Below are 57,671 nucleotides of genomic sequence, written 5' to 3' on the forward strand. Positions count from 1 at the left end.
CTGAGCTTTTCGTATATCTCGTCATTTTCATCAATCCATCCGTTGCCATCTTTGTCGTAGGCTGCAAGGTCAGCAAAACCGTTACCGCTCTTTGTTCCAAACAGTTCTGAGCCGTCACCTATCTTGCCGTCGCCGTTCTTGTCATAGGCCAAAAAACCGGAGCCTTTTCCAAGATTTGATATCTTTTCCTCCTGTCCGTCACAATCCAGATCAAAGAAGAAAGACTGATCACTTATGTGTGTCACGTCACTGCCAACATTGATTACCAGAGGGTCAATTAAACTTACGGCGCTTGCTACACTCATGCCGGCATATTCTGTGAGGCGCCTGGACATTGAGAAGCTGACTCCAAAGTCAATTGATCTTCCGTCTTCAGTGAGAGCTGTGCCCGTTCCGCTAAAGGTGGTCTCTTCAGCTTCCGTATGAGTCATGGATACTGTGGTGACTCTGACGAAGGAATTTTCTGTCAACATGTTTGCGGTGTTTGACAGAGTCTGTTTAAAGCCTTTCGACTGACCATCACCTCCGAACATCTGGAGAAGTCGGAGTATCCTGTCCAGAAGAGATGCCCTTAGTTCAGAAATCTGATCCTCAAGCGCGGACTCAAAAGTACTGAGATACTCAGTCTTGGAAGGCTTAAAGGAAGTGTATGTTTCACTTCCCAGAGCAGTAGATTCAGCATCACCTACTGCTTCGTCACTCAGTTCGAGGGTATCAAGTTTCTTTTCCTGATTCTGCAGACTTTCAAGAAAAGACCCTCTGGTCATGGTACCGCTCTGAACTGAGATCTTGTTCTCTTCGTAGTAATTGCGCGAGGAGACAAGGTGCACATTACTTTGCGCAATTTTCATGGTACCTCCTTTGGGGGATATGAAGGCGCCATCTTGCATCCCGGGGCTGCAAAGAGTGTGCTGTCTTTTATTCTGTACACACAGGTGCACATCTGCAAAAGCCCATTTTGGCCGCAAAAAAAGGACCTCCATATCGATGAAGTTGTAACTCATCCATGAAGATCCATGCTTTCCGTAGCGTTCATTACTTATATCGGAATATGGCTTTGTAATCCTTATAGCATGAGCAGAAGACTAAATATTCTGACAATAATATTAAAAATGATAAAAGAAATAACCCCCTGGGGGCTTAAAAAATGACCGCTCTTATGGCTGTAGGCACTGTGGGCTGCGCAGATAATGCAGCAAATAATGCAGAAAACACAGGAAGCGAACAGGTTCAGCAGGCTGCTCCCGCTGATGCTCAGCAGACTGAGAGTACATCAGATGGACCCAAGATCCTTAAGACAGCAGCTTCCTTTGCATATCCAAGTCTTGATGTTCACAAGGAATACTATGGATGGTACACATCAATTTACGGTGTGTCAGAGGCTTTTTTCAAGATGGATGATAAGATGACTGCAGCTCCATGCCTGGCCGAGGATGCAGTAGCTGACGGAAGTGTATGGACAATCACACTCAAAGATGGTGTAGCATTCTCTAACGGCACACCACTTACTTCTGAGATGGTTATAAAGAACCTTTAATAAGGCGGTGTAGCTTAGTCTGTTAAATGACTTCAAAAAAATCAATAAATACTCCACTAAAAGGGGTATTTGTTGATTTTTTTTACATATAGAATAGTCTACAAATCTATTGACCGGAGGGATTATTATGTCTGTACATGTTATTGATGAAGCTAACCGTTGTCTGCAGTGTCCAAACCCAAGGTGCAGGGAGAATGGCTGTCCTATTCACACCAATATTCCTGAGATGATAAGGCTCTTTAAAGAAAACCGAATGATGGAAGCAGCGCAGATGCTTTTTGAGAACAACCCTCTCTCAATGGTGTGCTCACTGGTATGTAACCATGAGAACCAGTGCGAGGGTAACTGTGTCAGGGGAATCAAGGGTGAACCTGTTCACATATCATCCATAGAGAATTATATTTCCGACTCATGCTTTGAGAGGCTTGAGCTTAAACCGGCTCCCGCAAACGGAATGAAGGCGGCGGTTATAGGGGCAGGACCGGCAGGTATCACGATCGCAATAATATTGGCTCTTAAGGGATATTCAATAACCATTTTTGAAACTCACGACAAGATAGGCGGAATACTGCGCTATGGCATTCCTGAGTTCAGACTTCCAAAGTCAATATTGGACAGATATTACAAAAAGATGCGTGAGCTTGGCATAAAGTTCAGACCTAATTTTTCTATTGGCGGATCCACCGGAGTACAGGATCTTTTAAATGACGGCTATAAGAGTGTATTTATCGGCACAGGTGCCTGGAAGCCCAGAAAGCTCGGGATTCCCGGTGAGACCTTCGGAAATGTCTTTTACGCCATCAATTACCTGAATAATCCTGATGTGTATGAGCTGGGCGATAAGGTTGCCATAATAGGTGCCGGAAATGCTGCAATGGATGTGGCAAGGACAGCCATAAGGCACGGCGCAAAAGAGGTTGTGGTCTATGTAAGAGGTGATGAAGTCAGCGCATCCAAGGCTGAGTTTGAGTACGCAAAGGTGGACGGAGTAAGGTTCGAATACAGAAAGGCCATTGTACGCATAGAGGACGAAGGTGCTGTTTTCTGTGATATGATCCCCGATGAGGAGGAGATTGCCAGGATGCAGGAAAGAGGCGAAGAAGTAAAGAGAACACCTTTCAGGATCCTTCCGGAAACTGAGCATCCTATTGCGGCTGACAGCATCATGATAGCCATATCTCAGGTTCCGCAGGACCGTATCGTCACTCATGAAAAAGAGCTAAAGCTAAACGATAAAGGAAATCTTGCGACCAACGATAAGGGAGAAACTTCGCTGCCCGGTGTTTTTGCTTCGGGCGATGTGGTGACAGGAGCTAAGACAGTTGTAGCTGCAGTAGCTGTATCCAAGCAGATAGCGGAGGATATGGATAAATACATGAAGGAAAATGTATAAGTTTATATACTTTAGCACTGTGACACGATAGAGCTTGATTTTGAAGGAATCTGTCCGTATAATTGACACGGAAACTGGTAATTTTATTGGTAGTTAAAAGTGGAGCAGATATGAGTTGGGAAGAGTACGTTAGGAAGGTTGTGCCATACACACCCGGCGAGCAGCCTAAGATAAAGAACATAATAAAGCTAAATACAAATGAAAATCCATATCCGCCATCACCTCTGGTGTATAAGGCCTATGAGGAGACTGAGCTTTCTGACTTCAGGAAATATCCTGATCCTACCTGCTCGGTACTGGTGGATTCCATCGCATCTTTTTATGATGTAAAAAAAGAGAATGTCTTTGTGGGAGTGGGCTCTGACGATGTACTGTCCATGGCTTTCCTCACATTCTTTAATTCGGATAAGCCGGTTCTTTTCCCGGATATAACATATTCGTTTTATGACGTGTGGGCCGATCTGTACAGGATTCCTTACAAGCAGATGCCGTTAAAGGATGATTTCACAATTGATCCTGCGGATTACTACGGTGAGAACGGCGGAGTTGTTATTGCCAATCCCAATGCGCCTACAGGAGTTAAGCTTCCTCTTGATGCCATTGAGGATATCATCAGTCACAACAGGGACGTAGTTGTCATCATCGATGAGGCATACGTTGATTTTGGGGCTGAGAGTGCGCTTCCTCTTATAGATAAGTACGACAATCTCCTTGTGGTAAGAACTTATTCCAAGTCAAGGTCACTGGCAGGACTTCGAATCGGATACGCTTTTGGATGTGAGAAGCTCATTAAGTACATTCTGGACGCCAAGTTCTCTTTTAACTCATATACAATGAACATGCCCTCTCTTATACTCGGGGCAGCAGCCATGAACGACAGGGAGTACTTTGAGGAGACAACCGCCAAGGTTGTGGCTACAAGGGAGCGCGTAAAGGTACAGCTTAAAGAGCTTGGATTTGAGTTTGGGGATTCGAGGGCGAACTTCATTTTTGCTCGTCATCCTGAAAAGGCAGGCAAAGATATATTTGATTATTTGCGTGCTCATGATATAATAGTGCGTCGCTTTGATAAGCCAAGGATTAACGAATATTTGAGAATTTCCATCGGTACGGACGAGGAGATGGACAGGCTCATAGAGGTTTTAAAAGAATATCTTGGCAAATAATTTATGAGGAGTAATTATGTTAGCATTTTTTAAAGAGTCACTGATCGGACAGTATATAACAGTTTTTATTGTATCAATGGTTCCACTTATTGAGCTCAGAGGAGCTATTCCTATTGCTCATGGCTTTAATCTGACGGGAACAGGATTCAATCTGATCCTTGGATATGTCCTTATTGCAATAGGTAACATGATCCCGGTTCCGCTCATCTATTTCTTCGCAAGAAAGGTTCTTGAGTGGGGAAAAGACAAACCGGTTATCGGTAAGTTCTTCACCTTCTGCCTTGAAAAGGGAGAAAAGGGTGGACAGAAGCTTCAGGCTAAGGCAGGACAGGGATTGTTCGTAGCACTTATGCTTTTTGTAGGAATTCCGCTTCCCGGAACAGGAGCATGGACAGGAACTCTTGCAGCCAGCATCCTGGATATGGACTTCAAGAAGACGGTAACCGCTGTTATCTGCGGAATTGCACTGGCAGCTGTGATCGTAAGTGTTGTTTCAGCACTTGGATTTGGAGCATATGTAGGAATCAAAGGCTGATTGCTTTAGTTGATGAAGGGCATTGCTTTACGCCCTGACAGGAGAATATAAATGGAAGCATATACAGATTTTGCAGCAGTATATGATACCTTCATGGATGAGACCCCATACGAAGTATGGGGTACTTTTGTTGCAGGACTTATTGAGAAATACGGCATTTCGAAGCCAGTAAGGTCAGATGCCGGTCAGGGAAAAGAGCTCTCGGAAGGATATGATACCGCTGAAGACTCCGAGCAGGCTCTTGATGAGGAGAAAAATCTTGTGGTTGAGCTGGGATGCGGAACAGGTTCTTTTACGCAGGAACTTTATAAGCTTGGCTATGACATCATGGGAATTGACTTGTCTCCTGAGATGCTTAATCTTGCAAGGCAAAAGAGCGCTGAAGCGGGGATTGACATCATGTACCTGGAGCAGGATATGAGGGAGCTCGACCTTTACTGCACAGCAGGAACTATAGTCAGTGTCTGTGACAGCATAAATTATGTGCTGGAGGACCAGGAGGTTATCGATACCTTTAAGCTGGTGAATAATTTCCTTTATCCGGGTGGCCTTTTCATATTTGATTTCAATACGCTGCACAAATACAGAGATGTGATCGGCGATACAACAATTGCTGAGAACAGAGAAGACTGCAGCTTCATCTGGGATAATTACTATCATGAGGATGACCATGTAAACGAGTATGATCTGACGATCTTTGCCAGGTGTGATGAGAAGGATGAGGTCTTCAGAAGATCGGTGGAGACGCATTTCCAGAGAGGGTATACCTTGGATGAGATGAAGGAATTTGTGGAAAAGGCAGGACTTGAGTTTATTGAAGCCATCGATGCGGATACGCATGAAGCGCCAACAGACGACAGTGAGAGAATATACATAATTGCCAGAGAGCAAGGGAAATAAACAGACAGAATGTAAAAAGACCACAGCGCAGGCTGTGGTCTTCTTTGCTTATGAAAATCAGATCTCAATTGTACCTTCAAATACGGTGGTTCCGGGGCCTTCCATGATGACGGGGGAATTTCCGTCGCCGTTCCATGAGCAGGTTACGATGCCGCCAAGGACGTGAACATTGACCTTAGTATCGGTAAGGCCGTTTAAGATGCAGGCTACGGTTGTTGCACAGCATCCTGTGCCGCAGGCAAGGGTCTCACCGGTTCCGCGCTCCCAGACTCTCATGTGAACATTGTTTTTGTCGTCTATCTTTACAAATTCAGTGTTTGTGCGGTTCGGGAAGAAGGAGTGATTTTCAAATTCAGGTCCGATCTTCTCGATGTCGAATGTTGCAAGATCCATGTCATCCGGAAGGAAAACCACAGCGTGGGGATTACCCATTGATACGCAGGTTATCTCCCAGTCATTTCCGGCAGCAGTAATAGGTGCTCTGAAGCATACGTCTGATGGAATGTTTGAAAGACCGGCATCAGGCAGGTTGTCATAGCCGTTTGAAACGGTTACAGGAACCTGCGGAGCGCTTAGAATCGGAGCTCCCATGTCTACTTTGACGCGCTCTACAAGATTATTGTCGTTAACTGTAAGGTCGATAAATTTCTTTTTACCTGCACTTACTATGGTAAGGCTCTTCTTGTCAGTGAGACGGTGGTCATACACATACTTGGCCACACATCTGATGCCGTTTCCGCACATCTCGGATCTTGAGCCGTCTGCGTTATACATTTCCATTTCAAAATCAACAGAAGGGTCATCCACAGGATTTATGAATATAAGCCCGTCTGAGCCAATCCCGAAGTGGCGGTCTGAAACCTTAATGGCCAGTTCGGATTTCTTTTCCTGAGGTACAAGCTCTTTTCCCCCGTCAATATAAACGTAGTCGTTTCCACAACCGTGCATCTTGGTAAAATTGATCTTCATATACTCCTCCGATGTCATTTATTAAGTATGGGCCTTGCGATGTGAACGTTAAAGAACTCGATGAGAGGCCCCATGAAAAATGCAGTGATAATGGTTCCGATTCCGGCGATGGTGGGTATCTGAGAAACTGAGCCGCCGGCAAGAAGGAACAGCACACATCCCAGGATTACGCACACGATATCGGTGATGATCCTGACATACTGGAACTTGCCCTTCTTCCAGGTGTTGACGATGATCAGCGCCACGGCATCATAAGTTGACACACCAAGGTCGGCAGTCATGTAAAAGGCTGAGCCGAAGCAAATGATAACAACGCCTATAACCAGGCAGGCCACGCGAACGGGAATTGACGGATCCACGATGACTGTCTGAAGAAATGCATAAGTAAACTGTGTGATATATCCAAGCAGGAACAGGTTGATAAAGGTCGCTATCCCGATATAGTGCCTGTCGAATATGAGAGCGAACAAAAGAAGAACCGCATTGGCAATCACATAAAGCGTGCCAAAATCAATGGGCACAAGCGCATCAAGACCAGCCATAAAGGACTGAAAAGGATCAACGCCCAGAGCTGCTATTTTAAATATTCCGACGCTGATGGCGCAGATGATGACTCCAAAGAGAGTCATGGCAGTTCTCTTTGGGAGCTTGTCTATGCTCATAATGCTCTTAAAGATTTTATTCATATGCGTCAGTGTCTCCTATCTTTGCATAATTATTTAAATACATAATAATGGTTTAATCTTTCGGTGTCTACGCGATAGTTGCCATATTTTGCCTAATATATTAAAATAGATTGATTGTATGTAGATTTACTGCATACATTTAATTTTTTTGTGAGAACTTTAGAAACAGGAGAAATAACTATGGCATTATTAAAACAGTGGCGCGACATGGCGTATTCTGAGACTGCCAACAAGGGCGATCTTCAGAGACTTTGGACAGATTATTTCCAGAAGGAAAAAGACATCTATGCTGAGCTTTTAAAGAACCCTGATGAGGTTGTTAAGGGCACAGTTAAAGAGCTTGCTGACAAGTTCGGAATTGATGTTATGACAATGACAGGCTTCCTTGACGGAATCAACGACAGCCTTAAGGAGCAGAATCCTATCGAGGAGATGGAAGAGGATACAGAGGTTAACCTCGGCTTTGAGAAGGAGCTCCTTTACAAGAACATGGTAAATGCCGGAGCAGACTGGCTTTACAACCTTCCTGAGTGGGAGGAAATTTTTGATGAGGCTAAGAGAAAAGAGCTCTACAAGGAAGAGAAGGCTTCTCATACCATCAGAAAAGAGAACAAAGTATATCCTAACGATCCATGCCCTTGCGGAAGCGGCAAGAAGTACAAGAAGTGCCACGGCAGAGCTTGATCTATAAAAAACGAAGCTTCCCCGTGAGCAGAACACCTGGTAGGTGTAATCCGCGGGAGCAAATAAAAAACAATCAAAGAGAAGCTTTCCCCGGTAGGGATTGCTAAAAGGAGAAAGAAATGACAAAAGAAGAGTTTAAAGAAGTTTACCGCCACTCGTTGGCACACATCCTCGCCAAGGCCGTTATCGAGCTTTACGGCAAGGAAGTTCAGTATGCGATCGGACCACAGATCGATGACGGATGCTACTATGATTTCGTGCTTCCCAAGGCTGTGACCCAGGATGATTTCAAGACCATCGAGGATAAGATGAGAGAGATCATCAAGAGAAGAGAAGACTGGACAAGGAAGGAAGTTTCAAGGGCAGAGGCACTTGAAATCTTCAAGGATCAGAAGTTCAAGACCGAACTTATCAATGACCTTCCTGAGGATGAAACTCTTACAGTTTACTATACAGGTGAGGATTTCGTAGACCTCTGCAGAGGACCTCACGTAGATAATTCACAGGAACTTATGAATGTTTCCTACCAGCTTAAGAGCGTATCCGGTGCTTACTGGAGAGGAGATGAGAAGAGAGATCAGCTCTCAAGAATTTATGTATATGCTTTCCAGACCAAGGATGAGCTCAAGCAGCACATCAAGATGATCCAGGAAGCTATGGAGAGAGATCACAAGAAGATCGGTGCTCAGCTTGATCTGTTCATGTTTGATGAGACAGCTCCCGGAATGCCTTACTGGCTTCCAAGAGGATGGAAGATGTACCAGGCGCTCCTCAAGTACTCAAGAGAGGTACAGGAGAGACACGGTTACACTGAGATTGCAGCTCCTCTTATCAACAACAAGAAGCTTTGGCTTATCAGCGGACACTGGGCTCACTATGTAAACAACATGTTCATGGTTCCCGGACTTGAGGGAATGGTTAAGGCTGATGCAAATATCCCTGAGGTATACGAGAACTACAGAGATGCAGATGAGACACCCAAGCCTGTTAAGATCCAGGCAGGTTCCATGATCTACAACCGTGAGCTTGAGGACACAATGGCAGCTAAGCCTATGAACTGTCCTAACGCCATGATGACATACAGAAGAACCAATCACTCCTACAAAGAGCTCCCTATCAGATACAGTGAGTACGATGTACTTCACCGTAAGGAGAAGTCAGGACAGATGAACGGACTTTTCCGTGTTCAGGAGTTCAGACAGGATGATGACCATACATTCGTAATGGAGTCACAGATCAAGGAGGAGATTGCAGACGTAATCGCAATCGCTGACGAGATCTACTCAACATTCGGTGTTACTTACAGAGCAGAGTTCTCAACAAGACCTGAGGACTTCATGGGTGACATCGAGGTTTGGAACAGAGCTGAGGCTGCTCTTAAGGAAATCCTTGATGAGAAGTACGGTGAGGGCGGATACGAGATCAACGAGGGAGACGGTGCTTTCTACGGACCTAAGATCGACCTCCAGATCAAGGATGCTCTTGGAAGAGAGTGGCAGTGCGGAACAGTACAGCTTGACTTCCAGCTTCCTCACAATTTCGGACTTACATACCAGGCACAGGACGGCACAATGCAGATGCCTGTTGTTATCCACAGAGCTATCTACGGTTCACTTGAGAGATTCATCGGTATCATCATCGAGAACTTCAAGGGTGTATTCCCGTTCTGGCTCAGCCCATATCAGGTAGGTATCGTTCCTATCAGAGTTGAGCACAACGAGTACGCGCAGAAGGTTGAGAAGGCTCTTATGGATGCAGGAATCCGTGTAGAAGCTGATTACTCCGACAACAACATGAAGGAGAAGATTAAGAAATACAAGAACTACAAGGATCCATACATCATCGTTGTAGGTGACAAGGAAGCTGCTGAGAACACTGTATCAATCAATGTTCGCGGTTCCAACAAGCAGATTCAGAACGTTCCTCTTGATGAGCTTGTCAAGATGTGCACCAAGATGAACAATGAGCATTCACTTGAACTTATTGATTCATATGAGGCATAATATTTAAGAATGATTCAGGCACAGCACTTTTGTGTTGTGCCTGTTGTTTGTTACGAGGCTAAAATGACAAAAAGGACTAAGATAACGGCAATGCAGCATTTGGGGCTTATCTTCTTTGCCGCTGCAATCTATTGCCTGATCAGATCCATAACTTTATCACTTACTACGGACATCTGGTACGACGAACTCTTTACCATGGAGTTCTCCGCGAGACCGGTAAAAGAGCTGATAGGACTTACTGCAAGGGATGTACATCCGCCCTTTTACTACATGATAGTCAGGTTCTTTGTACTTTTGTGCAACGGACTTGGGCTTGTGGGGGACGGCCCAATGCAGCTTGGTGCAGAGTCGATTGCCAAGCTCGTGTCTGTGCTTCCGTTTTTTATACTGCTGATATATGCGGCTACAAATATCAGAAAGCGCTTCGGTATTCTTCCGGCAGGGATGTTCTCTTTTGCTATAATAACCATGCCGCAGATGCCTGAGTATACCACTGAGATTCGCATGTACAGCTGGGCGGTGCTGTTTGTTACGGCAGCCATGCTTCACGGATTTAACCTTCTGTGCTGCATTATGGGAAGAGAGAAGCAGGGATGGGATATTCCCGATGGCATCATGTTGTGGCTGTATACCACAGCAGCTGCCTATACCCATTACTATGCTGCTTTTTGCATTGGGATCATCTATGGCATTCTTGTTATCTGGATGCTGGTCTACTATATTCGTGTTGCCGGCAAGAAAACTGACGGAAGTATAAGCCTTAAGGCAGCAGCTACGCTGATTGTGGCGCTCAACCTTACTGTTGCGTCTTATATTCCGTGGGTATCATCTCTTTTGTCACAGGTTGGTGCAGTCAAGGCAAATTACTGGATACAACCAGTGGGGCTTCGGAGTATCGGCAGTGCCATCAAGCATCTGTTCAAGGGGTATTTTATCAATGAAACACTTGCAGTGGTGATCGCTGTACTTTTCTTTGTGCTGATAACCTTCCTGTTTGTCAGGACTGTGATCAGAACCGTTTCGGGAAAAGAGCTGACAGATGCACTTACGTTGTTCTCGTTCTCGGTACTCCCGCTTGTTGTAATAGCAGGACTTGTAGCATCCGCGATTATCAGACCTGTATTCGTGAACAGGTATATGATCCCGGCTTACGGGTGTTTCTGGCTCGCGGTTTCTGTTATGGCATCGTATGAAATAGATCTGGTTTACAAGAGGGCGAAGGGACAGCTCTTAGGGAAGATAGCAGGCGTTGTTCTGGCAGTCATTATGATCATCGTGGGAGCTGTTGATTTCAAGGCTTTTATCGGCAATGAAGAATACCGCATGGTCAACATTGAGAAGACTCTTGATATGCTTTCCGGAATCAGTAATGATACGATCATTATCAGTAATTTTGAGCACGTTCAGGGTCTTTTATCCTACTACCTCAACAAAGGTGACGATGAGTATAAGGTTTATCTGTATGCTGCAGAGTCGGAGAAGCTGATTGAAGAGACGGTTCCGGGCCTTGAGACCATCGAGGATTCTATTGATATAGCCAATTATCTTGATGCAGGCAAAAAGGTCCTTTTCCTTGGAAGCTTTAACGCCAGGGAGGTGATTCTTCAGGAATGGAATGATGAGTATTCGATCACTTCCGAGAATGAGGGAAGTTACCTCATGGAGAGATACTGGTTTGATGTTTTCAGACTTAGCAGATAAATTGATTTCGGAGACGTTATGAAAAGAAAAGTTTTAGGTATAGTAATGGCTTTTGTCATGATCATTATGACAATGCTTTGTACAAATTCAGAGGTGCTTGCGGAAGACGAGCTTAAGGAGGCCGGATTCTGCAGTTTTGTGGTGCCTTCGCAGTTTACCCCAAGCTCGGTAAAGGGTCTTTTCATAAACAAGGATCACCCTATGGAGTCATCTACTATTCAGTACAGCGTATATTACAACAAGCTTGACGTGATACTGACCAACAGGGAGAAGGCAGCTCTTGCCGAAATAAATGAGCCCAAGGTTACAGATAAATCTACAGATCTTACAAAAGATATCTATCAGGAAACCATCTCTGCTGCTTATAACAGTGAATATGGTGAAGACGTTGGATATTCCGTCAGCTCTTTTGACAAAATAAATATTGACGGTTATCCGGGATACAGGATTGAAGCAAGTTTCCGTGCAACTGACCAGGAAACTGTATATCAGACTGTATATATGCTTCTGTCCAGGTACAGGACTTTCACAATCACTTTCCAGAGAGCAGAAGATGATGACTGTCAGGACGCATTTTCAGAGTGTCAGTCCACTATCCATGTACATTAAACCGTTAATTGTGTTATCATTAATGTATGTATGACAAGCTAACGCAGCTGATATCAAACGGCGACTACAATGAAGCTTTATATGAGTTTCAGGAGGAGTTTTTTCACATCGATGAGAGAACTCCTGAAGAGGCTGCCAAATTATGCATTCTGGAGGCTTCGCTCTGGGAGGTTTTGAGCGACAGCCAGGCAGAGTTTGATGCTATTGCCAGAGGTCTTTCATACAATCCGGGAGATTACGAGCTCTTTTACATGCTGGGGCTCTATTTCCTGAATCTGAATATAAATCAGGCATTTCTGTGTATGGAGATGGCGGCGTTTTACTGCAACGACGACACCGACAGGGAAGTGATCCTGGATACGCTTGCGGAGCTTAAGAATACACCTGCAGTCAGAGTCAGGAATACCAGCATCATGATCCTTTCATACAATGATCTGGAGATCATGAAGGACTGCATTAAGTCCGTGGAGAATTTCTGTCCGGCCGGAACCTTTGAAGTTGTGGTGGTGGACAACGCATCAACTGAGGAAGGCGTTAGGGAGTATCTTCGCGAAAAAAGAGACAGCGCAGATTACCCGTTTATTCTCATCGAAAATAAAGAGAATGTCGGCTTCCCCAAGGGATGTAACATCGGCGCAGCTGCATGCAACAAGAACAATGACATTTTCTTTTTGAACAATGACGCGGTGCTCATGCAGAATTCGCTGTTTTTCCTGAGAATGGGGCTTTATGACAGCAGAAATGTAGGGGCATGCGGGCCATTTACCAACAGCGGGTCACTTCAGGAAATAGATACGAGTGAGCTCTGGGATGATAAGCCCTCTTATAAAGAGGCTGTGGAAATATTCAGGGAGTATGCGAAGAAAAACGCTGTTCCTAAGCACAACTCATATATAAAGAGATTCAGACTGACCGGATTTGCTCTGCTTTTATCAAGGGATGCAATTCCTTTGGTGGCAGCGGATGGTCGGGTGTTTGATGAAGCTTTTTCACCTGCTTACTTTGAAGATGATGATCTGGGAATCCGTCTTGCGAGGGCAGGATTTGTTCAGTATCTCTGCGAAAGCAGCTATATTTATCACAACGGCGGAAACGGATCCTTTGGTGCTTCAAAGGGCATGGAGGAAGGACGTCAGAGATTTATCGATAAATGGGGATTTGATATCTGGGGATATTCACTTCCCTGGTTTGAGGCTGCAGATGCTGTTATAGAACTTGCAAAAGAGAGAAGAGGACATCTTAAGGTGCTTGACTTTACGTGCGGCTTTGGTGCTACGGCGTCATATATAAAGAGCCGCTGCCCGGGGGTATTTATAGCCGGAGTTTGCAGGACCTCTTTTGAAGCGGGGATTGCAAAGCAGATGGTTGACGATGTTGTATACGGCGAACTGAACACCGTTAGACTCCCGTGGAAGAGCCATTCCTTTGATGTGGTACTTGCCGAGACAATCTTTGTTAACAGGGCAAGGATAGGTGAGATGCTCAGAGAAGGTGGGATACATATAGGCAATGATCAGGAGGAAACAAAATGATCTGTCCAAAATGCGGAAAACCCTTACCCGGTGATATGAATATGAGTATTCGTTTCTGTCCGCTGTGCGGGGAGAGACTTTTTGATGCCGGCAAAAAATACCTGATAGAAATCCAATGTGTCGGGCAGCGGGAAGGCGATAATGCTGTTATGATGGTATTTATTGATGACCGTCAGATGTATGAGGCCAAGGCCGGTGACAGTATATATATTGCAGTTGAAGCCGGATTTCATTCAATTAAATTCAGGCAAAAGATAAGGAGCAGGATCATAACGCTTCTTGTGAATTGTAACTATGTGCTAAAACCTTATTTTAACAGCCTTTCAGGTCTGATTGAAACGAACGTCAATAAAGTCGAGGGATCAAGCGGCGGAATGACTCCCAAAAGTCTGGGAGACAAGAAGATCACCAATCCTGTAATGGTTACGGAAGAAGGAGAAAAAGCCTTTGATATACTGCTTGGAGATGATGATCCTGAGTATGAATTCAGGGCAACAAGCGGTCTGAAAGAAGGAATTCTGAGAGTATATTCCGAGAGATGCGAATTCAGTACCGAGGGACAGTTTAAAAAAGAGGTTGTCCAGTATAAGAATGTAGTGTCAGTTAAGCGTAAAATGGGCTCTTTGGACATAGAATGTGCAGGAAATGTACATAAAGTTTATAGTATTCCGAAAGATATCTACAATGAAGTTATGGCATTTTTGACTAATAGAATCAGCGAAGTTCAGGGAACACCGTAGTTTAGATAGAAAGCGGAAACCAAAAAACATACATAATAGTGTGTAATATTGCAAACAAACAGTGCTTTGGTGCTGTTTGTTTTTTCGTTAACATTTTGAAAATTCTGCTTTTCAGATTTGATGTGGGATTGGTTAGTTGACGTTAAAAAGTCTTTTATTGTAGCAATGAATTGTGAAAAAAGTGTGAACACTTTTGCAAATTCTTGTGATGTAATGCAATTTCGTTAAAATGCCAAAAATCCGTGGGCAAACTCTATAAAAATTTATTGGAAAATTCCCCCAAAAAGTGAATGACGAAAAAACGTCTATGTGTTATTCTATTGAATGCAAAAGAAAGAGATTTCACAAGAAAAAATATGATAGGAGGTAGCGACGCATGACAAAGGCTGAAATTCTTAAAAGAGAAATTCTTTCACAGTATAAAAGTGTTAGACAGTTTGCAATAGATATGTCTATTCCATACAGCACACTTGTAACAGCATTAGATAGGGGGATTGAGGGGATGGCTTACGGAACAGTAATCAAAATGTGTGATCGTCTTAATCTTAATCCGGTTGACTTCTCAACACTTGAGCAGGGTACAGACCTTGGCAAGAAGATCGTTGAGAACCGTGTAATGCAGCAGTATGTTAAGCTTAACAAAGCCGGAAGAAAGAAGATCCTCGACATGATGGGAGATTTCTCACAGCTTGACAAGTATCAGGCAGATTAAGCAGAACTACCATTAGTCACATCAGATGACACAGCAAAAAGACTCTGTGGTATAATTATCCGCAGAGTCTTTTTTTGATTTTTGGAGGAATTATTATGCATTACGATTATCTGGTAGTTGGTGCGGGATTGTTTGGAGCAGTCTTTGCAAGGCAGATGAAGGAAAAGGGCAAGACTGTTCTTGTGATAGACAGAAGAGACCACATAGGCGGAAATGTTTACACAGAAAACAGAATGGGCATCAACGTTCACAAATACGGAGCTCATATCTTCCATACATCTGATAAAGAGGTCTGGGATTATGTAAATGAATTCGCTGAGTTCAACAACTACATCAACAGCCCGGTGGCTGTATATAAAGATGAGCTTTACAATCTTCCTTTCAACATGAACACCTTCAGCAAGATGTGGGGTATCAAAACACCCGATGAAGCCAGGGAGATAATAAACACTCAGGCAGAGAAAGAAAAAGAGCGCATAAAGAGTGAGAAAGGTGCTGCCGAGTTTGAGGCAGAGAATCTTGAGGAACAGGCACTCAGCCTTGCGGGACGTGATATATATGAAAAGCTCGTCAAGGGATACACTGAGAAGCAGTGGGGAAGAGACTGCAAGGAACTTCCGGCTTTTATTATCCAGCGCCTTCCGATGAGATTTATTTATGATAACAACTACTTTAATGACCGCTATCAGGGAATTCCCATCGGTGGATACACAGGACTGGTTGAGAGGATCCTCGAAGGAATAGAGGTGAAGACCGGCACTGATTATTACGACTTCATAAAGCTTGAAGACGGACTTCCGGTCAAGCCTTTTGCATCTGTCAGCGGTGATGCTTTTGACAAGATTCTGTTTACAGGAATGATAGATGAATTCTTTGGATATAAGCTTGGCACTCTGGAGTACAGGTCACTCAGATTTGAGACAGAGGATCTTCCGGAGGTTGACAACTATCAGGGCAATGCGGTTGTAAACTATACCGAGAGGGAAATCCCCTACACCAGAATAATTGAGCACAAGCACTTTGAATACGGAACAGGTAAGGGTACCATCATTACCAGAGAGTATCCTGCTGACTGGAAACACGGCGATGAACCTTACTATCCGATGAACGACACCAAGAACAACGAGCTTTACGCCAAGTACAAAGAGCTTGCCGATGACTTTAACGATGTATATTTCGGAGGAAGACTCGGACAGTACAAGTACTACAATATGGACAGGATTATCCGTGAAGCTCTTGATATGAGCAGATCAGTTAAATAAAGACAAAAATCAAGCCCCCAGGTTTATGTAGCCTGGGGGCTTGCTGCTACCGGAACGTTCACCGGCAGCTATATTATTTCAAGTCGTCCCCTCTGCAGCGGGGAGACTTAAGCGCCTTTGACAGCGCTTAACAATAATTGTTGAACATCATTCCCGAATATTCGCTCGTTATGTAAGGCGACGAGTAATCACGGTTGTCGGGATTTTTGTAATTTACAACCGGACGATCCACATATTTCATGGGGTCTACCGATATGTCTTTTGTCTTATCAATAAGAGCATCCGCAAATTTGTTGATGGGTTCTAAGGCTTCCATGCTGCTTCCGCCGGAAACTGCCTGCTTGAGCATCTCGTCATCAACGGAAAGATTGCCGTTTCCTTCCAGTCTGACGCCTAAATCCTCAACATTGCTGAGATACTGCTGTGCAATGCCGATGACTTCGGACCGGAGTTTGGAACCCTTGAACTTGTCATCCGCTATTCCGGAAGCTTCTTCTATGAAGCTGTTGTAATTATCTATCAGTGATACCACATGCTGCATCAAAGCTTCGTTGTCTTTCTTGATGCCTACATGGATAGGTGATCCGGCTTCTGTCAGAGAGTGCAGCGTGATATCAAATTTACCACCCACTGTAAAGTGATTGGAAACGGATACCTTGTCCTCGCCGTTTAAGGTGAAGTGTGCGTTGGTGGCGGGCTCTGCGACTTTATCAAGTCCCAGATAATCTACCGAACCCTTTGCCAGCGGCGTATCTGCTTCGTAGATTTCAAACTGACTGACCTGTCCGGGTTTTAGTCCTGTATGGCTGGACTGTATCTCCAGAGCCGATCTGTTACCGTCTTCTATTATCCGGGCATTGAGACCGATATTTGCTTTATTTATCAGCGTCTCAAGCTTCTTTTGGACATCTATATTGGTGTCGGTGTTGTAAATACTGTACTGGAACTCGAATTCCTGTCCGTTGATCCTGACATCAAAAGCATAATTATTTGGCGAAAGACCTGTGGAATCCTTAGGAATCAGATGACCTCTGTTAACCTGACTGGTCGCCAGCTGTGTTGCCTCTATGTCAAAACCGATGGCTCCGATATCCTGTTCCGGAGTCTTGCCGATATAGTTTGCCGAAACCTTATCTTCATCGGTGGTAAAAGCAGAAGAGTGATTGAGGGAAGATTTTTCCTCATGATCACTAAGCCTCTTGATACTGCCCTGAAGCGCTCGGGCTTTTTCTTTTATACCTATCGCATCGTTTCTTGATGCGTCATCGTCTGTAAGTAGATAAAGAGGGGACTTCTTGTTGATTTTTGCAATTGACTTATACACATCCCTAAGCTCATCCTTACGATGCGCGTCGGCCTGTGTAACATCCTTGGACACGTAGTCCTGTATGAAATGGTTGTAAGCACCATTAAAAGATATGCCTGCCATAATGCCCCTCCTTTCTTCCTTGATATACGTACGAGTCCTTCTCTCTACCAATCCTTTGGTATCAGTCGCACGAGGGCATATTTAGCCACGTTTAGTTACCCTTATAATACTAAAAACGAGTCAAATGTCAACAAAAATTAACGGTATTTAATTGAATTTAATATAAAGTTAATAATTAATTGCGCTCGGGTGCTCATATATATTATTATGAGATAAGTAAAAATTCAGATGTTATGGAGTATGTTCATGTTTTGGCTTGTGGCTTTGGCTTTGCTTTTATTATCGGCAAGAATTGCTCGTGTATATAGAGAGAATATCCTTGATTCAATTACGGTATCTTTTGCAGGACTTCTGATGGTCCTATATCTGCTGGCGTTTTTTAACGGACTTAAGGCTGTTGGTGCAGTCTCGGTTCTGGTTGTGGTTTATGTCTTTGTTCGGATGGTTATGGATGCCCGGGCAGACAAGAGCTCTTTTGCAAAAGAGATAGCAGAGTATGGCAGGATACTGGCTGACCCCGGGGTGATACTGGCGGTGGTCTGTTCGACTGCGGTCGGAGTGCTTACAAGGCAGCAGGTCTTCACCTGGTGGGACGATATCAATTTCTGGTCATCGGATGCCAAGCAGATTTTTTTCCTTGATGGATTTTCGGGCAAGTACGGAAACGTATCCCCGGAGTTTGGTGACTATCCTCCGATCACATCACTTGCCAAGTGGCTGTTTCTTCAGATCAGCTCGGGAGAGTACAACGAGAGCCTCCAGTTCCTCGGATACTTTGTGCTGTGTCTGATATTTCTTTTCCCCATGCTGGCAAAGGTCATGGCGGCCATAAGAGCTTATGATATGAACAGATGGTGCAAGACGGCCCTAATGGTACTGGCATTTGTTTGCACTGCATTGTTTCCCGGAGTGTTCAACGGTATTATCTACTACGGAACACCTGCCGATATCACAATGGCTATTGTATACGGGGCTTTGCTTCTGGCTATATATGACAGCTACGGGCATGAGAAGGCTTTTTATTATGCCAGGATAGGGTTGTATACCGCGGTACTTCTTTTGACAAAATCTGTGGGATTTGAGTGGGCGTTGTTTGCGCTTGTCTTCTATATAGTGGTGGCAAACAGAGAGAAGCTTATATGGCTGCCGGTTCTTTTTGCCGGAGCATCTTATGGAAGCTGGCTGTTGTTCTGCTTTGTAAACAGGCGAGTTGCCAAGCTCACGGGAGCAGGAATCAGAATGGCTACTTCGGGAACGTATTCGGCACCCGATAATACTATTGATAAGATGAGATATTTTGCCGAAGGCTTCATGTTCCAGCCCATGCATTCGGATCATAACCTGACTGTGGATCTGTCCACCGGGGCTGCTGTGCTTCTGATATTCGGTGCAATGACAGGAATGTATTTCCTGTGCGTTCTGGGGAAGAGTGAATTTAAGAAGATGGCTCTTTTCTCCCTTATTACAGGGGTGCTTGCCTATGCGATAGTGTTCATGGCACACATATCACTGTTCCAGACGGAGGACCAGTATCTGGATGCCTATGCAATGGGAATATCAATTGCCAGGTACTGCGCACCGTTTACGCTGGGAAGTATGTATCTTCTTATAGGAATAGGATTTAACAGACTGAGAGCAACTAATGTGAAGAGACGGATGCTGATATTCGGAAGTGTTTGTGCGCTGGTTGTGCTTCTGAGTGCGGATTACAGCGGAGTTTACAAATATCTTCGCGGGTACAGGGATCAGCTTGCCGAGAATAAGGCTTATGTTTCCGATATGGTAGGTGAGGACGGAAAAGAGCTTGTCCTGGCCGTTTCTGATAAAGCATATTGGGGCAAAAGAGTTCTTGTGCTCAGGGACGGACATGAGTATTACTGGGTACACAATACCTATATAAGTAAAGAGGCTTCACCGACGGCGCTGGTATACGATACTTTCCTTACTGAAGAAGATACGGCGGATACTATCAGGCAGAAGATGCTTGACAGTCACGCTTCTTACTTTTATGTTGAGGATAAAGACGGCGTGGCAAAAGAGCTTTTCTCCGATGTAATGACGGACGGGGAGTATGAGCCGGGAGTTGTATTAAAGATCGAAGGAGCAGGTAATTGATGGGAAGAGTGACACCCATTATAATTCCGGCGTATGAGCCGGATGATAAATTAATAGGACTTATGGATAATCTGGTATCAGCAGGTCTTTCGCCGATTGTTGTAGTAAATGACGGCTCAGAGACAGATACCTTCGGCAGGATATTTGATGCAGCGGCAGCAAGAGGAGCCGTTGTACTGAATCATGCTGTTAACATGGGAAAGGGAAGGGCGCTTAAGACGGCCTTTAACTATTGCCTTAATGAGTATCCCGATATGGCGGGTGTTATAACGGCGGATTCCGACGGACAGCATACTGCTTCCGATATTAAGAAATGTATGGATGCGCTTTTGCAGAATCCCGACAAGCTTGTGCTTGGTGTCAGGGATTTTGACGAGTCGGGAATTCCGGCAAGATCGGTCTTTGGCAATAAAACTACCAGCAGAGTTATGAAATTCCTCACCGGAATGAGCATCAGTGATACACAGACGGGGCTTAGAGGAATATCTGCAGAGTTTATGAAATATCTTTTGACGGAAAAGGGCGAGAGGTTTGAATTTGAGACCAATATGCTCCTGGCCACAAAAGAGCTGGGCATTGAAATATTGGAAGTGCCGATAAAGACGATTTATTTGGAAGAGAATAAGTCGAGTCATTTTAATCCTATTAAGGACTCAATCAGGATTTACGCGGTTTTCCTTAAATTTATGTTCTCATCGCTGTCATCAAGCGTGGTGGACATCGCGCTGTTCAGTGTGTTCTGTGCAGTGTTTAGAAACGTGCCGATCGCAATCGGGTATATTATGCTTTCGACGATACTGGCAAGAGTTATTTCGGCTACTTATAATTTCCTTATTAACTATAAGGTAGTTTTTAAAAGCGGAAGCAACAGTGCAAAGGCCGCGCTTAAATATATTCTGCTGGCTCTTTTTATCATGCTCTCAAGCGGAGCGCTGGTAAGCTTCTTCCATGGACTTATTCCTTCATCGCCTGAGTTTGTGGTTAAAATTCCTGTGGATTGTCTTCTGTTTCTGGTGAGCTTTTTTGTCCAGAGAGAAATAGTCTACAAATAACAATAAAAATGTGTTGACGCGGAGAAATGTCTATGTTATATTAGACAAGCGACAAGAGATTTATGTCTTTTTTTTATGCGCAAAATTAGACAATTACTAAACGCGCGGAGGTGAAATAATGCGTACAAGAATTACATTAGCATGCACAGATTGCAAGAATCGTAACTATGACACAACCAAGGATAAGAAGACACATCCTGATCGTGTTGAAATGAAGAAGTATTGCCCTTTCTGCAAGAAGCATACTTTACATAAGGAAACAAAGTAATTTCATCCTTAAGTAGGAGGGAGACTACGGATATGGAACAGTCCAAGATCGGTGCTTTTTTTAAAGGTGTAAAGGCAGAGTTTGCAAGGATCATATGGCCTACAAGGGATGACGTTATTAAGCAGACAACAGCTGTAGTTGTTGTTTCTGTCATTGCTTGCGCTCTTATTGCTTTGCTTGATTATGCTTTTGAATATGGAATGAATTTTATTACATCCGTTTTCTAATCAAAAGGAGATAATATGTCAGAAGAAATGGAAAAGAGCCTCGAGCTGGTAGCTGAGGATTCTACCGAGGTAGTATCTGATGAGGTATTATCAGATGCTGAGACTTCTGCAGAACAGGCAACAGATGCAGAAGGTGCAACTGAGAACGAGAATGCTCACTGGTACGTTGTTCATACATATTCCGGATATGAGAACAAGGTTAAGGCTAACCTTGAGAAGACCATAGAGAACAGACATCTTCAGAGTCAGATCCTTGAGGTAAGAGTACCTCTTCAGGATGTTGTAGAGGTTAAGAACGGTGCTCGCAAGAACGTTCAGAGAAAGATGTTCCCTGGTTATGTTCTTGTAAACATGGATATGAATGACGAGACATGGTATGTTGTCCGCAACACCCGTGGCGTAACTGGTTTCGTAGGACCGGGATCCAAGCCGGTACCGCTTACAGATGCTGAGATCAAGAATCTTGGTATCAACACCAAGAATACTATTGCAGTTGACTTCGGTGTGGGCGATGAGATCGCAGTTATTGCCGGTGTTTGGAAGGATACAGCCGGTGTTGTACAGAGAATGGATTTCGGTAAGCAGACAGCTACAATCAATGTTGATCTGTTTGGTCGTGAGACACCTGTAGAGATCAGCTTTGCAGAAGTTAGAAAGATCGATTCATAAGTTTTGGTATTTGGGCGCTCTGCGCTTGAATATATAGCAGCTTAGGCTGCACGTAACCGCTGAGTGGGAGCAACACTCAAAATGCGTATTTTGCATTTTGTTAGTGGCGCCCCTGCGATAGGACTCGGCTGAGGTCTTTTCGAAGCCGCAAGTCCGAACCGCTGGGAGCAATACTAATGTTGAGGAGATTGCGCCGACCACATATTTTCAGGAGGTGCCAGAATGGCAAAGAAAGTCGAAGGATATATTAAGTTACAGATCCAGGCTGGTAAAGCAACACCAGCACCACCAGTTGGACCAGCTCTTGGTCAGCATGGTGTAAACATCGTTGAATTCACAAAGCAGTTCAACGCACAGACAGCAGATAAGGGTGACGTTATCATCCCTGTTGTTATCACAGTTTATGCAGACAGAAGTTTCACATTCATCACAAAGACTCCACCTGCAGCAGTTCTTCTTAAGAAGGCAGCTAAGATCCAGAAGGGATCAGGAGTTCCTAACAAGACAAAGGTTGCAACAGTTTCTAAGGAAGACGTTAGAAAGATTGCAGAGACCAAGATGCCTGACCTTAATGCAGTTGACATTGAGGGTGCTATGAGCATGATCGCTGGAACAGCTCGTAGCATGGGAATCGTAGTAGAAGACTGATGGAGGATGAGAGATGAAACACGGAAAGAAATACGTAGAAGCTGCTAAGCTTGTTGACAAGACTCAGCAGTATGAAGCTGCAGAAGCTATCTCTCTTGTTAAGAAGACAGCTACTGCAAAGTTTGATGAGACAGTAGAAGCTCACATCAGAACAGGTTGTGATTCACGTCACGCTGATCAGCAGATCAGAGGAGCTGTAGTACTTCCTAACGGAACAGGTAAGGAAGTTAAGGTTCTTGTTTTCGCTAAGGGAACAAAGCTTGACGAGGCACAGGCAGCTGGTGCAGACCACGTTGGTGGCGAGGAGCTTATTCCTAAGATCCAGAACGAAGGATGGCTTGATTTCGACGTTGTAGTTGCAACACCTGATATGATGGGCGTTGTAGGACGTCTTGGTAAGGTACTTGGACCTAAGGGTCTTATGCCTAACCCTAAGGCTGGAACAGTTACAATGGACGTAGCTAAGGCTATCGCTGATATCAAGGCTGGTAAGATCGAGTACAGACTTGACAAGGCTAACATCATCCACGTTCCTGTAGGAAAGGCATCTTTCACAGAGGAGCAGCTTGAGCAGAACTTCAACGCTCTTATGGATGCTATCACAAAAGCTAGACCTTCATCTGTTAAGGGTCAGTACCTCAAGAGCATTACTCTTGCAACAACAATGGGCCCTGGCGTAAAGGTTGTATCTAACAGATATTAATTCTTGCGCAAGCATAATACTTGTGAAATGGCGGACTACCGATTCGGTGGTCCGCTTTTTTGTGCTTCCTTTCTTTGAATGCACAATATGTTGTGGTATAATGTGTGCATGAGAAGAAAAGGTTTTTATGATCAGGACAGTTGGACTGATAAGATAAATATAAGAGACTTTCTATCGAAGCCACAGACAGTGGCTTTCTTAATGACTTTTTCTATAATTCTGGTAATTGGTATCCCGGCGTTACTCATCATAGGAAACTATAAGAATTCAAATGACAAGTATCAAAACGGTCTTTTTGCAAATAAATGGGAGGCTATCCCTGAGGCCGGAAGAGCAGTGAATGTTGCTGTTACCGACGAGGAATCTGCCAAGAGAGCTGCCATCATATATGAGGGAGATGAAGATTATACACATGTGATTGGAACGGCGGATCCGGATATGGTCACCATCGGTTTTGCCGGGGATATTCTCTTTGACCATAACTATGCGGTGGGAGATGCTTTCAGAAGAGCCGGAAATACTGCAGAAGGAGTGGTTGGACAGAGCCTTCTTGAGAAGATGAGGGGAGTTGACATAATGATGATCAACAATGAGTTCCCTTATTCAAACGGCGGATCGCCCACAGAGGGTAAGACCTATACCTTCAGGGCTGCACCTGAGACGGTATCAATCCTTGGAACAATGGGAGTTGATATAGTGGGCCTTGCCAATAATCATGCATATGACTACGGGCAGCAGGCGTTTCTTGATACGATGGATATCTTATCAAATGCGGGAATTGTGTATTCGGGAGCCGGTAAGAACATAGAAGAGGCATCTCATCCGGTCTACTATATAACAAGCAATGGAATGAAGATTGCCATTATAACAGCAACTCAGATAGAGAGAAACGACACACCTGATACCAGGCCTGCAACAGAGGATTCTCCCGGAGTTTTCAGGTGCATGAACGATGCTCTTTTGCTTGAGAAGATACGCGAGGCCAGAGAGAAGAATGCATACGTTATTGTATTTATACACTGGGGCACGGAGAGTACTACAGAGATAGATTATTTACAGAGAGATCAGGCAAAAGAGATAGCGGATGCCGGAGCTAATCTTATAATCGGTTCGCATCCTCATGTCCTTCAGAAGATTGATTATGTTGATGGAGTGCCTGTTGTTTACAGCATGGGTAACTACATATTCAATTCCAAGACGCTGGATTCATGTATGATAGTTACAACTCTGCATACAGACGGAGCTGTCAACCTGCAGTTTGTTCCTGCGCTTCAGAGTGGATGCACGGTTACTGAGGCGACCGGTGCGGAACATGACAGGATCATCAATGAAATGGCAGCCATGTCACCCGGTATACATATTGATTACAACGGATATATCAGTCCCAAATAAATACGATAAAATGCTTGACAATAATATTCTTTTATGATATTTTATTCAAGGTCGTCAAAAAGACGCCATGCCGAAGACAGCAGGTGTTCCTGATGAAATGTAGACGGAACGTAAAGTGTAAGCGCCTGCCGAGGAAAAGTTTAAATCAGACTTTTTGCCTCTCGATGTCTTCGAGAGGTTTTTTTTCGGCGGTAAATTCTATAAGGAGGTAAAAAAATGGCAAAGGTTGAATTGAAGCAGCCTGTAGTTAATGAGATCTCTGAGAAGATCAAAGACGCTCAGGCAGTCGTACTTGTAGATCACCGCGGACTTACTGTTGCGCAGGACACAGAGCTTCGTAAGAAGCTTCGTGAAGAAGGCGTAACATACAAGGTGTACAAGAACACAATGATGAACTTCGCTTTCCAGGGAACTGATTTCGAGCAGCTCAAGGATCTTCTTAACGGACCTTCAGCAATGGCTGTATCAGAGTCAGATCCTGCAGCACCTGCTCGTGTACTCTATGAGTTTGCTAAGAAGGCAAAGGCTCTTGAGATTAAGGGTGGTGTAATTGAAGGTAAGTTCTACGATGCAGCTGCTATGTCAGAAATCGCATCTATCCCTTCAAAGGAAGTTCTTCTTTCAAGATTGCTTGGTTCTATGCAGTCACCTATCGCAAACTTCGCTCGCGTTATCAATCAGATCGCAGAGAAAGGTGGCGAGGCAGCACCTGCAGAGGAAGCAGCACCTGCACCTGCTGAAGAGACAGCAGAGGCACCTGCAGCAGAGGCTCCAGCAGCTGAAGCAGCAGCACCTGCAGCAGAGTAATCTACTCGTTGCAGTAAACTGAATTTATTAATTGAAAATTACAAATTATATGGAGGAAAATATAATGGCAAAGTTAACAACAGCAGAATTTATCGATGCTATCAAAGAGCTTACAGTTCTCGAGCTTAACGATCTTGTAAAGGCTTGCGAGGAAGAGTTTGGCGTATCTGCAGCAGCAGGCGTTGTAGTTGCAGCAGCAGGAGCTGGCGCAGCAGCAGCTGGTGAGGAGAAGACAGAGTTCAACGTAGAGCTTACAGAGGTTGGTCCTAACAAGGTTAAGGTTATCAAGGTTGTTCGTGAGCTTACAGGTCTTGGACTTAAGGAAGCAAAGGATCTCGTTGATGGAGCTCCTAAGATGGTTAAGGAGAACGCTTCAAAGGCAGAGGCTGATGATATCAAGGCTAAGCTTGAGGCTGAGGGTGCAAAGGTTACTCTTAAGTAATTTAACCAACTCGATTATTCTTATTAGGGACGGATATTTATCCGTCCCTATTTTTTTAGGGAGGAAATATGAACATCAGTAGTATTATTGCACTTATTTTTCTTTTGATACTTGCAGTAATTCCGGCTGTAATTGCAAGCAAGAAATATTACAGCGGAGTTGGATTTTATATTTATGGCGTTTTGGGATTTTTGCCTGCGCTTATTCATGTATTATGCCTGCCGGATCGCTCAAAGGGTGATCTGAGAAAGGCTTCAGCAGGATCAATAGTTTGGGGAGCCCTCGCGGGAATTTTCACTATGTATAAAGTTCTTATTGATTTTGTGGAGATGCTCAGTGATATTGAAATCTTTGGAATAAAGGGGATCGGAGCTTTCTGGATTATAGATACACTTGTTTCGGTTGCACTCGGTATATGGCTTTTAGTCTGCGTTTTTAAATGTGACAGGGATAAAGGAATAATGATGAACTTTATTGCTTCTGCAGTCGTTTCTTTGATTGCCCCTATCATTTCAATTATTATCTATTCAATCGGTGTCGCAAGTTCAGAAAAGATTTCACTTCCTTTTGGACAGGTTCTAATGAGAGAAATAACGGTCTCATGGACAGCTTTGGCTCAGGGAGCGGTTCTTTGCGCAGCCTTTTTGGTATTTGCACTTTTTATATACAGAATGAATGCCGGAAAATCAATTTATCCTAAGGCGCTTTATTGCCTGGTTCCGGGAATTGTTGTCGCTGTGATGTCTTCGGTTTTACTTGCGTCTACTATCAGTTATGCCGGTATGACAGCACTTGCAGATAATTCACTGAACTTTTTCCGCTTCTTCTTTGTTGGTGCATACCTGTGGGCTGTCAGCAACATGCCTTCGAATCCTGTGGTTGCGGAAAATGTTGAAATGGAAGTGCAGCAATAATGATTATTCAAAAGACATTCGGACTATCCGGATGTCTTTTTCTATTATAAAAAAGTTCTTGACATCAGTTTCTGCTGGACGTATAATGGACAATGCACTATTGTGGTGAAGTGGGTCTTTTTGCGCATTTTTTTAATGCGCCTATTAAAGTGCCTCATTTAATCACTTAAAATATTAAAGAACGGGGTGAATGTCAATGGAAAAAAACAGATTACATCCTACCGGCTCTGGTAAAAACTTACGAATGAGTTTCCAGCGCCAGAAGGAAGTCCTGGAGATGCCTAACCTGATTGAGGTTCAGAAGAATTCTTATCAGTGGTTCCTCGACGAAGGCTTAAAGGAAGTCTTCGACGATATTTCTCCAATTGAGGACTACAGTGGGAAGCTCAGTCTGGAATTTGTCGATTTCAAGCTTTGCGAGGATGAGATCGATAAGAACAAGAACACTATCGAGAAGTGTAAAGAGCGAGACGCTACATTCGCAGCTCCATTGAAGGTTAAAGTTCGTCTTCATAATAAGGAGAAGGACGAGATCACAGAGCATGAGATTTTCATGGGTGACCTTCCTCTCATGACAGCTACCGGAACTTTCGTTATCAACGGTGCTGAGCGTGTTATTGTCAGCCAGCTCGTACGTTCACCCGGTATCTATTATGATATTACATATGATAAGATCGGTAAGGAACTCATGGCTTGCACAGTTATTCCCAACAGAGGTGCATGGCTTGAGTATGAGACCGATCCTAACGACGTATTCTATGCAAGAGTTGATAGAACAAGAAAGGTTCCTGTAACCGTTCTTATCAGAGCACTTGGAATCGGAACAAACGAGGAGATTCTTGAACTCTTTGGCGATGAGCCCAAGATCCAGGGAAGTTTCTCTAAGGATTCTTCTACCGATTACCAGAGTGGTCTTCTTGAGCTGTACAGAAAAATCCGTCCCGGCGAGCCTCTTTCCGTAGAGAGCGCTGAGAGCCTTATCACAGCAATGTTCTTCGATCCCAGAAGATATGACCTTGCTAAGGTAGGAAGATACAAATTCAATAAGAAGCTTCATTTCAAGAACCGTATCAACGGACATGTTCTCGCTGAGGATGTTGTTGATGAGACAACAGGTGAGATGATCGCTGCTGCAGGTACCAAGGTTGACCGTGCACTTGCTACAGAGATCCAGGATGCGGCTATTCCTTATGTAATTCTTCAGGAAGAGGAGAGAAACGTTAAGGTTCTTTCCAATATGATGGTAGATATCACACACTTCATCGAGTGTGATCCTGAGCAGCTTGGAATTACTGAGAACGTTTACTATCCTGTTCTTAAGGAAATTCTTGAGGAGTACACAGTTAAGAACGATCCTGAGGGTCTTGCTGAGACAATCAGAAAGCGTGTACACGAGCTTATTCCTAAGCATATTACCAAGGAAGATATCATTGCTTCCATTAACTACAATATCCATCTTGAGTATGGTATCGGTAACGATGATGATATCGACCATCTGGGCAATAGACGTATCCGTTGCGTAGGTGAACTTTTACAGAATCAGTATCGTATCGGTCTTTCAAGACTTGAGAGAGTTGTTCGTGAGAGAATGACAACACATGACACTGAGGAGATTTCACCTCAGACTCTTATCAACATCAAGCCTGTACAGGCTGCTGTAAAAGAGTTCTTTGGTTCATCACAGCTGTCTCAGTTCATGGATCAGAATAACCCTCTTGGTGAGCTTACTCACAAGAGACGTCTTTCAGCTTTGGGACCCGGTGGTCTTTCAAGAGACAGAGCCGGATTCGAGGTTCGAGACGTTCACTATACACACTATGGACGTATGTGCCCTATCGAGACACCTGAAGGTCCTAACATCGGTCTTATTAACTCACTGGCAAGCTATGCAAGAGTTAATGACTACGGATTTGTTGAGGCTCCTTATCGTAAGGTAGACAGAACAGATCCTGAGAATCCTCGTGTTACAGATGAGGTTGAGTACCTTACTGCAGACGAAGAGGATAACTACCATGTAGCTCAGGCTAATACTCCTCTTGATGAGGAAGGCCACTTCAAGAAGAAAACTGTATCAGGAAGATACAAGGATGAGACTTCCGAGTATCCTAAGACAATGTTTGAGTACATGGACGTATCTCCTCGTATGGTATTCTCAGTTGCTACAGCACTTATCCCGTTCCTTGAGAACGACGATGCTAACCGTGCGCTGATGGGATCAAACATGCAGCGTCAGGCGGTACCTCTTTTAACAACAGAGGCTCCTGCGGTTGGAACAGGTATGGAGAGAAAGGCAGCAGTTGACTCAGGCGTTTGCGTTGTTGCAAGAAAGGCCGGAACTGTTGATTTCGTAGACAGTAAGCTCATCCAGATGACTTACGATGACGGTGAGAAGGAAGAGTTCCACCTCATTAAGTTCCAGAGATCAAACCAGAGTAACTGCTACAACCAGAGACCTATCGTGTTCAAGGGCGACCATGTTGAGGCAGGTCAGGTTATCGCTGATGGTCCTTCAACATCACAGGGAGAACTCGGTCTTGGTAAGAACCCTCTCATCGGATTCATGACATGGGAAGGTTACAACTACGAGGACGCTGTTCTTCTTTCAGAGAGACTTGTAAGAGACGATGTATTTACATCTGTACATATTGAAGAGTACGAGGCAGAAGCCCGTGAGACCAAGCTCGGACCGGAAGAGATCACACGTGATGTACCCGGTGTCGGTGATGATGCTCTCAAGGATCTGGATGATCGCGGTATCATCCGTATCGGTGCTGAGGTTCGTGCCGGTGATATCCTTGTTGGTAAGGTAACTCCTAAGGGAGAGACAGAGCTCACTGCTGAAGAGAGACTTCTTCGTGCGATCTTCGGTGAGAAGGCAAGAGAAGTAAGGGATACATCCCTTAAGGTTCCTCACGGTGAGTACGGTATCGTAGTTGATGCCAAGGTATTCACAAGAGAGAACGGCGATGAGCTTTCACCCGGTGTAAACCAGGCAGTCAGAATCTATATCGCACAGAAGAGAAAGATTTCTGTAGGTGATAAGATGGCCGGTCGTCACGGTAATAAGGGTGTCGTTTCAAGAGTACTTCCTATAGAGGATATGCCATATCTTCCTAACGGCAGACCTCTTGATATCGTACTTAATCCTCTGGGCGTTCCTTCCCGTATGAATATCGGACAGGTCCTGGAGATTCACCTTTCACTTGCTGCCAAGGCACTTGGATTTAACATTGCAACACCAATCTTTGATGGTGCAAACGAGATAGATATTCAGGATACTCTTGAGCTTGCTAACGATTACGTTAACAGCACATGGGAAGAGTTCGAAGCTAAGTACAAAGATCTTGTAGATCCTGAGATCATGCAGTATCTGTCAGATAACAGAGATCACAGAGAGCTTTGGAAGGGCGTTCCGATCCAGTCAGATGGTAAGGTACAGCTTCGTGACGGTAGAACCGGACAGAAGTTTGACAGCCCTACAACAATCGGACACATGCATTACCTTAAGCTCCACCACCTCGTTGACGATAAGATCCATGCTCGTTCAACAGGTCCTTACTCTCTTGTTACACAGCAGCCTCTGGGTGGTAAAGCTCAGTTCGGTGGACAGCGTTTCGGAGAGATGGAAGTTTGGGCACTTGAGGCTTACGGTGCAGCTTATACACTTCAGGAAATCCTTACAGTTAAGTCTGACGATGTTATCGGTCGTGTTAAGACTTATGAAGCAATCATCAAGGGAGACAACATCCCTGAGCCAGGCGTACCTGAGTCATTCAAGGTTCTTTTGAAAGAGCTTCAGTCACTTGGTCTGGATATCAAGGTTCTTCGTGAGGACAACACTGAGGTAGAGATTATGGAGAGCGTTGATTACACAGATTCTGATTATCGCTATGAGATTGAAGGTGATACATCAGGACGTGATTACAAGCAGGAGTCATTTGAAGCTAACGGATTTACTAAGCAGAGTTTCAACGATGAAGGCGAACTCGAGGACGAGCAGGTAGATGAATTTGAGTCTGATGAGTCATTTGAGGACGCTGAAGAGTCTTTTGACGAATAATGATTAACCGGTAATTAACGACTACTTACAGAAAAGAGGTTAACGAATGTCTGATTCAACTATGAATAAAGCAATAAATGAAGCTTCAAGTGGCAGATCAACTCAGCAGCAGACTTATCAGCCTATGACTTTCGATTCAATCAAGATCGGCCTTGCATCTCCTGAAAAGATCAGGAGCTGGGCCCACAAGGTTGATGAAGAGAACAGAGGTGAGGTAACAAAGCCTGAGACCATCAACTACAGAACATTAAAGCCTGAGAAGGACGGTCTGTTCTGTGAGAGAATCTTTGGACCAACCAAGGATTGGGAGTGCCACTGCGGTAAGTATAAAAAGATTAGATATAAGGGCGTTGTCTGCGACAGATGTGGTGTTGAGATCACAAAGAGCAGCGTACGTCGTGAGAGAATGGGATACATCGAGCTTGCAGCTCCTGTATCACACATTTGGTACTTCAAGGGAATTCCCAGCAGAATGGGTCTTATCCTTGATCTTTCACCCCGTGTACTTGAGAAGGTTCTTTACTTCGCTTCCTATATAGTACTTGATCCCGGTGATACAACACTGGAATACAAGCAGGTTCTCTCAGAGAAAGAGTTCCAGGATGCAAGAGAAGAGTTCGGCAGCAAGTTCCGTGCAGGAATGGGTGCTGAGTCTATCAAGGAACTTCTCCAGGCTATCGACCTTGAGGCTGAGTACAAAGAGCTCAAGGAAGGCCTTGACACATCAAGCGGACAGAAGAGAGCAAGAATCATCAAGAGACTGGAGGTTGTTGAAGCTTTCAGAGAGTCAGGCAATGATCCTGCATGGATGATCATGGATTGCATCCCTGTAATTCCACCTGATCTTCGTCCTATGGTACAGCTTGATGGTGGACGTTTTGCAACATCAGATCTTAACGATCTTTACAGAAGAATCATCAACAGAAACAACCGACTTAAGAGACTTCTTGATCTCGGTGCACCTGATATCATCGTTCGTAACGAGAAGAGAATGCTTCAGGAAGCTGTTGATGCACTTATCGATAACGGCAGAAGAGGAAGACCTGTTACCGGACCCGGAAACAGAGCTCTTAAGTCTCTTTCAGATATGCTCAAAGGTAAGAGCGGACGTTTCCGTCAGAACCTTCTTGGTAAGCGTGTTGACTATTCAGGACGTTCCGTTATCGTTGTAGGACCTGAACTTAAGATTTATCAGTGTGGACTTCCTAAGGAAATGGCTATCGAGCTGTTCAAGCCTTTCGTTATGAAGGAGCTTGTATCCAGAGGAATTTCACAGAATATCAAGAATGCCAAGAAGCTTGTAGAGCGTCTTGATGAGCAGGTTTGGGACGTTCTTGAGGACGTTATCAAAGAGCATCCTGTTATGCTTAACCGTGCTCCCACACTTCACAGACTTGGTATTCAGGCATTTGAGCCAATTCTTGTAGAAGGTAAGGCTATTAAGCTTCATCCTCTTGCATGTACACCTTTCAACGCCGACTTCGACGGTGACCAGATGGCTGTTCACCTTCCATTGTCAGTTGAGGCTCAGGCTGAGTGCAGATTCCTTATGCTCTCACCTAACAACTTACTTAAGCCTTCAGACGGTGGCCCTGTTAACGTACCTACACAGGATATGGTACTTGGTATTTACTACCTTACACAGGAGAGACCCGGAGCTCTTGGCGAGGGTAAGTGCTTCAAGAGTGTTGACGAAGCAATCCTTGCTTATGAGAACGGATATATCACACTTCAGACTAAGATCAAGATCAGAATGGAGAAGGTTAACGCCGATGGCGAGACTATTTCCGGTCTTGTAGAGTCTACACTTGGAAGATTCCTGTTCAATGAGATCATTCCTCAGGATCTTGGTTATGTAGACAGAAGTATACCTGAGAATTACTTAAAGCTTGAAGTTGACTTCATGGTAGGTAAGAAGCAGCTTAAGCAGATCGTTACCAAGATGATCAATACTCACGGAACATTTGCTACCGCTGAGGTTCTTGATAACATCAAGGCTACAGGTTACCACTACTCAACACGTGCTGCCATGACAGTTTCTATCGCTGATATGACAGTGCCTGAGCAGAAGCAGCAGCTTCTTGATGAAGCACAGGCTACAGTTGATGCTATCGCAGCTAACTACCGCAGAGGTCTTATTACAGACGAGGAGCGTTACAGCGAGGTTGTTAATACCTGGATGGATACAGATAAGAAGCTCACAGAAGAGCTGCTTGCCGGTCTTGATAAGTACAACAACATCTACATGATGGCTGACTCCGGTGCCCGTGGTAGTAACCAGCAGATCAAGCAGCTGGCAGGTATGCGTGGACTTATGGCTGATACAACAGGACGTACAATCGAACTTCCTATCAAGTCAAACTTCCGTGAAGGACTTGACGTTCTGGAGTACTTCATGTCAGCTCACGGTGCTCGTAAGGGACTTTCAGATACAGCTCTTCGTACAGCCGATTCAGGATACCTTACACGTCGAATGGTTGACGTATCACAGGAACTTATCATTCGTGAGGTTGATTGCTGCGCAGGCAAGGAAGTAATTCCCGGCATGACAGTTAAAGCCTTCGTTGATGGAAAAGAAACAATCGAGCCACTTGAGGACAGAATCACAGGAAGATATTCATGTGAGACCATCAAGGATAAAGATGGAAACGTAATCGTTAAGAAGAATCACATGATCACACCTTCCCGTGCTGCTAAGATCCTTTCAGTTGGTGTTAACAGTAAGGGCGGCCCGGTAGAGGCAGTTAAGATCAGAACAATCCTTACATGCCGTTCACATAACGGTATCTGTGCTAAGTGCTACGGCGCTAACATGGCAACAGGTGAGGCAGTTCAGGTCGGTGAGGCAGTTGGTATCATCGCTGCTCAGTCAATCGGTGAGCCCGGTACACAGCTTACAATGAGAACCTTCCATACCGGTGGTGTTGCCGGTGGTGATATCACACAGGGTCTTCCTCGTGTAGAGGAGCTTTTCGAGGCAAGAAAGCCTAAGGGACTTGCTATTATCTCAGAGCTTGACGGACACGTTGAAATCAGAGATACCAAGAAAAAGCGTGAGGTTGTCGTTACTAACGATGAGACCGGTGAGTCAAAAGCTTACCTCATTCCTTACGGATCACGTATCAAGGTTCTTGATGATACAAACATCGAGGCCGGTGATGAGCTTACAGAAGGTTCTGTAAACCCTCATGATCTTCTTAAGATCAAGGGAATCCGTGCAGTTCAGGATTACCTCCTCAGAGAAGTTCAGAGAGTATATCGTCTTCAGGGTGTTGATATCTGCGACAAGCACATCGAAGTTATTGTTCGTCAGATGCTCAAGAAGGTAAGAATTGATGAGAGCGGAGATACAGATTTCCTTCCCGGAACTCTTGTAGATGTTCTTGATTTCGAGGACAGCAACGAGGCTCTTATCTCAGAAGGCAAGAAGCCGGCTGAGGGCAAGCAGGTAATCCTTGGTATTACCAAGGCAGCTCTTGCAACCAACTCATTCCTGTCAGCTGCTTCCTTCCAGGAGACAACCAAGGTTCTTACAGATGCAGCTATCAAGGGTAAGGTTGATCCTCTTATTGGACTTAAAGAGAACGTTATCATCGGTAAGCTGATTCCTGCCGGAACCGGAATGAAGAGATACAGAAGTACAGCACTCAATACTGATGCAAACTTCAAGGATCCTGAGAAGCTCATTCTCAAGAAGAGAAGAAGAGACTTCGACGATGACAGCTTTGAGTCAGCCAAGATTCCTGATGGTATTGAGGAAATGGATGATTCCGATATCGAGGAGTAATCCGAGGTTGTCATAAAAATTTTAGTTGACAACAAAAATAAACAAATATATAATTCATAATTGCGTGTATTGACAAAGGGGTAATTATGCCCCTTTGTCTTATGCATATATCAAAATAGGAGGTAAGAAGAATGCCAACATTTAACCAGTTAGTTAGAAAGGGTCGTCAGACATCTGTTAAGAAGTCTACTGCTCCTGCTCTTCAGAAGGGCTTCAACTCTCTTCACAAGAAGGCAACAGCAACAGCTTCTCCTCAGAAGCGTGGTGTCTGCACAGCTGTTAAGACAGCTACACCTAAGAAGCCTAACTCTGCTCTGAGAAAAATCGCCAGAGTTCGTCTTTCTAACGGTATCGAGGTTACAAGCTACATTCCTGGTGAGGGACACAACCTTCAGGAGCACAGCGTTGTTCTCATCCGTGGTGGAAGAGTTAAGGATCTGCCTGGTACAAGGTATCACATCATCAGAGGTACTCTTGATACAGCAGGCGTAGCCGACAGAAAACAGGCTCGCTCTAAGTATGGCGCTAAGAGACCTAAGCAGAAATAAGAAACAAAAGAAACAATTGGATCTAATTTTTTGAGTGTTGGTGTTCTATTCTATATAAAAGTAGTAAGATACCGCACGTACACTAAATTAGTGAGTACCTATGAATTTAGGAATTCTAAAGGAGGGAAGAACCGTGCCGCGTAAAGGACATATTGTAAAACGTGACGTATTAGCGGATCCTTTATACGATAACAAGGTTGTAACCAAGCTTGTCAACACAGTTATGCTTGATGGCAAGAAGGGTGTTGCTCAGAAGATCGTATACGGAGCATTCGCACAGGTAGAGGAGAAGGCTGGAAAGCCTGCTCTTGAAGTATTCGAGGGAGCCATGAACAACATCATGCCCGCTCTCGAGGTTAAGGCTAGACGTATTGGTGGTGCTACATACCAGGTTCCTATCGAGGTTAGACCAGATAGACGTCAGGCTCTTGCGCTTCGTTGGCTTGTTAATTTCTCACGTGCTAGAGGCGAGAAGACTATGGTTGACAGACTCGCTTCAGAGATTATGGATGCATACAACAATACTGGTGCAGCTGTAAAGAGAAAAGAAGACATGCACAAGATGGCAGAAGCAAACAAGGCATTCTCACACTACAGATTCTAATCTTTATCTGAATGTGAGTTGACTATGGTTTAATATTTATAGGAGGAAATACCTTTGGCTGATAGACAATACCCATTGGAGAGAACCAGGAACATCGGTATCATGGCTCATATTGATGCTGGTAAGACCACTCTTACAGAGCGTATTCTTTACTATACCGGTGTTAACTATAAGATTGGTGAGACCTACGAAGGTACTGCTACCATGGACTGGATGGAACAGGAGCAGGAGCGTGGTATCACAATCACATCTGCAGCTACAACTTGCCATTGGACACTTCAGGAGAATGGTAAGGCTAAGCCAGGCGCTTTAGAGCATCGTATCAATATCATTGATACACCTGGTCACGTTGACTTCACTGTTGAGGTTGAGCGTTCACTTCGCGTACTTGATGGTGCAGTTGGTGTATTTAGTGCTAAGGAAGGCGTTGAGCCTCAGTCTGAGAACGTTTGGAGACAGGCTGACGGATTTAACGTTCCTCGTATGGCATTCATCAACAAGATGGATATCATCGGCGCTAACTATTTCGGAGCTGTTGAGCAGATCAGAAATAGACTTAAGAAAAACGCTATTATGATTGAGATCCCTATCGGAGCTGAGGATCAGTTCCAGGGAATCATCGATCTTTTCGAGATGCAGGCTTACATCTACAACGATGATAAGGGCGAGGATGTTACTATTGGTGAGATCCCTGCTGATCTCAAGGATGACGCTGAGCTTTATCACTCAGAGCTCGTTGAGAAGATCTGCGATCTTGATGAAGACCTTATGATGCAGTACCTTGAGGGTGAGGAGCCTTCAGTTGCTGATCTTAAGGCAGCACTTCGTAAGGCAACTTGCGAGTGTAAGGCTTTCCCTGTTTGCTGTGGTTCAGCTCACAGAAACAGAGGTATCCAGAAGCTTATTGATGCTGTTATCGAGTTCATGCCTTCACCTCTTGATATCCCTGCTTGTAAGGGAACAGATATGGACGGCAATGAGATCGAGGTTGAGTCAACAGATGATGGCCCATTCGCAGCTCTTGCATTCAAGATTGTCAGCGATCCTTTCGTAGGAAAGCTTGCATTCTTCCGTGTATACCGTGGAACAGCTAATTCAGGTTCTTACGTACTTAACAGTACTAAGGACAGCAAGGAGCGTCTTGGACGTATCCTTCAGATGCATGCTAACAAGAGATCAGACCTTGATAAGGTATATTCAGGTGATATCGCTGCTGCTGTTGGTCTTAAGAACACAGTGACAGGTGATACTCTCTGTGATGAGAAGAACCCTGTTATCCTTGAGTCAATGGAGTTCCCTGATCCCGTTATCGAGCTTGCTATCGAGCCTAAGACTAAGGCAGGTCAGCAGAAGCTTGATGAGGCTCTTATGAAGCTTGCTGAAGAGGATCCTACATTCAGAGCTCATACAAATCCTGAGACAGGTCAGACAATCATCGCTGGTATGGGTGAGCTTCACCTTGATATCATCGTTGACAGACTTCTTAGAGAATATAAGGTTGAGGCTAACGTTGGTGCACCTCAGGTTGCTTACAGAGAAGCACTTACAAAGCCTGTAGACGTTGAGTCTAAGTATGCTAAGCAGTCCGGTGGACGTGGTCAGTACGGACACTGTAAGGTTCGTTTCGAGCCTATGGATGCTAACGGCGACAACCTTTACCAGTTTGATAGCGAAGTTGTTGGTGGTGCTATTCCTAAGGAATTCATCCAGCCAATCAGCGAAGGTATCGAAGAGGCTATGAAGGCCGGAACACTTGGTGGATATCCTGTTGTTGGTGTACACGCTACAGTATACGACGGATCATACCACGAGGTAGACTCATCTGAGATGGCATTCCATATTGCAGGTTCTATGGCATTCAAGGATGCTATGCAGAAGGGTGCTCCAGTTCTTCTTGAGCCTATCATGAAGGTTGAGGTTACTATGCCTGAGGAGTACATGGGAGATGTTATCGGTGACGTTAACTCTCGTCGTGGACAGGTTGAAGGTATGGATGATCTTGGCGGCGGAAAGATCGTAAGAGCACATGTGCCTCTTGCTGAGATGTTCGGTTACGCTACAGACCTTCGTTCAAGAACTCAGGGACGTGGTAACTACTCAATGTTCTTTGAGAAGTATGCTCCGGTTCCTAAGAATGTTCAGGATAAAGTTCTTTCAAATAAGGGCAACTGATCATTAAATTAATAGAAAAGTCCCGTGAAATCATAGTTTACGCTTGATTTCACGGCAAACTTTTAATATAATCGATATAGTCGGTTAAATTATGTATGAAAATGTTTATTAACAACATTTCACCTTAAGGAGGATATTTAAAAATGGCAAAAGCTAAGTTTGACAGAAGTAAGCCACACGTAAACATCGGTACAATCGGACACGTTGACCATGGTAAGACAACTCTTACAGCAGCTATCACAACTGTTCTTGCAGACAGAGGATTTTCACCTGCTGTTGCATTTGATCAGATCGATAAGGCTCCAGAAGAGAAAGAGCGTGGAATCACAATTAACTCTGCTCACATCGAGTACGAGACAGCTAACAGACACTACGCTCACGTTGACTGCCCTGGCCACGCTGACTACGTTAAGAACATGATCACAGGTGCAGCTCAGATGGATGGTTCTATCCTCGTTGTTGCTGCTACTGACGGTGTTATGGCACAGACTAAGGAGCACGTTCTTCTTGCTCGTCAGGTTGGTGTTCCTTACATCATCGTATTCATGAATAAGTGCGATATGGTTGACGATCCTGAGCTTCTTGACCTCGTAGAGATGGAGATCAGAGACCTTCTTACAGAGTATGAGTTCCCTGGAGATGACACACCTATCATCCGTGGTTCAGCTCTTAAGGCTCTTGAGGATCCTAAGTCTGAGTGGGGCGACAAGGTTATGGAGCTTATGGATACAGTTGATTCATACATTCCTGAACCTACTCGTGAGACAGATAAGCCTTTCCTTATGCCTGTTGAGGACGTATTCACAATCACAGGTCGTGGAACAGTTGCTACAGGTAGAGTAGAGAGAGGTCACCTTAACCTCAACGACGAAATCGAAATCGTTGGTATTAAGGAAGAGACATCTAAGTCTGTATGTACTGGTATCGAGATGTTCAGAAAGACTATGGACTACTGCGAGGCTGGTGACAACGTAGGACTTCTTCTCCGTGGTGTAGACCGTGATGGTATCCAGAGAGGTCAGGTTGTAACAAAGCCTGGCACAGTAACATGCCACACAAAGTTCACTGCTGAGGTTTACGTTCTTACTAAGGACGAGGGTGGCCGTCATACACCTTTCTTCACAAACTACAGACCTCAGTTCTACTTCAGAACAACTGACGTTACAGGTGTCTGCAACCTCCCTGATGGTGTTGAGATGTGCATGCCTGGTGACCACGTAACAATGTCTATCGAGCTTATTCACCCTATCGCTATGGAGCAGGGTCTTAAGTTCGCTATCCGTGAGGGTGGACGTACAGTTGGATCAGGTAAGGTTGCTACAATCGTTGAGTAATTCTTATCAGATCGCATGATCACTGAATTTATAAAGAGCTTCAAGCCTTGTGCTTGGAGCTCTTTTTTCGTACAATAAAAGAACGTATTTGAGCAAAATTGGGGAGAGCACCAGATGTTAAGACTTGAGAAGATAAATGGAAAAAATGTTTGGGATATATTAAAACTATCTGTTAATGATGAACAGAGAGAATTTGTCGCCGCTAATGATGTAAGTATCATTGAGGCTTATACAACTATTGCTAATAATGGATACGCTTATCCTTTTGGCATCTATGACGAAGATACTCCGGTGGGATTCGTTATGATCGGATATGACAAAGACGACTATTGGGATGATGCGCCTGGGGTAGCCGATAATAACTATAATCTATGGCGCCTGATGATAGATAAGAGATATCAGCAAAAAGGCTATGGCAGAAAAGCGATAGAACTGGCTCTTGAGTTTATTAAGACATCTCCTTGTGGCAAGGCTGAGTACTGTTGGCTTTCATATGAGCCTGAGAATAAGGTGGCAAAAGAGCTTTATGAGTCTTTAGGATTTGCAGAGACCGGGGACATGGATGGAGAAGAATTAATTGCGGTGTTGAAATTATAATCTTATGGGATTTGATCTTGATATGACTGCAGATGAGCTGTTTGAGATGGCGGAAGAAATCATCGCTTCAAAATGAGCCCTTGACTCCGTCCCTAGGGATCATTAATCTTGAATAGGGGATAGAAAAGGAGTGGAGTGAAATGAAAACCAGGATTGTTGGAGTAGCTCTTTTGGGCATGCTTACTTTATCTGCGTGCTCTTTTCAGAATGAGGTATTATCGGATCAGAATATAGAGGATCAGTCAGTGGTGGCGGCAAGCGAAGAGACTGATGAAGAAACTCAGCAGAAGATACATGAGAATCAGCTGCTTTATAAGTTTATCGGGCTGGCTGAAGATACATTTCCTGAGAAGATACAGAGGGCGCTATACTGGCAGGACAGGGAGTGCAGTGAGACTCTGATGGGAACAGTGATGGTTCCGATTCTCGATGAGAACGGAATGCAGGATATGAACTGGTTTTGCGATGATATATGTGAGTGGATGGAAATCTCTCTTGCAGAGATTCCGTATGATGAGGCTCCGTGGCTCTACAAGGAGATCATCATAAGCATGTATCCTTCAGAAGTGTCTTTTGACCCATCTCCGTATATCAGTAATGGGTATGACAGAGAAGCCCTGTATAGCGGATTATATGAATTTTTGGATGATAAACTGAATGCTCCGGATGGTCAGGCAGTCAGGTCTGACAGTTATGAGAAACTGGAATTTACAGATGACGGCAGCGGAGAGGGGTATGAGGACTATGAAGCGGAGTGCTCTTACACAACAGGGGATGGAATCACCTATGGTATGATCCCTGTCGACAGGGCAGCAGGAAGCAGTTACTACGTGCTTACAGCCAGGAGAAAAAGTGACGGGAAAGTTATACTGGTTAATGACGATCCCTACTGCGGAAGTGGTGGAGCAGCTGGCTGGATTACATTCATAGACGATACCACGCTTGGATTTTCATGCCTTACCTATAATGGGGGAGATGACGCGTTTCTCTATAGAACGGCGGACGGAGGAAGGTCTTTTGCCCAGATAAATTATCCCTCGGCTAAGGTCAAACTGGCGGATGGCAGCATCTACAACCCGTTTACCATTCCCGAGAAGGTCTGGAAGGACGGAGAAGACCTTTATATGCTGGCAGGGCAGAGCCCCTATTCCGGGGATTATTACAGTGAGGAACTTGGTAAGCACCCGTCAGGACTTTATGTATCTCATGATGACGGAATTAGTTTTGAATATGTTGGGGAACAATAATACAGTGTTTATGCGGCTTTCGGAATTTTCTTCCGGAAGTCGCAATTTTTTTGCAGACTTTTATGTGTCTGATTCGTTATATTATATGAGGAGAGCGAAATAAAGGAAAAAAAGATGGGGAAAACTGATTCTAAGGAAAAGTTAATAGAGCTGATGAGCACGTACAAGAATCTGGTTTTCTCTGTATGTCTTAAGCTGACGGGTGATTATTTTGCCGCGGAGGATATTACGCAGGAAACCTTTATTTCGGCCTATGAGCATATAAATGAGTTTGATGGTGCTTCGGAAAAGGCCTGGCTCTGCAGGATTGCCGGCAACAAGTGTATTGACTACTTAAGAGCTGCAGAGAGACGGGCTGTATCAACTCCTAACGATGAACTACCTCAAACTCAGGCGCTTAGCCGGGATGGCCCGTTGGAACAGTACGTTGCTGCAGACATCATGGAGACTTTCAGAAACAGATGCGATGAACTGTCAGAGCCATACAGAACGCCGGCTAAGCTCCATTTTGAAGAGGGCCTTACGGCAAAAGAGATCTCGATACGAACGGGAACACCGCTTAAGACCGTTCAATCCCATATTTACCGGGCGAGAGAGATGCTAAAGAAAACTATAAGGAAGGAGGATCTGCTTGCATGAGTGATAAAGATAAGATAATACCATATTTAAGCGATGATGAGCTGGATAAACTTATCACTGATATAGAGGGAAAAGAGCTTGTTCAGGCGCCTGCAGGTATCGAAAGAAATGTTTTATCTTTCATAGAGTACAAGAGGCGCAGGAAGACAATAGAGTTTGGCAAGTACTGTGTAAGAGTTGGATTTGCAGTAGCTGCTGCAATTGCTCTTGTATGCATAGTTCCTTTCATTCCTGATACGCAGACGCAGATTCCTTCCAGAGAAGATACAGTTTCTGAGAGAAATGTTGTATCCAGAGAAGAAGTTTTAGAAAAGAGATTCCTTCAATCAAAAGAAGAGGTTTTAAGAGAACGCGCCAGTAGCGGCTATTTAGAGGAAACAGAATTTTTTATACAGTCACATATTGAAAGCTTGTTTAAGTAAAGTTGGAGGTATACACAATGAAACAGAAAAAGAAAAACAGATTTTTTACATTTATATTCTCATTTCTGCCCGGAGCAGCAGAGATGTACATGGGATTCATGAAAAATGGCTTTAGCCTTATGCTGTTCTTCCTTGTGGCTTTTGTATTATTTGCTATGGGAAGCGGACTGGATTTCCTGATTCCGATCTGTGCTGTACTGTGGTTTTACGGATTCTTTCATGCAAGAAATGTTGCTGGTATGGATGATCAGGACTTCCTGGCAATGGAAGACAGATATGTGTGGGAAGAATTCTCGGATATTAAGTTTAATAAGCTGGCTGAAAAGAGTGCAAAGAAATGGATTGCGATAGCTCTTATTATAGTCGGAGCTGCTATGCTCTGGGATTATTTCTCCGGCATACTCTATAACCTGATACCCGGAGATTACTGGGGTGACATATATCCTGTTGTAAGTCAGATTCCGTCAGTGATCGTATCGATATTGATGGTAGCAATTGGCATCAGGATGATTATGGGCAAGAAAAAAGAAATGGATATGATATCTGAGACAGATGTAAAACCTGTTGCGGATATTGCACAGATAGAAGATAAGAGCCTTGATTCAAAGGAGGCATGATATGGAGAATGTAAGAACTCATAGAGTTGGAACCATTACAACCGGATTTGCGTTTATTGCATTCGGAGTTATGTTTATACTGCACTTGTTTTTAAGTGTGATCAGTTATGATGTGATATTTAAGCTGTGGCCTTTAATCCTGATAGGGCTGGGAGTTGAAGTGCTGGCATCAAATCTTAAGACTGACAGCGTCATATATGACAAGGCGGCAATAGTTCTTATGTTTATCCTTGCTTTCTTTGCAATGTGCATGGCAGGGGCAGATCTGATGTTTCAGTACTTTGTGAACGGACAGATGTTTTGAGATTGGTTCTGCGTTAGGTAGTTAAATGGTCCTGGGGGACGGAGTCAGGGGGTCAGTTTTGACCCCCTGACTCCGTCCCTCAGGACCATTTTTATTATTTTTAAAATAGTGCTTGACACACAATACTATGTGACATATAGTATTGTGTAACAGGAGGTAATGCGATGGAAAATCAAATGAAGCGAGGACTCTTGGATGTATGTGTTCTGGCTGCCATCAAGAGCGAAGACTCCTACGGATATCAGATAGTCAAGGATATGAGCTCATACGTGGAGATATCGGAGTCGACTCTTTACCCTATACTTCGACGCCTCGAGAATCAACAGCTCTTAACCGTCAGATCGGCTGAGCATAACGGAAGGCTACGGAAGTATTACCACATAACAGATGCAGGACTTTCCAGACTTAAGGCATTTGAGGAGGAATGGAAGGAACTGATGAAGATCTATGAATTTGTGACGAGGGAGGATGCGCATGAATAAGACAGAGTTTGTAAATCAGCTTTCCGCAGGGCTGATCGGACTTTCCCAAGAGGATATCAAAAAGTCTGTGGATTTCTATACAGAGATGATCGATGACCGAATAGAAGATGGAATGCCTGAAGAGGAAGCCGTTGCGGCACTGGGAAGTATAGAGGAGATCAGAGGCAAGATCCTTGAGGAGATTCCGATAACAAAGATTGTAAAAGAGAAGATCACACCTAAGAGATCATTCAAAGGATGGGAGATAGTTCTGCTGATCCTGGGAGCGCCGGTTTGGCTTCCACTGCTTCTTTCATTTATTGTTGTTTGTCTGGTGCTGTATTTGTGCTTCTGGATAATAATTCTTTCGCTTTATGTGATTGATCTTTCGGTATTCATAAGCGGAATTGCAGGAGTTATCGGAGCCGTTATTCAGACCGGAGGTGTCCCGGTAATGACATTCTTTATCGGATGCGGTATAGCACTGATTGGCTTGGGAATTTTATTGTTCTTTGGATTTAATCAGGTAACAAGAGGAATGCTGTTTTTGAGCAAGAAGATGGCGGTTGGTATAAAGAAAATGTTTGTAGGAGGTAAATCTGATGAGAGTTGAGAAGAAGATGGCGATTATTGTAGCATCAATGCTGCTTATTACAGGACTTGTAATGGCAGCTGCGTCATTCAGGGCAGCTGCGGGAGATATTAAGGAATCTGTTTCACAGAATCAGTACGAAGCTGTGACTAAAGACATCACAGAAGACTTTGATAATATTGAGATAGAGATAGGTGATCAGAATCTTGAGATTAAAAAGTCCGATAACAACAAGTCTTATCTTATCTGTGGCGAGAACGACAATGCCAAGTTCGATGTTTCTGTAAGTGGCAAGACTTTGAAGATTGAAGAAAAATTTGATAAACGTGTTATGAATCTCGAGGGGCTCTTTTCAATTAACGATTTCACCTCACAGCTTTATCTTCCTGAGGATGAATACCAGAACCTTAAGGCCCACATCGGAAGCGGAGACATTAAGATGGAAGACTCATTCACATTTCGTGATGTCAATGTGAGCCTTGGAAGCGGTGATGGATATATCTCCAAGGTTAAGGCAGAGGAGATAGATGCAAAGCTCGGAAGCGGACAGCTGTGGCTGGCAGAGACAAGATGCAAGTCAGCTGAGATCAATGTGGGAAGCGGAGATGTTTCAGTAGAAAATCTTGAATGTGAAAGAGACTTCTTTGCAAAGACCAGCAGCGGCAAACTGTTTTTGACAGATGTGATCGCTTCAGCATCCATGGAAGCTGCAACAGGCAGTGGCGACATCTTCCTGAAGAGATGTGACAGTCTTGGAATGAATTTTAAGACAGGAAGCGGAGATGTTACGGGATCGGTTAAGACAGCCAAGTCCTTTGATGCAAAGGCCGGCAGCGGTGATGTAAATGTTCCAAATGATGGAAACGGCGGAAATTGTGTGATAAGGACAGGGTCCGGAGATATTGAGATTGTTGTAGAGAACTGAATAACATAAATGGACCTAGGGGACGGAGTCAGTGGCTCGTTTTTGGTCCCTGGGGACGGGGGTTAGGGGTCATTTCCAGAATTTTCTGAAAATGACCCCTAACCCCCGTCCCCAGGGACCATTTATGCTTTCTCAGCGAGCTTGCCCTTGGCAAGAACAGCCAGGTGCTGTGTTGCTCTTGACATAGCAGTGTACAGGCAGTGATCGCCTATCTCGTCACTTGGATAGTTGTCTTCATCGGCGTCAGCCAGGATCACATGGTCGAACTCAAGGCCCTTGGCCAGTGCCAGTTCTATAATGAATGCTCCGCCGGAAGGAAGTGCATCCTGAAGCGTGATCTCGGAAGGCGCATCCTTGCCAAGTGCGGAAATGATCTTATCAATAGTCAGCGGATTTCTGCAGATAACAGCAGTAAGTCCATCCATCTCCGAATATTCTTTTATAAGCTTTTTGAGCTCTGCATAATACTCTTTATCTGAACTGCATGCCTTGCTACAGGTCTTTTCTCCGGGACGCTTAACTGAGGAAACCAGCATCTTCTTGGCATCCGGAAGTATCGCTGCAAACTTGTCGGTGATCTCAGGCGAGCATCTGTAGCTGGTCATAAGAGGCAGCAGGGCAAAAGACTTATTCTCTTCTTTCGCAAATTCTTCAATAGCATCAAAGGTCAGAGTACCTCTGCGGATTGACTGGAACTCATCTCCAAGCAGCATGAAACGCGCATTTGGATAGTATTTGAAAAGAACCTGAAGCTGAGCCATGGTGTAGTCCTGAATCTCATCTACCATGACGTAGCGCATATTTTTGTCGCAGATGCCTGTGAGGAGAATCTTGGTATAAAGCCACTCGGCAGCAGTTATGTCATCTCTTCCGAGGATCCTCTGGGCTACGTGCTTTATATTTACCCAGCTGCAGTGCCTTATGTTGCTGAGGGCTCCGCCGAAATCATTCTCAATAAGATTATCTGCGGCTTTATCGGACCCCGGTGCACTCTCAGATTCTTCGTCCGAATCATTATCCATGTTTCTTAAAGAGTTCTTGGCTCTGTTTTCAAGCTCATCAGATGCGATCTGGATAAGGCGCACGCCCATCGGGAATTTGTTAAAGTGTCTTACTACAGATACTATCTCGCTCTTGGACAGCACGAGCTTCTCTTTTTGCTTAACGTCAAAGAAATCATCTTCCTCAGGAACAAGGCTTAGCAGCCCCTCCTTTATCAGCTCAAGGCTCTCGGGATCTGTATAATCCTGTGATCCGTCGCCGCATGGCACATGGAGCTTGGTCAGGAACTCCTGCCATGTCAGAGTGACAGGGTTACTCTCGCCAAGGTCAGGAAGTACGTTGTCGATATAGTCCCTGAAGACGGGATTGAGTGTCATGAGGCACACCTGATCCGGCCTTAAGGTGTTTCTCTTTTGATAAAAGAGATATGCGATACGCTGTAGCAGTACAGAAGTCTTGCCACTTCCTGCGATACCGTCAACAAGGAGAACAGGAACATCGGGGTATCTGATAATCGTGTTCTGCTCCTTCTGGATGGTTGCGGTGATTGCCTGCATCTTATCAGACCTTGTCTGGGAAAGAGATGCAAGAAGCATCGGATCCTCGATTGCAACCTGAGTATCAAAATATGCATGCAGTTTATTTTTGGTCAGGTCAAACTGGCGGCGCAGCTTGAGGTCCACCGGAATCTCACGATCATCAACGGTGTAGTGCGTGTGGCCGTTTTCCTGGTTGTAGTAAACCTCCGCAACAGGAGATCTCCAGTCGATTATCATCTGCTGATAGCGATTCTCGGAGATGGAAGCTCGGCCTATATAGTAGCTCTCGGGCTCCTCTGACGGGTCAAACTGAAGTGTGACCTTGGCAAAGTAAGGGGACTCCAGGAGCTTGGTAATTGTATTAAGGCGCCTGCCAAGAGAGCTTACTTCTACATTGTATGAATCAATATATCTGTTCCAGACTTCAATCTCGCCCAGGGTTTCAAAAGCCGTCTCATCGTCCGCATAGTCGAAACGGAGGTTGTCACGGATATCGTTCTTTTCCTCCATGGCTTTTTCGTCCAAAGATACGATCTTGTCTTCCAGATCTTTTTTCATATCAAGGAGCTTGTTATATGTAGCCGTTAAGTGCTCTTGTTCCAGATTTAATTCTTCTTTATTCATAAATTACCTGCCTTGTAAATGTAAAAAACAAACCTTAGGTTGTCCTTTCAGTATAACATGTATGTCCAATTTTGGCATTGAACAAAAAACAAGCCAAAATGGGGCATTTAATTTTTTCCTTGATTTTTTAAACTAAAGACATAAGAAAGGGAGGAAATTATGAGATACGGACATTTTGATGAAGAAAACAACGAGTACGTTATAGACAGAGTCGATCTTCCCACATCCTGGACCAACTACCTGGGAGTGGAGGATATGTGCGCTGTTGTCAATCACACGGCCGGTGGATATCTCTTTTACAAATCGCCTGAGTATCACAGGATAACAAGGTTCAGGGGAAATGCCATTCCAATGGACAGGCCTGGCGACTATATCTACATAAGAGATAACGAGGACGGTGATTATTTCAGCATTTCCTGGCAGCCGGTGGGCAAGTCTTTAGACGAAGCTAAGTACACAACCCGTCACGGCATGAGCGTAACCACCTATGAGTGCGAGTACAAGGGCCTTAAGGCAAGCGAGAAGCTCAGCATTCCTATCGGAGACAATGCCCTTGTCTGGGATGTTGTCATCAGCAATCAGAGTGATCGCACAAGAGATCTCTCTGTATTTTCCTATGCAGAATTTTCGTATCATCATGTTCCCATAGATAATCAGAATTTCCAGATGAGCCTATACTGTGCAGGCAGTGAGTACAAGGACGGGACCATTCTCTATGACCTGTTTTATGAGGAGGAAGGCTACCAGTACTTTACTTCAAACTTTGAGCCTGACGGCTTTGAGTGCCTAAGGGATGAGTTCATCGGAATCTATAACACAGAGACCAATCCCCAAGCGGTCGAGAGGGGGAGTCTTACCGGTTCATTCGAGAAGGGGGGCAACCATTGTGCTTCTCTTCAAAAGAACTTAAGGCTGCAGGCAGGTGAATCGGTAAGGCTGATCTATTTCCTTGGCGAAGGCGGAATAGCCGAGTCGGAAGCCATAAAGAAAAAGTACAACACCCCCGACAAGCTCGATGAAGCCTACGCTGCCCTGAAGAAATTCTGGCAGGATAAGCAGAGGCGCTTTGCGGTAAAGAGCCCCGAGAAGGGCATAGATGTAATGATAAACACCTGGACTCTCTACCAGGCTGAGATCAATGTCATGTTCTCCAGATTTGCATCCTTTATTGAAGTCGGTGGAAGGACAGGCCTTGGATACCGCGATACAGCGCAGGATGCCATGACTGTGATCGCTTCAAATCCTGAAGGGTGCAAGAAGAGAATAGTTGAGCTCCTCAGAGCCCTTACAAGCAGCGGATACGGAATACATCTCTTTGAACCAAGATGGTTCCTGCCTGAGGAGGAAAAAGAGAAGAAGAAAAAGCCTTTCAAATCTCCCACTGTTATACCCGAGCCGGAGGGTGCATCCAAGGTCCACGGACTTGCGGATGCATGCTCTGACGACGCACTCTGGCTTGTTCCTTCGATAGTTGAGTACGTCAAGGAAACAGGAGATTTTAACTTCCTTAATGAGGAATACGGGTACGCCGATGGCGGTAAGGGCAGCGTATATGAGCATATGAAGAAGATAGTTCTTTTCTCCCTGAAGGAAGTTGGAGACAACGGAATCTGTAAGGGACTCAGGGCTGACTGGAACGACTGCCTTAATCTTGGCGGAGGCGAGAGCGCATTGGTTTCGTTCCTGCTATTCAGAGCGCTGGTTTGCCTTGAGAAGACAGCTGCCTATACAGGTGATATGTCTTTTGCAAAAGAGCTCTCAGAGAAAATCCGGGGACTGCAGAAGAGCCTCAACGACACCCTGTGGGACGGCGACTGGTATCTGCGCGGCTTTACGAAGTCCGGACGAAAGATCGGAACCAAGGATAACAAGGAGGGGCAGATCCACCTTGAGTCCAATGCCTGGGCGGTTCTCTCCGGCGCTGCAGATGAGGAGAAGGCTAAAAGAGCTCTCGACTCCATCCACTATAAACTGGCAACGCCTTTCGGAATCATGCTCAATGCACCGGTTTACACGGAGCCCGACGATGAGGTCGGATTTGTCACCAGGGTTTATCCGGGACTTAAGGAGAACGGAAGCATCTTTTCACATCCAAATCCATGGGTTTGGTCCGCGGAATGCAGAATGGGCAACGGAGACAGGGCCTTCGAGTATTACAGGAGTCTGTGCCCGTATTATCAGAATGACAGCATAGAAAAGAGATGGGCTGAGCCTTATTCATACTGCCAGTTCATATCCGGCAAGGACCACACAACCTACGGAAGGGCGCACCATCCATTCATGACAGGCAGCGGAGGATGGGCATATTTCGCCGTAACACATTACATGCTTGGCATAAGACCCGGATTTGACGAGCTTATCATTGATCCATGCATTCCTAAGGGCTGGGACGGATTTGAAGTGTCCAGGGTCTTCAGAGGCGCAACATATAACATCAGCGTGATTAATTCTGATCATGTGGAAAAGGGCGTGAAGATGATCTACCTCGACGGCAAGGAGGTTTCCAGAATCCCTGTATTTGCCGCCGGAGAAGAACATGTGATAGACGTTGTCATGGGACAGAAAGGGGAAAAGAGATGATCAAGTTCGGAACAGGCGGATGGAGAGCCATCATAGGTGACGGCTTTACCAAGGAGAATGTTCAGATCCTGGCAAATGCCATGGCGGCCAAGATGAAGGCTGAGAATGTGGCGGATAAAGGAATTGTCCTTGGCTATGACAGAAGGTTTTTGTCCAAAGAAGCTATGCAGTGGGCCGGTGTAGTGTTTGCGGCAGCAGGCATCAAAGCAAGGCTCATCAACAAGTCAAGCCCGACACCTCTTGTTATGTTCTATGTGATGAAGCATGAGCTTCCCTATGGAATGATGGTGACTGCCAGCCACAATCCTGCTATTTACAACGGTATCAAGCTCTTTACCGCTGGTGGAAGAGATGCTGACGAGAAGCAGACCGCGCAGGTTGAGGAATACATAAGCAAGGTGACACTTCCTGTTCCCGTCATGGAATATGAGGATGCCAAGGCAGCAGGACTTATAGAGGAATTCTATCCGATCAATGAATACATAGATAATATTTTGGACAGGATAAATGTTGAAGCAGTCAAAAATGCATCGCTGCGCGTGGCACTTGATCCGATGTACGGCGTAAGTGAGACTGCGATCAAGACCATACTGCTTACAGCAAGGTGCGAGATGGAGACCATACACGGCCGCCACGACACACTCTTTGGAGGTAAGCTTCCCGCACCCAACGAGGGAGCAATGAGTCCGTTAAAGACCTGCGTAATAGACAACCACTGCGACATAGGAATCGCAACTGACGGAGATGCCGACAGGATAGGCGTTGTGGACGACAAGGGAAGATATCTTTCGCCAAACGACATTCTGGTTCTTCTATATTACTATCTGGTCAAGTACAGACACGAGAGCGGACCTGTTGTCAGGAACCTCTGCACCACACACATGCTCGACAGGATCGCTGAGAAATTTGGAGAAAAGAGCTATGAAGTTCCTGTTGGCTTTAAGCACATTTCAGCCAAGATTACAGAGACTGATGCGCTCATAGGAGGCGAGTCCTCGGGCGGACTCACAGTAAGAGGACACATCAACGGAAAAGACGGTGTGTATGCGGCAGCTCTCCTGGTTGAGATGCTGGCTGTGACAGGCAAGAAAATATCTGAGATGTACGATGATATTCAGGAAGAGTTCGGCCATTACTATATGCTTGAGCAGAATTATTCCTTCAGGGCAGAGAAAAAGCCTGAGTACCAGAAGCTTCTCATGGAAGACAAGGCAGTTCCTTCCTTTGAAGCGGAAGTGGAGAGGACTTCCTATCTCGATGGCTGTAAGGTATACTTTAAGAATGGGGGATGGGTCTGTGTGAGATTCTCAGGTACGGAGCCGCTCCTTAGGATTTTCTGCGAGATGCCGGACAAGGCCCTTGCGGAAAAGACTTGTGACGCATACAAAAATCTGTTGGGGCTTAGTGACTGATGAAAAGAAGAAAATCTCTTAAATGGCAGATGCTCAGAGTTTTGGCACTGGGGTGGTTTGTGCCTTTAACTGCCATTGTTGTGGCTTTTCTTGTTGTGGTTTCCGGAAGGATCGACAGGCAGAGCCAGAGCCTTATAACAACATCTATGGAAAAGGCGGCGGATATCAGTATCCTCCGCCTTTTGGACTGCATTGATTCATCCAAGGATGCATCATATCTTTCATATATCGCGGATTATTGGTCCGAGTACAAGGAGAGCGGAGATTCCGGCAAACTCTATAATGAGGTCACGACTTTTTTGTCGGCACACTATAAGTATGATCCCAGTTTTGACATAACTGTCCTGATCTTTACCGATGAGCCCGAAAATCTTTATTACACGGGCAATACCACCGGAAGAGGAAGCGTGACAAGGTACAAGTTCTTCAAGGAACAGGTGCAGGAAAAAGCTCTTTTCATATCGGAGGACCTTGATACCAGGACAGAGTTTTTTGCCATGGGCGGACATGTGTATATGATACGAAACCTGATTGGCAGAGGGTTTAAGAGATATGCTGTCCTTGTAATGGAGATAAATCCACAGGAGGTATTTGAGAGCTTAAAGAGTGTCTGGGAATACCGGGGAATGGATATCTCTTTTAAAGAAGATAAGCTGTACAGCGAGGGAGACTATGAAGGATCCCAGGATGTAATTACCTGTACGAGAAAGAGCGTTGACGGTGTATTTACATTTTCGGTTGCCTATGACGGAACTGCCGTGGGACTGGAAAAGAGATCCATCAACATCACATTTATGATCCTGATCGTGTTCCTGATCCCGTTGATCCTGCTGCTGTTCTATTTCTTCAACAAGAGGATCAATAAGCCCATCACTACGCTTACTGCCGCTTCCAAGAAGATCGCAGAGGGTGAGTACGGAGAAGTGGTTGAACAGCCTGAGGGACAGAGCGGCGAGATCGCAGATCTGACCAGGAACTTCAACAAGATGAGCATCAAGCTCGGTGAGCAGTTCAACAAGATATTTGTTGAGGAGATTGCTCTTCGGGATGCCAATATACATGCGCTCCAATCCCAGATAAATCCGCACTTTTTGAATAACACACTGGAGATAATCAACTGGGAAGCAAGGATGAACGGCCAGGAGAAGGTGTCCAGCATGATAGAGGCACTGTCCACCATGATGAGTGCAACCATGGACAGGAACAGGCAGTCTCTGATTGCGCTCTCCGAGGAGCTTGAGTATGTAAATGCATATATCTACATAATAAAGTGCAGATATCAGGACAGGTTTTTCTACGAAGAGAATATTGATAAAGCTCTTTTATCAGTCATGGTTCCAAGGCTTATCATTCAGCCGGTGATCGAAAATGCTGTTGAATACAGCTACTCTGAGGATGGCATAAGGAGAGTGCGTATGGAGATAGAAGGAACCCAGAAGGGCGACAAGGTGGACATGAAGATTCGCATAATAAACCCCGGTGTTCCAAGCGATGATGACTTCGCCAAGATAAAAGAGCTTTTGACGGATGATATGGATATCAAGCCCATGGAGGAGCGCTCCACCAGGATCGGTATCCGCAACGTTCACAGGAGACTTAGAATGCTTTATGGGTCTGAGAGCAGGCTCACTATTGAAACAGACGGAAACGGAAACACTATCAGCACTATTTTTGTCAAAAATTGACAATTTCAGCAATCCGATTAAAGCTGCAGCACTGCTATCCTATAATCAGAAAAAACGTAACACATGCGCATAAGGGTATGCGCAGAAGGGAGAGAAAGTATGAAACTTAAAAATCTGACAGCAGTGCTCATGACAGCAGTTATGACTATTAGTATGGTCGGCTGCGGAAGCACAGCACCCGAGGCACCGGCAGCAGAGGCTCCTGCACAGACAGAAGCACCTGCAGCAGAAGCACCCGCAGCAGAGGCTCCGGCTGAGACTACTGAGGCATCAGGTCCTGTAGAGATCACTGTTACAACAACCTTCGCAGGTGAGGATTCCAACGCTCAGAACTACAAGAATGCTGTTGCAGACTGGGAAGCAGCTACAGGAAACACAGTAAGCGATACCTCAGCAACTTCGGATGAGACCTTCAAGACAAGGATCATCACAGACTTTGAGACAGGTTCAGAGCCTGACGTTCTGTTCTTCTTCAACGGAGCAGATGCCAATGATTTTGTTAACGCAGGCAAGGTTGTATCAATCGATGATATCAGAGCAGAGTTCCCTGAGTATGCATCAAACATGAACGATGACCTCATCGCAGCATCTCCTGCAGATGGTAAAAAGTACGCAGTTCCTGTAAACGGATACTGGGAAGCAATGTTTGTTAACACAGAAGTTCTCGACGCTGCAGGCGTAGCAATGCCCGGCGCAGACTATACATGGGATCAGTTCCTTGAGGACTGCCAGAAGATCAAGGATGCAGGTTATGCTCCTATCGCAGCAGCTCTTGGCAACATTCCTCATTATTGGTGGGAGTTTGCAATCTTCAATCAGCAGACACCTGACAACCACCTGAATATCCCCGGCGCAGCAGATGATGCTACAGGTGCTCAGTGGGTAGCAGGACTTGAGGATATCAAGGACCTTTATGAGAAAGGCTTCTTCCCTGATAACACACTTTCAGCAACAGATGATGAGACCTTCGCTATGTTCACAGACGGCAAGGCAGCATTCCTTCTCGACGGTTCATGGAAGGTTGGCGGTATCGTTGGTTCATGCCAGTCAGATCCTGAGGATCCAAGCACAATCGATGCTGATAAGCTCAGCCACTTTGACGTAACTTACTTCCCCGGCAAGGGCAACAGAAAGACCACAGATATGATCGGCGGACTTTCAATGGGTTACTACATCACAACCAAGGCTTGGGAAGATCCCGACAAGAAGGCAGCAGCTGTAAGCTTTGTTGAGCACATGACAAGTGACGAGGTAGTTCCTCAGTTCGCACAGCACACAGCTTCAGCTCTTAAGAATGCTCCTGCTGTTGACGAGACACAGTTCAATGCTCTTCAGGTTAAGGCAATGTCTATGATGAGCGGCGTTACATCTCTTACAGGCGCTGTACAGGATCTCTTCAACGGTGACTGCAGAGTATCAACCTTTGATGGAATGCCTGACATCGTAGTAGGCAACGTTTCTGCAGCAGATGCAGTTCAGGAAGGTATTGATGTCTACAAAGACACTTTAGAATAATTTAGTTTCGATTTTCCTTTGAATCTTGTTTCGGCCGGCAATACATAGTATTCGCCGGTCGAAACTTTAAGAGGGGTTACGTATGTCTAACATTTATAAAAGCAGAAAATATGTCTTTTTATTTCTTGCACCGGCATTTCTGTTCATGATCATCTATCTCTACTATCCGTTTTTTGTAAATATATATGGCAGCTTTCGCGGTATCAAGAATCTGGGGACTTTTGGAACAAAGTGGAATACACCGTGGTATGAAAACTATGTGAAGCTGGTTACTGATCCTGTTGTCAGGACTTCACTGAAAAATACATTTATTATGATCATTGCCACCATAGTGGGGCAGGTGGGAATAGCTCTTTTGCTTGCAATCCTTGTTGACAATATCGACAGAGGGACACAGTTCTTCAGGACGGTTTACTTCTTCCCTATCGTTATTTCAGCTACAGCTCTGGGACTTCTCTTTAACCTGATCTTCCTCTATGACAAAGGTATGCTCAATCAGTTCTTAGAGCTCTTTGGCAGAAAAGAGCTTATAGACTGGAAGGGAGAAAAACTGGCCATTATGACCATGATGATCCCTGTTGTGTGGCAATATGTAGGATTTTATTTTGTAATACTTCAGACGGGACTTAACAACATCTCTCAGGAACTCTATGAGTCTGCAGCTATCGACGGTGCTACAAGATTCCAGAGAGTGTGGTATATTTCCCTGCCTCTTTTAAGAAACGTGCTATGTACCTGCCTGACTCTGGGCGTCACCGGTGCACTCAAAGTATTTGATCTTCCCTGGACAATGTTTCCAAAGGGAATGCCACTCAAGGAGACCTTCCTTACAGGAACCTACATGTACTATCAGACTATGGAAGCCAAGAACGTTGACTACGGTGCAACACTGGCGGTTCTTATCGTTGTGCTTGGAGTAGTCCTCTCAAGGCTGACAAGACTCGTATTCAAAGAAAGCGAGGACTTCTGATATGAAAAGAAATAAGATAGGGCTTTCATTTTTATACCTGCTCCTTGGAGCATGGGCGCTGACAACCATATATCCGCTTTTCTGGGTTCTGGAAAACTCTTTTAAAGCCAAGGACAAGATCCTGGCAAAGAGCTTTGCGCTTCCTCTGGGAGATCTTTTTACTCTGGCCAATTATAAAAGAGCTTTCGACAGACTCGATATCGGACATGCTTATTTAAACAGCATCTTCATTTCGGGATGTGTAACTGTCGGAGTAATGATACTTGCCGGACTTGCGTCTTTTGCCCTTGTAAGATTTGATTTCAAGTTAAAAAAGCTTATGCACACCCTGGTGATTGCAGCTATGATGTTTCCTGTGTTCTCAACCATCATTCCTGTTTACACCATGGAGTCGAGCTGGCATATAACAAACACTTCAAGCTGGTTTCTTAATATGCTCTCAGTTATCCTGCCTCAGGTTGCAGGAAATATGAGCTTTGCGATAATTGTGCTCATGGGTTATGTTCAGTCATTGCCTTTGGAACTTGAGGAAGCAGCGCATCTGGAAGGCTGCTCTATACCGCAGATATTCTTTAAGATCGTGGTTCCTTTAGGTAAGCCATCATTTGTAACCGTTGCGATCTTCTCATTCCTGTGGAGTTATAACGATCTGTTTACTCAGATGTTCTTCCTGAGAAGACCTGAGATGCAAGCTATCACAAGGCTGCTTAATGAGCTCACTTCCAAAGAGGGAACCAACTACGGACTCATGGCAGCAGCCGTTACACTGGTAATAATTCCGGTAATAATAGTGTATGTTTTCCTGCAAAAGTATATAATTAAAGGGATGACAGCAGGTGCCGTAAAGGGTTGAGTATGTACAAAGTACTTATTGTTGACGATGAGCCCGTTATTGCAGAGGGCCTTAAGAAAATAGTTGACTGGGAGAAATACAACTGTGTTGTTGCGGGGACAGCTTCCTCAGGAAAAGAGGGACTTGCCATGGTAGAAAAGTGCCGTCCGGACATTCTTTTTACAGATATCAGAATGCCCGGTATGGACGGACTTACCATGCTGGCAGCTCTGCGCAGCGAACACAAAAATCTTCATGTGATAATCCTGACAGGGTATCGGGACTTCGATTATGCGAGAGAAGCCCTTAATCTTGGCGTGTTCAGATATCTGGTCAAGCCATCCAAGATGAAGGAACTTGATGAAGCTATGGAGAGCCTTTCCGAGAGACTTGCAAGTGTGGCTGATGCAGAGCAGGAGCCCATCGAGGATGACAACACCAGCGCCAACAACTTTATTGTCAAACAGGCTATAAGCTATATGGAGCAGCACTACAAGGAGAAGCTCCAGCTCACAGACGTGGCAGAGAAGGTCTACGTGAGCCACTGGCACTTAAGTAAGCTCCTTAACAGCACAGGCAAGAGCTTTTCTGATGTCCTTAACGAGATCAGGATTGAGAATGCAAAAGAGCTTATGGAGGATTCATCACTGCATATAGCCGATATTTCAGAGAGAGTCGGATTTGCGGATACTGCTCATTTCTCCAGAGTATTTAAAAAGTACACGGGAATGAGCGCTAACGAATACAGAAACAGATTTTTGAAATGAGGGCGGTTATGAAGATTACTGGGGCATCTGTCTTTGGTAAAGACAGGAAATTTCATGAAAAAGATCTTTATGTAAAGGAAGAACTTATCACTGACAGTGCATCGGCGGGAGAAGAAGTCATCGATGCCACCGGGTGCTATGCGATTCCCGGACTTATAGACATTCATTTCCATGGAGCCATGGGAGAAGATGTATGCGACGGTAATGCGCAGGCTTTTGAAAAGATAGCGGAGTATGAGGTCTCGCGCGGAGTTACAGCTATTTGCCCTGCGACACTGACGCTTCCTGTAGAAGATTTAAAGCATGTGCTCTCTTTGGGAGCAGAGTTTGCCGCCAAAGGA

The 57,671-nt window shown here is 44.8% G+C and carries 52 protein-coding genes and 1 other annotated feature (2 of these 53 running past the window's edge); of the genes, 47 read left to right on the forward strand and 5 right to left on the reverse strand.

Going from position 1 to position 57,671, the window contains the following annotated elements; all coding sequences use genetic code 11:
• On the reverse strand, nucleotides 1-851 hold the 5' portion of the coding sequence (locus G590_RS20515; protein ID WP_022765092.1) for a hypothetical protein. It extends 211 nt beyond the left edge of the window; the window shows 851 of its 1,062 coding nt (coding positions 1-851); its start codon is at nucleotides 849-851; its stop codon lies off the left edge, out of view.
• A gap of 296 nt (nucleotides 852-1,147) precedes the next feature.
• On the opposite strand from G590_RS20515, the gene G590_RS0107715 reads away from it, so the two are divergent.
• From G590_RS0107715 to G590_RS0107735, 5 genes are all read left to right on the forward strand, one after another.
• The gene (locus tag G590_RS0107715; protein ID WP_022765094.1) at nucleotides 1,148-1,537 is read left to right on the forward strand and encodes an ABC transporter substrate-binding protein; all 390 of its coding nucleotides are present in this window, start codon (nucleotides 1,148-1,150) and stop codon (nucleotides 1,535-1,537) included.
• A gap of 127 nt (nucleotides 1,538-1,664) precedes the next feature.
• Complete coding sequence (locus G590_RS0107720; protein WP_022765095.1) at nucleotides 1,665-2,930, forward strand: NAD(P)-dependent oxidoreductase; 1,266 nt, start codon at nucleotides 1,665-1,667, stop codon at nucleotides 2,928-2,930.
• A gap of 110 nt (nucleotides 2,931-3,040) precedes the next feature.
• Complete coding sequence (gene hisC / locus G590_RS0107725; RefSeq protein ID WP_022765096.1) at nucleotides 3,041-4,096, forward strand: histidinol-phosphate transaminase; 1,056 nt, start codon at nucleotides 3,041-3,043, stop codon at nucleotides 4,094-4,096.
• 16 nt (nucleotides 4,097-4,112) lie between these two features.
• The gene (locus G590_RS0107730; RefSeq protein ID WP_022765097.1) at nucleotides 4,113-4,631 is read left to right on the forward strand and encodes a small multi-drug export protein; all 519 of its coding nucleotides are present in this window, start codon (nucleotides 4,113-4,115) and stop codon (nucleotides 4,629-4,631) included.
• A 51-nt stretch (nucleotides 4,632-4,682) separates the two neighbouring features.
• Complete coding sequence (locus G590_RS0107735; protein WP_022765098.1) at nucleotides 4,683-5,531, forward strand: class I SAM-dependent DNA methyltransferase; 849 nt, start codon at nucleotides 4,683-4,685, stop codon at nucleotides 5,529-5,531.
• A 57-nt stretch (nucleotides 5,532-5,588) separates the two neighbouring features.
• Here G590_RS0107735 and dapF read toward each other — a convergent pair whose 3' ends face one another.
• Both dapF and G590_RS0107745 read right to left on the reverse strand, forming a co-directional pair.
• The gene (gene dapF, locus G590_RS0107740) at nucleotides 5,589-6,494 is read right to left on the reverse strand and encodes a diaminopimelate epimerase (RefSeq protein ID WP_081641022.1); all 906 of its coding nucleotides are present in this window, start codon (nucleotides 6,492-6,494) and stop codon (nucleotides 5,589-5,591) included.
• 20 nt (nucleotides 6,495-6,514) lie between these two features.
• The gene (locus tag G590_RS0107745) at nucleotides 6,515-7,186 is read right to left on the reverse strand and encodes a YczE/YyaS/YitT family protein (RefSeq protein ID WP_022765100.1); all 672 of its coding nucleotides are present in this window, start codon (nucleotides 7,184-7,186) and stop codon (nucleotides 6,515-6,517) included.
• Between the two features lie 180 nt (nucleotides 7,187-7,366).
• Between G590_RS0107745 and G590_RS0107750 the strand changes: the two genes are divergently transcribed.
• The 8 genes from G590_RS0107750 to glf all read left to right on the forward strand — a co-directional run bounded on the left by G590_RS0107750 (nucleotide 7,367) and on the right by glf (nucleotide 16,429).
• Entirely contained in the window at nucleotides 7,367-7,870 is a 504-nt protein-coding gene (locus tag G590_RS0107750) for an SEC-C metal-binding domain-containing protein (protein ID WP_022765101.1), read from the forward strand.
• A gap of 119 nt (nucleotides 7,871-7,989) precedes the next feature.
• Nucleotides 7,990-9,873: a threonine--tRNA ligase gene (thrS, locus tag G590_RS0107755; RefSeq protein ID WP_022765102.1), complete on the forward strand. Its 1,884-nt coding sequence runs from the start codon at nucleotides 7,990-7,992 to the stop codon at nucleotides 9,871-9,873.
• A 63-nt stretch (nucleotides 9,874-9,936) separates the two neighbouring features.
• Nucleotides 9,937-11,574, forward strand: coding sequence for a hypothetical protein (locus tag G590_RS0107760; RefSeq protein WP_155828736.1), 1,638 nt, complete (start codon nucleotides 9,937-9,939; stop codon nucleotides 11,572-11,574).
• 18 nt (nucleotides 11,575-11,592) lie between these two features.
• On the forward strand, nucleotides 11,593-12,183 hold the full coding sequence (locus tag G590_RS0107765; protein WP_022765104.1) for a hypothetical protein: 591 nt from the start codon (nucleotides 11,593-11,595) through the stop codon (nucleotides 12,181-12,183).
• Between the two features lie 26 nt (nucleotides 12,184-12,209).
• Complete coding sequence (locus tag G590_RS0107770; protein WP_022765105.1) at nucleotides 12,210-13,715, forward strand: glycosyltransferase family 2 protein; 1,506 nt, start codon at nucleotides 12,210-12,212, stop codon at nucleotides 13,713-13,715.
• Nucleotides 13,712-14,455: a hypothetical protein gene (locus G590_RS0107775; RefSeq protein ID WP_022765106.1), complete on the forward strand. Its 744-nt coding sequence runs from the start codon at nucleotides 13,712-13,714 to the stop codon at nucleotides 14,453-14,455. The genes G590_RS0107770 and G590_RS0107775 overlap by 4 nt, the downstream gene beginning before the upstream one ends.
• A gap of 376 nt (nucleotides 14,456-14,831) precedes the next feature.
• Nucleotides 14,832-15,167 (forward strand): hypothetical protein, encoded by a 336-nt coding sequence (locus G590_RS0107780; RefSeq protein WP_022765107.1) that lies wholly within the window; start codon nucleotides 14,832-14,834, stop codon nucleotides 15,165-15,167.
• 95 nt (nucleotides 15,168-15,262) lie between these two features.
• Nucleotides 15,263-16,429, forward strand: a complete 1,167-nt coding sequence (gene glf, locus G590_RS0107785) for a UDP-galactopyranose mutase (RefSeq protein ID WP_022765108.1) — start codon at nucleotides 15,263-15,265, stop codon at nucleotides 16,427-16,429.
• A gap of 127 nt (nucleotides 16,430-16,556) precedes the next feature.
• Here the strand turns inward: glf and fliD are convergent, their stop codons facing one another.
• Nucleotides 16,557-17,858, reverse strand: a complete 1,302-nt coding sequence (gene fliD / locus G590_RS0107790) for a flagellar filament capping protein FliD (RefSeq protein WP_022765109.1) — start codon at nucleotides 17,856-17,858, stop codon at nucleotides 16,557-16,559.
• 246 nt (nucleotides 17,859-18,104) lie between these two features.
• Between fliD and G590_RS0107795 the strand changes: the two genes are divergently transcribed.
• From G590_RS0107795 to G590_RS0107920, 26 genes are all read left to right on the forward strand, one after another.
• Nucleotides 18,105-19,973, forward strand: coding sequence for a hypothetical protein (locus tag G590_RS0107795; protein WP_022765110.1), 1,869 nt, complete (start codon nucleotides 18,105-18,107; stop codon nucleotides 19,971-19,973).
• The gene (locus G590_RS0107800; protein WP_035762851.1) at nucleotides 19,973-21,025 is read left to right on the forward strand and encodes a bifunctional glycosyltransferase family 2/GtrA family protein; all 1,053 of its coding nucleotides are present in this window, start codon (nucleotides 19,973-19,975) and stop codon (nucleotides 21,023-21,025) included. The genes G590_RS0107795 and G590_RS0107800 overlap by 1 nt, the downstream gene beginning before the upstream one ends.
• Before the next feature lie 118 nt (nucleotides 21,026-21,143).
• Nucleotides 21,144-21,293 carry a 50S ribosomal protein L33 gene (gene rpmG / locus G590_RS0107805; RefSeq protein ID WP_013281689.1) on the forward strand — a complete coding sequence of 50 codons (150 nt, stop codon included), beginning with the start codon at nucleotides 21,144-21,146 and terminating at the stop codon, nucleotides 21,291-21,293.
• 32 nt (nucleotides 21,294-21,325) lie between these two features.
• A complete protein-coding gene (gene secE / locus G590_RS0107810) occupies nucleotides 21,326-21,520 on the forward strand; it encodes a preprotein translocase subunit SecE (RefSeq protein WP_022765111.1) in 195 nt (64 codons plus the stop codon).
• A 15-nt stretch (nucleotides 21,521-21,535) separates the two neighbouring features.
• Nucleotides 21,536-22,189 (forward strand): transcription termination/antitermination protein NusG, encoded by a 654-nt coding sequence (nusG, locus tag G590_RS0107815; protein ID WP_022765112.1) that lies wholly within the window; start codon nucleotides 21,536-21,538, stop codon nucleotides 22,187-22,189.
• Between the two features lie 222 nt (nucleotides 22,190-22,411).
• The gene (gene rplK / locus G590_RS0107820) at nucleotides 22,412-22,837 is read left to right on the forward strand and encodes a 50S ribosomal protein L11 (RefSeq protein WP_022765113.1); all 426 of its coding nucleotides are present in this window, start codon (nucleotides 22,412-22,414) and stop codon (nucleotides 22,835-22,837) included.
• Between the two features lie 13 nt (nucleotides 22,838-22,850).
• Nucleotides 22,851-23,540 (forward strand): 50S ribosomal protein L1, encoded by a 690-nt coding sequence (gene rplA, locus G590_RS0107825; protein WP_022765114.1) that lies wholly within the window; start codon nucleotides 22,851-22,853, stop codon nucleotides 23,538-23,540.
• 201 nt (nucleotides 23,541-23,741) lie between these two features.
• On the forward strand, nucleotides 23,742-24,932 hold the full coding sequence (locus G590_RS18790) for a CapA family protein (RefSeq protein WP_196802474.1): 1,191 nt from the start codon (nucleotides 23,742-23,744) through the stop codon (nucleotides 24,930-24,932).
• A 52-nt stretch (nucleotides 24,933-24,984) separates the two neighbouring features.
• Nucleotides 24,985-25,125 (forward strand) — a sequence feature (ribosomal protein L10 leader region).
• Between the two features lie 23 nt (nucleotides 25,126-25,148).
• Nucleotides 25,149-25,739 (forward strand): 50S ribosomal protein L10, encoded by a 591-nt coding sequence (gene rplJ, locus G590_RS18795; protein WP_022765116.1) that lies wholly within the window; start codon nucleotides 25,149-25,151, stop codon nucleotides 25,737-25,739.
• A gap of 64 nt (nucleotides 25,740-25,803) precedes the next feature.
• Entirely contained in the window at nucleotides 25,804-26,181 is a 378-nt protein-coding gene (gene rplL, locus G590_RS0107840; RefSeq protein WP_013281756.1) for a 50S ribosomal protein L7/L12, read from the forward strand.
• 68 nt (nucleotides 26,182-26,249) lie between these two features.
• Entirely contained in the window at nucleotides 26,250-27,095 is an 846-nt protein-coding gene (locus tag G590_RS0107845) for a hypothetical protein (RefSeq protein ID WP_022765117.1), read from the forward strand.
• A gap of 196 nt (nucleotides 27,096-27,291) precedes the next feature.
• Complete coding sequence (gene rpoB / locus G590_RS0107850) at nucleotides 27,292-31,155, forward strand: DNA-directed RNA polymerase subunit beta (RefSeq protein WP_026494014.1); 3,864 nt, start codon at nucleotides 27,292-27,294, stop codon at nucleotides 31,153-31,155.
• Between the two features lie 61 nt (nucleotides 31,156-31,216).
• Entirely contained in the window at nucleotides 31,217-34,942 is a 3,726-nt protein-coding gene (gene rpoC / locus G590_RS0107855; RefSeq protein ID WP_051142129.1) for a DNA-directed RNA polymerase subunit beta', read from the forward strand.
• Nucleotides 34,943-35,073: 131 nt separating this feature from the next.
• Complete coding sequence (rpsL, locus tag G590_RS0107860; protein WP_022765120.1) at nucleotides 35,074-35,490, forward strand: 30S ribosomal protein S12; 417 nt, start codon at nucleotides 35,074-35,076, stop codon at nucleotides 35,488-35,490.
• Nucleotides 35,491-35,623: 133 nt separating this feature from the next.
• Nucleotides 35,624-36,094, forward strand: a complete 471-nt coding sequence (gene rpsG, locus G590_RS0107865) for a 30S ribosomal protein S7 (protein ID WP_013281752.1) — start codon at nucleotides 35,624-35,626, stop codon at nucleotides 36,092-36,094.
• A gap of 54 nt (nucleotides 36,095-36,148) precedes the next feature.
• Nucleotides 36,149-38,266, forward strand: a complete 2,118-nt coding sequence (gene fusA, locus G590_RS0107870) for an elongation factor G (protein WP_022765121.1) — start codon at nucleotides 36,149-36,151, stop codon at nucleotides 38,264-38,266.
• A gap of 143 nt (nucleotides 38,267-38,409) precedes the next feature.
• Nucleotides 38,410-39,600: an elongation factor Tu gene (gene tuf, locus G590_RS0107875; RefSeq protein WP_022765122.1), complete on the forward strand. Its 1,191-nt coding sequence runs from the start codon at nucleotides 38,410-38,412 to the stop codon at nucleotides 39,598-39,600.
• A 114-nt stretch (nucleotides 39,601-39,714) separates the two neighbouring features.
• A complete protein-coding gene (locus G590_RS0107880) occupies nucleotides 39,715-40,197 on the forward strand; it encodes a GNAT family N-acetyltransferase (RefSeq protein WP_022765123.1) in 483 nt (160 codons plus the stop codon).
• Between the two features lie 140 nt (nucleotides 40,198-40,337).
• Nucleotides 40,338-41,444 (forward strand): hypothetical protein, encoded by a 1,107-nt coding sequence (locus G590_RS0107885; protein WP_022765124.1) that lies wholly within the window; start codon nucleotides 40,338-40,340, stop codon nucleotides 41,442-41,444.
• A gap of 114 nt (nucleotides 41,445-41,558) precedes the next feature.
• Nucleotides 41,559-42,083 (forward strand): RNA polymerase sigma factor, encoded by a 525-nt coding sequence (locus G590_RS0107890; RefSeq protein ID WP_022765125.1) that lies wholly within the window; start codon nucleotides 41,559-41,561, stop codon nucleotides 42,081-42,083.
• Nucleotides 42,080-42,505, forward strand: a complete 426-nt coding sequence (locus tag G590_RS0107895) for a hypothetical protein (RefSeq protein WP_022765126.1) — start codon at nucleotides 42,080-42,082, stop codon at nucleotides 42,503-42,505. Before G590_RS0107890 ends, G590_RS0107895 begins: the two co-directional genes overlap by 4 nt.
• A 17-nt stretch (nucleotides 42,506-42,522) precedes the next feature.
• Nucleotides 42,523-43,122, forward strand: coding sequence for a hypothetical protein (locus G590_RS18800; protein WP_022765127.1), 600 nt, complete (start codon nucleotides 42,523-42,525; stop codon nucleotides 43,120-43,122).
• 1 nt (nucleotide 43,123) lies between these two features.
• Nucleotides 43,124-43,426: a LiaI-LiaF-like domain-containing protein gene (locus tag G590_RS0107905; RefSeq protein ID WP_022765128.1), complete on the forward strand. Its 303-nt coding sequence runs from the start codon at nucleotides 43,124-43,126 to the stop codon at nucleotides 43,424-43,426.
• Nucleotides 43,427-43,590: 164 nt separating this feature from the next.
• A complete protein-coding gene (locus tag G590_RS0107910; protein WP_022765129.1) occupies nucleotides 43,591-43,908 on the forward strand; it encodes a PadR family transcriptional regulator in 318 nt (105 codons plus the stop codon).
• The gene (locus G590_RS0107915; RefSeq protein ID WP_022765130.1) at nucleotides 43,901-44,500 is read left to right on the forward strand and encodes a DUF1700 domain-containing protein; all 600 of its coding nucleotides are present in this window, start codon (nucleotides 43,901-43,903) and stop codon (nucleotides 44,498-44,500) included. Before G590_RS0107910 ends, G590_RS0107915 begins: the two co-directional genes overlap by 8 nt.
• The gene (locus G590_RS0107920) at nucleotides 44,490-45,404 is read left to right on the forward strand and encodes a DUF4097 family beta strand repeat-containing protein (protein ID WP_022765131.1); all 915 of its coding nucleotides are present in this window, start codon (nucleotides 44,490-44,492) and stop codon (nucleotides 45,402-45,404) included. Before G590_RS0107915 ends, G590_RS0107920 begins: the two co-directional genes overlap by 11 nt.
• Nucleotides 45,405-45,526: 122 nt before the next feature.
• On the opposite strand, the gene G590_RS18805 is transcribed toward G590_RS0107920, so the two are convergent.
• Nucleotides 45,527-47,569 (reverse strand): HelD family protein, encoded by a 2,043-nt coding sequence (locus G590_RS18805; RefSeq protein WP_022765132.1) that lies wholly within the window; start codon nucleotides 47,567-47,569, stop codon nucleotides 45,527-45,529.
• A 159-nt stretch (nucleotides 47,570-47,728) separates the two neighbouring features.
• Here G590_RS18805 and G590_RS0107930 point away from each other — a divergent pair, with 159 nt between their 5' ends.
• The 8 genes from G590_RS0107930 to nagA all read left to right on the forward strand — a co-directional run.
• Nucleotides 47,729-50,149, forward strand: coding sequence for a GH36-type glycosyl hydrolase domain-containing protein (locus G590_RS0107930; protein ID WP_022765133.1), 2,421 nt, complete (start codon nucleotides 47,729-47,731; stop codon nucleotides 50,147-50,149).
• Entirely contained in the window at nucleotides 50,146-51,561 is a 1,416-nt protein-coding gene (locus tag G590_RS0107935; RefSeq protein WP_022765134.1) for a phosphoglucomutase/phosphomannomutase family protein, read from the forward strand. Before G590_RS0107930 ends, G590_RS0107935 begins: the two co-directional genes overlap by 4 nt.
• Nucleotides 51,561-53,246, forward strand: a complete 1,686-nt coding sequence (locus G590_RS0107940; protein WP_022765135.1) for a sensor histidine kinase — start codon at nucleotides 51,561-51,563, stop codon at nucleotides 53,244-53,246. Before G590_RS0107935 ends, G590_RS0107940 begins: the two co-directional genes overlap by 1 nt.
• A 99-nt stretch (nucleotides 53,247-53,345) precedes the next feature.
• Nucleotides 53,346-54,761 (forward strand): ABC transporter substrate-binding protein, encoded by a 1,416-nt coding sequence (locus G590_RS0107945; protein ID WP_022765136.1) that lies wholly within the window; start codon nucleotides 53,346-53,348, stop codon nucleotides 54,759-54,761.
• An 82-nt stretch (nucleotides 54,762-54,843) separates the two neighbouring features.
• On the forward strand, nucleotides 54,844-55,731 hold the full coding sequence (locus G590_RS0107950; RefSeq protein WP_022765137.1) for a carbohydrate ABC transporter permease: 888 nt from the start codon (nucleotides 54,844-54,846) through the stop codon (nucleotides 55,729-55,731).
• Nucleotide 55,732: 1 nt separating this feature from the next.
• Nucleotides 55,733-56,584: a carbohydrate ABC transporter permease gene (locus G590_RS0107955; RefSeq protein ID WP_022765138.1), complete on the forward strand. Its 852-nt coding sequence runs from the start codon at nucleotides 55,733-55,735 to the stop codon at nucleotides 56,582-56,584.
• Between the two features lie 2 nt (nucleotides 56,585-56,586).
• Entirely contained in the window at nucleotides 56,587-57,330 is a 744-nt protein-coding gene (locus G590_RS0107960) for a response regulator transcription factor (RefSeq protein ID WP_022765139.1), read from the forward strand.
• Nucleotides 57,331-57,338: 8 nt separating this feature from the next.
• Nucleotides 57,339-57,671 carry the beginning of an N-acetylglucosamine-6-phosphate deacetylase gene (gene nagA, locus G590_RS0107965; protein WP_022765140.1) on the forward strand. 813 nt of this gene lie beyond the right edge of the window, so 333 of the gene's 1,146 nt are visible here — the first part of the coding sequence; it begins with the start codon at nucleotides 57,339-57,341; its stop codon lies beyond the right edge, outside the window.

It is taken from the genome of Butyrivibrio sp. XPD2006, assembly GCF_000420865.1.
GTDB lineage: Bacteria > Bacillota > Clostridia > Lachnospirales > Lachnospiraceae > Butyrivibrio.

Excerpts from the sequence above, each read along its gene's own strand:
- G590_RS0107890 (WP_022765125.1), top strand. The coding sequence starts at position 41,559 with ATGGGGAAAACTGATTCTAAGGAAAAGTTAATAGAGCTGATGAGCACG.
- G590_RS0107720 (WP_022765095.1), top strand. The coding sequence starts at position 1,665 with ATGTCTGTACATGTTATTGATGAAGCTAACCGTTGTCTGCAGTGTCCA.
- rpoB (WP_026494014.1), top strand. The coding sequence starts at position 27,292 with ATGGAAAAAAACAGATTACATCCTACCGGCTCTGGTAAAAACTTACGA.
- tuf (WP_022765122.1), top strand. The coding sequence starts at position 38,410 with ATGGCAAAAGCTAAGTTTGACAGAAGTAAGCCACACGTAAACATCGGT.
- G590_RS0107935 (WP_022765134.1), top strand. The coding sequence starts at position 50,146 with ATGATCAAGTTCGGAACAGGCGGATGGAGAGCCATCATAGGTGACGGC.
- G590_RS0107715 (WP_022765094.1), top strand. The coding sequence starts at position 1,148 with ATGACCGCTCTTATGGCTGTAGGCACTGTGGGCTGCGCAGATAATGCA.
- G590_RS0107950 (WP_022765137.1), top strand. The coding sequence starts at position 54,844 with ATGTCTAACATTTATAAAAGCAGAAAATATGTCTTTTTATTTCTTGCA.
- G590_RS0107945 (WP_022765136.1), top strand. The coding sequence starts at position 53,346 with ATGAAACTTAAAAATCTGACAGCAGTGCTCATGACAGCAGTTATGACT.
- G590_RS0107770 (WP_022765105.1), top strand. The coding sequence starts at position 12,210 with ATGTATGACAAGCTAACGCAGCTGATATCAAACGGCGACTACAATGAA.
- G590_RS0107735 (WP_022765098.1), top strand. The coding sequence starts at position 4,683 with ATGGAAGCATATACAGATTTTGCAGCAGTATATGATACCTTCATGGAT.
- G590_RS0107930 (WP_022765133.1), top strand. The coding sequence starts at position 47,729 with ATGAGATACGGACATTTTGATGAAGAAAACAACGAGTACGTTATAGAC.
- G590_RS0107940 (WP_022765135.1), top strand. The coding sequence starts at position 51,561 with ATGAAAAGAAGAAAATCTCTTAAATGGCAGATGCTCAGAGTTTTGGCA.
- rplJ (WP_022765116.1), top strand. The coding sequence starts at position 25,149 with ATGGCAAAGGTTGAATTGAAGCAGCCTGTAGTTAATGAGATCTCTGAG.
- rpmG (WP_013281689.1), top strand. The coding sequence starts at position 21,144 with ATGCGTACAAGAATTACATTAGCATGCACAGATTGCAAGAATCGTAAC.
- G590_RS18805 (WP_022765132.1), bottom strand. The coding sequence starts at position 47,569 with ATGAATAAAGAAGAATTAAATCTGGAACAAGAGCACTTAACGGCTACA.
- rplA (WP_022765114.1), top strand. The coding sequence starts at position 22,851 with ATGAAACACGGAAAGAAATACGTAGAAGCTGCTAAGCTTGTTGACAAG.
- fliD (WP_022765109.1), bottom strand. The coding sequence starts at position 17,858 with ATGGCAGGCATATCTTTTAATGGTGCTTACAACCATTTCATACAGGAC.
- G590_RS0107750 (WP_022765101.1), top strand. The coding sequence starts at position 7,367 with ATGGCATTATTAAAACAGTGGCGCGACATGGCGTATTCTGAGACTGCC.
- G590_RS0107880 (WP_022765123.1), top strand. The coding sequence starts at position 39,715 with ATGTTAAGACTTGAGAAGATAAATGGAAAAAATGTTTGGGATATATTA.
- nusG (WP_022765112.1), top strand. The coding sequence starts at position 21,536 with ATGTCAGAAGAAATGGAAAAGAGCCTCGAGCTGGTAGCTGAGGATTCT.
- G590_RS0107795 (WP_022765110.1), top strand. The coding sequence starts at position 18,105 with ATGTTTTGGCTTGTGGCTTTGGCTTTGCTTTTATTATCGGCAAGAATT.
- rplK (WP_022765113.1), top strand. The coding sequence starts at position 22,412 with ATGGCAAAGAAAGTCGAAGGATATATTAAGTTACAGATCCAGGCTGGT.
- G590_RS0107730 (WP_022765097.1), top strand. The coding sequence starts at position 4,113 with ATGTTAGCATTTTTTAAAGAGTCACTGATCGGACAGTATATAACAGTT.
- G590_RS0107845 (WP_022765117.1), top strand. The coding sequence starts at position 26,250 with ATGAACATCAGTAGTATTATTGCACTTATTTTTCTTTTGATACTTGCA.
- G590_RS0107885 (WP_022765124.1), top strand. The coding sequence starts at position 40,338 with ATGAAAACCAGGATTGTTGGAGTAGCTCTTTTGGGCATGCTTACTTTA.
- hisC (WP_022765096.1), top strand. The coding sequence starts at position 3,041 with ATGAGTTGGGAAGAGTACGTTAGGAAGGTTGTGCCATACACACCCGGC.
- thrS (WP_022765102.1), top strand. The coding sequence starts at position 7,990 with ATGACAAAAGAAGAGTTTAAAGAAGTTTACCGCCACTCGTTGGCACAC.
- rplL (WP_013281756.1), top strand. The coding sequence starts at position 25,804 with ATGGCAAAGTTAACAACAGCAGAATTTATCGATGCTATCAAAGAGCTT.
- G590_RS0107910 (WP_022765129.1), top strand. The coding sequence starts at position 43,591 with ATGGAAAATCAAATGAAGCGAGGACTCTTGGATGTATGTGTTCTGGCT.
- G590_RS0107760 (WP_155828736.1), top strand. The coding sequence starts at position 9,937 with ATGACAAAAAGGACTAAGATAACGGCAATGCAGCATTTGGGGCTTATC.
- secE (WP_022765111.1), top strand. The coding sequence starts at position 21,326 with ATGGAACAGTCCAAGATCGGTGCTTTTTTTAAAGGTGTAAAGGCAGAG.
- G590_RS0107955 (WP_022765138.1), top strand. The coding sequence starts at position 55,733 with ATGAAAAGAAATAAGATAGGGCTTTCATTTTTATACCTGCTCCTTGGA.
- G590_RS0107960 (WP_022765139.1), top strand. The coding sequence starts at position 56,587 with ATGTACAAAGTACTTATTGTTGACGATGAGCCCGTTATTGCAGAGGGC.
- G590_RS0107920 (WP_022765131.1), top strand. The coding sequence starts at position 44,490 with ATGAGAGTTGAGAAGAAGATGGCGATTATTGTAGCATCAATGCTGCTT.
- G590_RS18800 (WP_022765127.1), top strand. The coding sequence starts at position 42,523 with ATGAAACAGAAAAAGAAAAACAGATTTTTTACATTTATATTCTCATTT.
- G590_RS0107775 (WP_022765106.1), top strand. The coding sequence starts at position 13,712 with ATGATCTGTCCAAAATGCGGAAAACCCTTACCCGGTGATATGAATATG.
- G590_RS0107745 (WP_022765100.1), bottom strand. The coding sequence starts at position 7,186 with ATGAATAAAATCTTTAAGAGCATTATGAGCATAGACAAGCTCCCAAAG.
- G590_RS0107905 (WP_022765128.1), top strand. The coding sequence starts at position 43,124 with ATGGAGAATGTAAGAACTCATAGAGTTGGAACCATTACAACCGGATTT.
- G590_RS0107800 (WP_035762851.1), top strand. The coding sequence starts at position 19,973 with ATGGGAAGAGTGACACCCATTATAATTCCGGCGTATGAGCCGGATGAT.
- rpsL (WP_022765120.1), top strand. The coding sequence starts at position 35,074 with ATGCCAACATTTAACCAGTTAGTTAGAAAGGGTCGTCAGACATCTGTT.
- G590_RS0107915 (WP_022765130.1), top strand. The coding sequence starts at position 43,901 with ATGAATAAGACAGAGTTTGTAAATCAGCTTTCCGCAGGGCTGATCGGA.
- G590_RS0107780 (WP_022765107.1), top strand. The coding sequence starts at position 14,832 with ATGACAAAGGCTGAAATTCTTAAAAGAGAAATTCTTTCACAGTATAAA.
- G590_RS0107765 (WP_022765104.1), top strand. The coding sequence starts at position 11,593 with ATGAAAAGAAAAGTTTTAGGTATAGTAATGGCTTTTGTCATGATCATT.
- glf (WP_022765108.1), top strand. The coding sequence starts at position 15,263 with ATGCATTACGATTATCTGGTAGTTGGTGCGGGATTGTTTGGAGCAGTC.
- G590_RS18790 (WP_196802474.1), top strand. The coding sequence starts at position 23,742 with ATGACTTTTTCTATAATTCTGGTAATTGGTATCCCGGCGTTACTCATC.
- rpoC (WP_051142129.1), top strand. The coding sequence starts at position 31,217 with ATGAATAAAGCAATAAATGAAGCTTCAAGTGGCAGATCAACTCAGCAG.
- G590_RS0107895 (WP_022765126.1), top strand. The coding sequence starts at position 42,080 with ATGAGTGATAAAGATAAGATAATACCATATTTAAGCGATGATGAGCTG.